The organism is Martinezella lusitana (assembly GCF_014207095.1).
Taxonomy (GTDB): Bacteria; Pseudomonadota; Alphaproteobacteria; order Rhizobiales; family Rhizobiaceae; genus Rhizobium; species Rhizobium lusitanum_B.
This window is the reverse complement of the sequence record NZ_JACHBG010000003.1, coordinates 459117-509143: the sequence shown is the minus strand read 5'-3', so window position 1 is coordinate 509143 and position 50027 is coordinate 459117. Positions and strand designations below refer to the sequence as shown.

Here is a 50027-nt window from a genome sequence, read left to right as displayed (position 1 = left end):
ATCTGTCTGTCCTCTTGGGGCTTGGCCTTTTGGGCTTGGAATGCATCGGCAACGATGCCAGGCCCAATCTCGGCCCCTCGTCACCCTCTCAGCAACACCAATACAGCCTTGTATTCAATTTGTCGACAAGGAATATGCAAGAAAGACAGGTTCGAAGCTGCGAAATTTCAGAGCTTCACATCCAGGCGGTCCCCCCGCACCAAAAGCTTCTGCACCTGCGCCACGATCTGTTCCGCATGCAGCCGTGCAAGGCTCTCGGCAAGATCGGTATCGCGCGCAGCAATGGCGGCGATCATCTCATCATGCTCCTCGACGAAACGACGGGGCAGCCGATCATTGTAGGATTGGTAGTAGAGACGGAGAATGCGCCGGCCCTCGTTGAGCAGGCGACCAAAGAGAGCGGTGAAATAAGGGTTGCGACCCGCTTCCGCGATGGCAAGATGCAATTCGGCATTGGTGGAGATCATCGCAAGCGCGTCCTGCGCCTCGACGGCGGCGGCAAACTCCGCCTGGCGCGCGCGCACGATCTCCAGATCTTCGGGCCGGTGATACTTCGCCGCAAGCTGCGTCGTGACACGATACATCAGCACCAACGCATCGAAATAGCTGTGCATGTTGAGGAAGTCGATCTGCGACACCATGGTCGAGCGATTGGGCAGTGTATCAATCAGCCCCTCGCCGGCAAGCCGCACCAGCGCTTCGCGGATAGGGGTGCGCGACATGCCGAAGCGTTCGGAGAGCTGCACTTCGTCGATGGGGCTGCCCGGCGGCAGTTCCAGATGCAGAATCTCGTCGCGCAAGATATCGTAGACCACCTTCACGCCAGAGCCGCGCTTGCGCTCGTTTCGCAGGCTTGTTTCATTATCCATGACTAGCTGACCTCTTCTTTCAGCGTGAGAAATAAAGGGGCATGCCCGGTAAATCAACGGCGCTCTGACGACGGCAGTCCAACCTTGCACGACAAGATGTCCGAGGCGCCAGCACGTCCGGCATTGAGCAACGACGACACCAAAAAGCATATGGGAGGCCGTGATGGCGGCCTCCCATATGCTGCACGATCAACGAGTTGAAAAAACGCTCTTCAACGTGGACGGCGGATCGCCCGCAACTTTCCGCCGCCGCCGCTACCCGCGTAGAACCGATCCCTGCCGTCGGATTCCAAGCCGGAAACGCCAACGCCCTCGGGCATATCCAACCGCTCTAGCACCTCGCCCGTTGCCGGGTCGATACGGCGAATATCGCTTTCGTCACCCTCCCAGGTTCCATGCCACAGCTCGCCATCGACCCATGTGACACCGGTTACGATGCGGTTCGATTCGATGGTGCGGCGGATAGCACCGGTCTCCGGGTCGATCTCGTGGATCCTGCGACCACGATGCTGGCCGACCCACAGACTTCCCTCGCACCAGGCAAGACCGGAATCGCCTCCATTGCCAGGCGCCGGAATGGTCGACAGCACTTTGCCGCTATCCGGGTCGATCTTGTGAATTCTGTCCTCGGCGATCTGGTAAAGATAACGCCCGTCGAAAGCCGTGCCCGCGTGCGATTCTACCTCGATGGAGCGCACCCGCGCGCCACTTTCCGGATCGAGCGCATGCAGCTTGTCACCGGCGGCGAACCAGACATGCATGCCGTCGAACGTGACACCGTTGATGCGGGGCGCATCATCGAACGGACCATATTCGCGAATGATCTCTGCTTGAGATTTTTTCATTGCCCTACCCTTCACTCGACTGCGTTGTTGAATTCTATGGCTATGATCCTAGTCGCTCGGCAGCGGACCCGGGAGTAACAATGTTGTCGGGAAGCCGACGACGGGCGGCATCATCCAGCGGCGGGCCCGACCTTTGCCAACGCTCTGCACCTTGCCGGCTGCGGCGAGACCGTCGAGCGCGCGCTGCACTGTCCGCGGACTGGTTGAGAGCGCGATCGCCAGCGCAGAACTCGACCAGGATTCGCCGTCTGCCAACAAGGCGAGCAGGAAGCCATGTTCGGCCTCCAAAGGCGGCGCCAGCACCACTATATCACCCTTCCCGCGCGGTGTGAGCATAAAGCCTCGCGGCGTCGCGTCGATATCGGCGAAGGGCTCCAGGACAGCGCGCAGCCTCCCGATCTCGACCCTGAGCCGCGCCCTGTGGGATTCATCGGCATGGCGGGCGCGGAACGCGCGGGAAAGAAGATCGGTGCGCGACGCGTCCGCCGGAGCCGCTTCGGCAAGGACCCGCGCCAGCACGAACAGCACTGACCGACTTGCCAGCGATACCACGTCACTCCCCCGACGAACGACGTTGCGACAGGCATCTACGACCAGCGTCCCGGAGGACAGCAGTGCCTCGACCTCGCCCAGCGATAGCAGCCTCTCCGATCCTTTGGAAATCAGCCGCGCCGCCGGTGCGTCGAGCGCCCGCCCGGCCGCCTGCACTTCGACATCGAGCGCAGGAATATCGGCTCTGCGCGCCGCCTGCGCCGCTCTTGCCAAAGCGGCTCGCGCCGCCCCCGTGCGCAGACGACGGATGGCAATGCCGGCAACCGCGAGTTCGTGGCTTGCCCTTGCGGCAGGCGGCAATGGCGAAGGATCGAGTTTCGCAAGCAGTCTCTCGGCTTCATCGAGATGGCCGACGAGAAGCAGGCGACGGATCTGCAGATTGCGGGCATGCGCGGCATTGATGCTATCGCCATGCTTGTCGAGAACGACGCGCGCCGTCTCCAGTGCCTTTTCCGGCCAGCCGAGATCGCGCGAGACAAGGGCAATCTCCGCCTGGGCGACGATGCAGCGGGCACGAGCGACCGTTTCGCGCGGACCGAAGGCATGCGCAGCGCTTTTTAGCAGCGATTTGGCCCTATCTAGGTCGCCGAGCTGCGCCATGGCGATACCGCGCAGGGCGAGCGCGGGCGGATCGTCACGCAGCGCCACCCGTTTCATCGCTCCAAGCGCGTCGCCGGCAGCAAGCGCCTGTGCGGCAGCGACGATCAGCGAGTCCATCGAAATCCCGTCACACTTGTAACTCCCACCCCTTGAGTTTCCAGCCGTAAGTTATTCCCCATCGGCAGGCAAGACGTCGGCCGGCGATGGCAAATCAAGCCAATCAAGGAGATGAACCATGACAATGCATAGAACCGGTACACGCAAGGAGTGGCTGTCGGCGCGGCTTTCCCTACTGGAGCAGGAAAAGGAGCTGACACGGCGCAGCGACGAAATTGCCGCCAACCGCCAACAGCTGCCCTGGGTGAAGGTCGAGAAGGACTACCGCCTTGAGACGGAGAAGGGCTTGGTCCCTCTCTCGGCGCTCTTCGACGGACGGTCCCAGCTGCTCGTCTATCACTTCATGTTCGGGCCGGATTATACGGTGGGATGCCCGTCCTGCTCATCGATCGCGGATGGCTTTAACGGGATTGCCGTGCATCTCGAAAACCATGACGTTGCCTTTTCCGCAGTGTCACGGGCGCCGCTCGCGCAACTGCAGGAGTTCAAACGCCGCATGGGCTGGACCTTCAATTGGGCATCATCTGCAGACAGTGACTTCAATCACGATTTCAATGTCTGGTTCACCCCGGAAGAGCAGCGCAACGGCGATATCGAATACAATTACCGTCGTGAGCCGCCAATGCCGGACGCTCAAGCGGGCAAGACGATGCAGCAATGGGAGTTGCGCGGCAGCGAGGGACCGGTCGAACTGATGGCGTCGATTACAGGAACGGATGTCGCAACCTACACACGCGATCGGCCAGGTGTGAGCGCCTTCGCCCTGCAAGGCGGCGAGATCTATCACACCTATTCGTCCTATGCCCGTGGATTGGACGGTGTTTGGGGCATGTATCAATGGCTCGACCGCGCACCGCTCGGCCGCAATGAGACCGGAGTTTGGTGGCGCCATCACGACCGCTACGGAGCGCTCTGATGTCCAAACTGTCCGAAATCCGTGAAAGGGCCGGCGCACACGCCGCCGGCCTGCTGCGAATTCCCGGCACAGGGCGCTGGTTGCAACTGGCCGCAGCCCCAGTTTTCGCCATCATGGCGTTACTGACGGCACAGGATACGGCGGCCGATATGATCTGCTCGGCGCAGGGCGGCTCGATGTTGGGCGGAATGGTGGTGATGTATCTGCTGATGAGCCTGTTTCATATGGGACCGTGGCTTGCGCTTTTTACAAGAGAAGACCGAGCACTCAAACGTTGAGCTACACTCTTTGCCTGCCGCGATTGATGGCGCGCTCCCGTGCGCTGTCACGCTTCCTTATGATCGCGCTCCATCAGGACCTGTTCCTGGATACCGAAATGATCTTCGAATTTCCGCCACCCCATCGGCGTCACTTCGACAACGCGCGATGATTTCTCCCTCCGTATCCAACCCTCATTGCAAAGCAGACTGGTGAAGTGCACGCCAAGCGGGCCGGCGAGGTGATGTTGCCGCTCCATCCAATCAAGACATTGCCGTGCGAGCCCTGCGCGAGCCGGTTTGATTTTCGTCAAATCGAGACCCATGCTTGAAAACCACTCGGCCCCGATCGGCGTCACCTCAAATCGCTTATTGTCGGCGGCGACGAGAAGCCCTTTTTTGAGCATTCCCTTGGTAACGGCGACCCCGAGGCGGCCGGCCAAATGATCATAGCAGCAGCGAGCGAACTGCAGTTTCTGCGCCTCGCGGGTCAACGCCTTTTTCCGAGTAATCACCATCGGCCCTATCGATGCCAGGTTTTCCAGGGCCAACGCCACATGAGGGCCGGCAAGGCGATAATAACGATGCCGCCCTTCGGTCTCGACCGTCAGCAAGCCTCCGGCCAGCATTTTGCCCAGGTGCGAGCTGGCTGTCTGCGCGGTCACGCCGGCGGCATAGGCGAGTTCGCCGGCCGGCCGTGCCCGGCCATCCAGCAAAGCGACGAGCATGACGGCGCGCGCGGGATCGGCGATCAACGCGGCCGCAGAAGCGATATTCGGCTGTGAACCCATGGTCATGACTCCCTGTTTCGGACACCAAAATAGCATGACCCACGTTCGCATGTTTCGACACGCGTCGAAGCATTTCATCCAACCGGCGAGCTACGATGCTCCAGCACCTGTCTGAAACGGAACCCAGAGAATGACGAAGACCACGATCGCCTTTCTGACCGACACCCACCTCGGCCAAAAACTGGTCATGAACACCGACGTGACTGGCGGCAGGATGCGCTATGATAGTGAGCCAAAGCAGCACGAAGACCGCCTGCGGTTGGTTCTCGACGACATCGTACGCAGGGGGATTTCCGATATCGTCTTTGGAGGCGATATCGGCACGGTACAATCCGTCTCCAGATTTTTCGAGATTCTGAGGGGATACGATTTCAACATATCCGTCATTCTCGGCAATCACGATGTCTATGCTGACGTTATGCAATATTGGACAGCGGGCGAAAACGCGGTGAATGGAAAGCTCTGCTATTCCCACGCCCACAGACATCTGAAACGCATCTTCCTCGACACATCGGACAACATATTGGGAGATAACCAGCGCGCCTGGCTTGCGCGCGAACTCGATGACGTAGAAAACGCCGTCCTCTTCGTGCATCATCCGATCCTGGCGGTGCCGACGCCTGTGGATCGAAGCGGCGCCGCCCTGCGAGATCGAGATGAGATCAGGTCGCTGCTGAACGGCCTAGATTGCGACATCACGATATTCTCGGGCCACTATCACATGATGGATGAGGCTCGCGACGGGAATATCCGCCAATTCGTCTCGCCGGCAGTCTCGTACCAAATCTTCAAGCAGTCCGATGAACTCCAAGCAGATGCCGAAACCTTCGGCTATCGCATCATCGAATTGGAGGACACGAGGATAAAGACGCGGGCAGTTCTGCTGAACCAGGCCTCTCCTAGCCGCTGATCAATCTACCATTGCCGCGGTAAAGCACGGTGCGCAGGACTTGCGGACGATCAATCTTGGCTCAAAGACGGTCTGCGATCCGCTCGGCAGGCGCTTGCTTGCCAGCTCGTCCAGAAGTGCTGAAATGGCGGTCTGCGCCATCTCGAGGACAGGTGCTGCGACCACGGTCGGTGGCGGGTTCATGATGTTGGCAAAGTCGAAATCGTCGATGCTGATAACAGACACGTCTTCAGGAACGGAAAGACCGAGTTCGTGCAGCGCGTTCAATGTGCCGAGCATCATCATGTTCGACAGCGCGAAGATGGCAGTCGGCGGATCGGGCTGCTTCATTCGCGCGAACACGCCATCATGTGCGACCGACTGGTCGAAGCGGCCGGGCAGCAACAAATCCTGCTCGATCGGTAGGCCACGGGCTGCCAACGCTTGCCTATAGCCTTCCAGGCGATGCTCGCCGGTGACGATATTGTCACGGCCGATCGTCACAGCAATCCGCCGGTGACCAAGCTCTATCAAATGTTCGGTGGCGATACGACCGGCGGCAATATTGTCGAGCTTGACCACATCATAAGGCAACCCCTCGACGAAACTGTCGAGCAGGATTGTCGGCACATGGATCTGGTCGACAATCCGGGCGCCATGTTTCGCGTCGGATCGTGTCGGGATGATGATCAACCCGTCGACCCGCTGCATCCGCATCATCGTCAATATCTGCTGCTCGCGGGCGTGATCCTCGCCGGTCGAATAAACCGCAACCATGTAGCCGGCATTCAAACAGGCGGATTCGACCACCTTGGCGACCCTGGCAAAATGCGGGTTGGTGATATCAGGCAAGATCAGCCCGATCAGCCTTGAATGCCCCATCCGCAAGCTGCGGGCTCCGCCATGCGGCACATAGCCGATGTCACGAACGGCGGCCTCGACCTTGGCGATTACCTCATCGCTGACGGGTGCCGATCGATTGATCGCAGCCGATGCGGTCGAGATCGCCACCCCTGCCCGTTTCGCCACATCCTTGATGGTGGCCATGCTTCCTCCGCTCGCATTTTCTCAGACCCTCTTGCCAAGGAGGCTCTGAGATGCTGTTATACGAAACGTTTCGACTTGGCAATTATGGTGCTGCAGAACCTGGGAGGATCAAGGTTCGCGGCATTTTTGAATTTAGAAACGAAACGTTTCGACTGCCACGATCAGACAAGAGGGAACGCGCTGGAGAAAGCGCAAGGGAGGATCACATGCATGAACTTTCGCGGCGCTCGCTGCTGATTTCGTCTGCGGCTCTGGCGCTCGGCGCTGGCGTCGGACGTGCCTTTGCCCAATCGGATGTCACGGCAACGCTCAAGATGCAGGGCTTCGGCGGCGATGCGGAACTCGCGGCGATGACCAATGCCATCGCGCGCTTCAACAAGAAATATCCGAACGTCAAGGTCGAGCTGTCTGTCGACCCGATTTCCACGGGTTGGGGCGACTATGTGACCAAGGTCTTCGGCCAGTTCAATTCCGGCCAGCAGGCGGATGTTTACGGCACGGCCATCGAGACCTTCCAGAGTTTCTCGTCGCGTGGCCTCTTCCTGCCGCTCAACGACTTCGTCGCCGCCAATCCGGACTTTTCCGACTTCGCCCCGAGCCTGTTCAAGCAGTCGACCTACAAGGGCAATATCAACTACATTCCGATCGGCTGGAACAACATCATGATCAATTACAATCGTGATCTGTTCGACAAGGCCGGCATTGCCTATCCGAAGGATGGCAAGTGGACCTGGGGCGAATTTCGCGACGTTGCGAAAAAACTCACGGTCAAGGACGCATCGGGCAACGTCAAGCAGTTCGGCTATGAGGTGCCTAACCAGAATTTCTTCATCCAGCCCTGGTTCTTCTCGAACGGAACCGGCGTCGTCAACGATGACTGGACGGCCTCCAACATGCTCGATCCGAAAGTTTCGGAAAGCCTTCAGTTCCTCTACGATCTGATCCATGTCGACGGCGTCTCGCCGATCCCCGGCAAGGATACGATGGACAACCAGTTCATGGCCGGCCAGGTCGCCATGATCAGTCGCGGCCATTGGATTATCCAGAGCGCCAAGACGAACAAGCTGAACATGGACGTAGCCATTCCGCCACGGAAAGTCAGCGATACCACGGTGATAGGCTTCGGCGGCTACGCGATCGCAAAGACCACGAAGCAGGCCGATCTTGCCAAGGCACTGGTCCTCGAACTCACCAGCGAAGCGACGCAGAAGGAAGAAGGAGAAAAGGGCGGCGGCGTGCCGGGGCGTAAGTCGGCCGCGGAAACGCAAGCCTTCCTTAGCTTCCCGCCAAGCGCGGCCCTTTATTATCAGACGCTGCCTGACACCAAGGCAGTGCCTTCGCCGGCCAACTTCCAGGAAGTCGAGAAGATCTTCATCCGCTACTACACGGCAATGATGGCGGGCGAAACCTCGATTGCCGATGGCGTCAAGCAAGCCGATGCCGAACTCAACGCTTCCTTCGAGCGGTTGAAGAAACGGATGGGCGGCTGAGACTCTCAGCCGTCGAGCATCGCCGTTTCAAACCAATGACTGCGCGGCGCCGAGGATCGGCGCCTGCGGGTTTTCCAATGTGCACCAATCAATCTCCTCAACTCTTTCGAGCAACATCCCTATGAGTGTGATCGCAGAAAGACGCCGCCCTTCCGACTTAAGCCGAGCGCAGGCGCGCGCGGCCTATCTCTTCGTTCTGCCAACGACAGTGCTCTATCTGACCTTCGTCATCGCGCCTGTCATCGTGACCGTCATTCTCGCCTTCTCCTACTATGATCCGATGCTCGGTTCGCAGTGGGTCGGCCTCGACAATTTCACGCGCTTCTTTACCGATCAGCGGTCACTTCAAATCCTCTGGAACACGCTGCGCTTTGCCTTCTTTGCCGTGACCTTCAATGTTTCGGTCGGCCTTATTCTGGCGCTTGCGCTCAATCGAGCGATGCCGGGCTGGCTGCGCTATTTTTTCCGGCTTGCCTTTTTCCTGCCCGTCATCATCGCCGCCGCCTTTGTGTCGATCGTCTGGAGCTATTTCTATGGCGATGATCTCGGGGTCATAAACTACTATTTGCGCCTGATCGGCCTGCCCGGCGTGCGCTGGCTGACGGATGCCAATCACGCGATGACCTCGATCATCGTCATGGATGTCTGGAAGAACACCGGCTTCTTCATGATCATCTTCATCGCCGCCCTTCAGGGGGTGCCGAAAAACATCCTGGAAGCAGCCGTGATGGAAGGCACGCCGGCATGGCGGCAGTTCTTCCGCATCACCCTACCCTACATATCGCCCGTCGTGTTCTTCTGCATCGTCTATGCCTCGATCGGCGCGCTGCAGGTCTTCGAATCCATCGTGATCCTGACCCAGGGCGGCCCGGGAGACTCCACCCGCTCGCTGTCCATCCTGATCGTCGAGGAGGGCTTCGGCAGCTTCCAGATTGGTTATGCCGCATCGATCTCCGTGGTCATGACCGTCATCATCCTCATCATCACTGCCATCCAGCAGATCATCTCGCACCGATGGGTGCAGCAATGATGGGCGCGATGGAAACGCGTGCTGCAAAGCGCTGGATCGACTGGGCGATCATCGCCGTCATGCTGGCTCTTGCGCTCGGCATGCTGCTACCGTTCCTGTGGCTGTTCTCGATGTCGTTTCGCCCGGTCGGCGAAGCCTACAAGCTCCCGCCGAGCTTCCTGCCGCCCGGCTTCGATCTTACCAACTACCGGGCTGTGCTTGCGTCCCGTGTGCCGTTCCTGCAGATCTATTTCAATTCGGTCATGATCGCGGTCATCGTCACCGGCGGCCAGCTCGTCACCTGCACGCTCGCGGCGTTTGCCTTTGCCCGGCTGCGATTCCGCGGGCGCGAGACCCTGTTCCTCATCCTGCTTTGCGGGCTTATGTTCCCGGCTCAGGTCACCATCCTGCCGATCTATATCGGCTATGCGCAGCTTGGCCTGCTCGACCGTCCGATCGGCCTGGCGCTGATGTATCTGACGTCCAGCTTCGGCGTCTTCCTCGTTCGCCAGTTCATGCTGAGCCAGCCGAAGGCGCTGGAGGAAGCAGCCCTGATGGATGGCGCCGGCTATCTCAAGATCTTCTGGCGTATTTCGCTGCCGCAGCTGCGGCCGGCTTTGTCAGCCCTTGGCATCATCACCTTCACCCAGACCTGGAACTATTATTTCCAGGCCAAGGTGCTGCTGAGTTCCAATGAGTCCCTCACCCTGCCTGTCGCGATGGATGTCCTGCGCGGCTACATGGGCTCAGGCAATCTTTCGGTCGTCATGGCGGCCATGAGCATGTCGGTCCTGCCCGTCGTGCTTCTCTTTCTCATCGCCCAGAAATTCGTGATCGAAGGCATCACGATGAGCGGCATCAAGAATTAACATCGAGGGATTTGCTTATGATGTGGGACGACCTTGCTTCCATCGAACCGCGTTTTGCCTATCAGGGAGAACGCACGCGCTACATCGCTTTCCCGCTCGGCGGCATCGGCTCCGGTGGCTTTTCCATTTCCGGCAGCGGTCGGCTGATCGACTGGTCGATCCGCAACCGGCCGGCTCTGCAAGGCTATAACGGCTATTCGCATTTTGCGATCAAGGCCGAGAAGGATGGCACCCTTGTAGATGCGCGAGTACTGAACGGTCCCTATGATCTCAACCCTTCCGGTGCACCTGGTATCCGCAAGATGTTCGACGGCTTCGGCCACGGTGCCAATCGGCAAACCCTGGTCGGCGTCCCGCATTTCAGTAAGGTCGATTTCTACGGCCGCTTCCCGATTGCCGATCTGGTCTTCAGCGACGAACACTTCCCAGGCGGCGTGCGGATGACGGCTCTCAGCCCGTTCATTCCGCACAATGACCGCGACTCCTCGATGCCGGTCGCGATGTTCGAATTCGAGATCGTCAACGACACCGCCGACGCGCTCACCTACACACTTGCCGGCACGCTCGGCAATTACGGCGCCAATAGCGGCACGCATAGTTTCCGGCAGCAGGACGGTATCAGCAGCCTGCATCTGACGTCTTCCGACAAGGGCCTCCCGCCAACGCAACGCGGCGACCTGACGATCGCGACGGACGCCGAAGATGTCGATCACACCGATCATCACTATCGCGGCCAGTGGTTTGACGATCTCGCGGTCTACTGGAAAGAGTTCGCCCGGCCCGGCCGCCTGCCGAAACGGCACTACGACGAGCCGAGAACATCCAAACACATGAGCCAGCAGCCGGAACACGGTACGCTCGGCGCGCGCGTAACCGTCCCGCCAGGTGGCCGCAAGGCGGTACGATTTGTGATTTCCTGGAACTTTCCGGAGGGCGATGTCTACTGGGCCTATCGCGACAAGCCGGACGGCATCATTCCCGAACGGCAGACGCCGAGCTGGAAAAACTACTACGCGACACAGTGGCCGGGCTCGAACGCCAGCGCCAGCGATGCGCTCAAGCGCTGGGACGCATTAGCCGCAGCAACAACCTCTTTCCGAGATGGCCTTTTCGACACCACATTGCCGGCAGAAGTGAAGGACGCTGCCAGCGCAACGCTTGCGCTCCTGCGCACCGCGACCTGCATTCGTCTCGAAAACGGCGAGCTTTGGGCCTGGGAAGGGCAGCATACCAATGACGGCTCCTGCGAAGGATCCTGCACGCATGTCTGGAACTACCAGCAGGCGCTCGCCCATCTTTTCCCCGCAATCGAGCGCACGCTCCGGGAAACGGAATTTACCTATAACCAGCTGCCGACAGGTGGCCTCACCTTCCGTCAGAAACTGCCGCTCGGTTCCAGCTTCGATATTATCGGCCCCTGTGCCGACGGCCATTTCGGCGCGATCGTCAAGACCTATCGCGATTGGAAGCTTTCCGGTGACACGGACTGGCTGCGTCGCTACTGGCCGAACGTCAAACGCGCCATCGAATATGCCTGGTCGCCGGCCAATCCGGACCGGTGGGATCCCGATGCGACGGGCATCCTGTCGGGCAGGCAGCACCAGACGCTGGACATGGAACTGTTCGGCCCGAACTCCTGGCTCGGCACGATATATGTCGCCGCACTTCTCGCCACGTCCGAAATGGCGGCGGCTCTGGGCGATACCGACCTTTCGGAAAAGACGGCACGCATGGGCAAGGCGGGAGCCGCCTATATCGACGATGCGCTCTTCAATGGCCGCTGGTTCATCCAGAAGATCGATCTGTCCGATAAGGGCGTCCTGATCCCCTTCGATGTTGGCCGTGCGGCCGGCGTGCTCGCGGATGGTTTCATGGAAACTTATTGGTCGGAAGAGTTTTCCGAGCTCAAATATCAGATGGGCGAAGGCTGCATCTCCGACCAGATCCTTGGGCAATGGCATGCGGAAGTTGCCGGGATCGGCGGTTTTCTCGATGCGGGCAAGGTGCAGACGGCACTCTCGTCAGTCCACGCCAACAATTTCCGCCCGACGCTCAGGGATCATTTCAACCCCTGCCGCAACTATGCCTTCGAGGACGAGGCCGGCTTGCTGATTGCAACCTATCCCGAGGGCATCCGCCAGCCGATGGTGGCGGCTCCTTACGCTGAGGAGGTCTGGACAGGCATTGAATATATGTCCGCCTCGCACATGATCATGCATGGATTGATCAAAGAAGGACTGGACATCGTCCGCGGCGCGCGCGATCGCCACGATGGGAGCAAACGCAATCCGTGGAACGACATTGAATGCGGCTCTTACTACGCGCGTTCGATGTCGGCCTGGCAGCTGGTCAACGCGTTTTCCGGCCTGCAGGCCGACATGGTTTCGGGCCGGGTGACCTTCAAACCAAAGGTTGACGGCGACTATCGCCTGTTCTGGTCGGCCGGGACGGGATTCGGCACGTTGACGCGGCGGAGCGGGACGGTCAGTCTGAACGTTCTCGGCGGCAGCCTCGACATCGGTGAAATCGCAGTCGGTGACCACATCCGGCAACTCGGCGACCGCCGCCACATTGCTGCAGGCCAGTCGATCGAAATCGGAGCGATGGGATAATGGCAGGCATCGAACTGAAATCGGTCCGCAAGGCGTTCCAGAGCCTGGAGGTCATTCACGGCATCGATCTGGCCATCGCCGATGGTTCGTTCACCGTATTCGTCGGCCCATCCGGTTGTGGAAAGTCCACGCTCCTGCGCATGATGGCTGGTCTGGAGGAGATTTCCTCTGGAGAAATTCGCATCGATGGCGCCAGATGCGATCATCTGCTTCCCTCTGCCCGTGGCATGGCGATGGTGTTCCAGTCATATGCACTCTATCCGCATATGAGCGTGGAACAGAACCTGCGGTTCGGTCTGGAGAACCAGAGGTTGCCAAAGGCGGAAATCGGTGCCCGCGTCGCCAAGGCGGCGGAAATTCTGCAGATCGAACATCTGCTTTCGAGACGCCCCAGCCAGCTTTCAGGTGGTCAGAGCCAGCGCGTCGCCATCGGTCGCGCCATCGTCAAGGAGCCAAAGGCCTTTCTCTTCGACGAGCCGCTGAGCAATCTCGACGCCGAATTGCGGGTCAAGATGCGCGGCGAGCTTACCGCCCTGCACCGCCGGCTTGGATCCACCATGATCTATGTCACGCACGATCAAGTGGAGGCAATGACCATGGCCGACCAGATCGTCGTCCTGAACGAAGGGCGGATCGAGCAGGTCGGGCCGCCGATGGAACTCTATGCACGCCCGAAAAATCTCTTTGTCGCACGGTTCCTAGGCGCGCCGCCTATGAACCTTTTGCAGGGAAAACTGGCGCGCAGCGGCGAGCATGTTGGCGTCGACCTCGATGGTGGTTTGCATGTGCCCCTCGCTCGCGAGCGGCCTATCGCCTTGCCTCACGGAGCACCGGTAACGCTCGGCATCCGCCCTGAACATGCGGAGGTCGGTGAGAGTTCCTTCAAGGTCGCTGTCAACAGCACCGAAATCCTGGGATCCGAGACCATCATCCATGCCGAGACAGCGAACGGCCAGCCCTTCACGATCGCGCAGCGAGGTATCAGTCCGGCGCGAAGCGGTGACTGGATCCCCGCCTCGATCCGCGAAACCTTTGTTCATCTCTTCGACGAACACGGATCGGTCATCGGCGCCACGAGCGACTGGCGAAGCGCCTATGTGGGCTGATCCCGTGAGCTTAAACATCGTTTGGGAAAACCAGGCGGCTGATGACCGGAACCTTCGAAATGGATGGGAAGGCTCCCTTAATATTAGGGCCCTGTTAACCATCTTTGCCTTATGAATCTCTGATCGAAAGGCACGTCCGCTTTTCCAGCTCACGCGAATAAGTCGATAATGTCGATCATTCATGCTTTAAGCGCAAATAGCGGCCGCCTCGTCAGGCTCACCTTCGGTCCGGGATCGCGCGGGCGCCGGCCGATGCAGGCCACGGGAAAAAGCAAGCTTGCAAAAACTCGCATCGTAATACTCTGCGGCGGCCTGATCATGGTCTATGCCGTGATCTTCGCCAGGCTTACATTGTTCGGTATGCTACCGAAGGATGACACCTCATCGATCCCGCCCGAGCGAGTGACCGCCGCCCGCCCGGATATCGTCGACCGAAACGGCGAGCTGATGGCAACAGACATCCGCACCGTCTCGATGTTCGCCGAGCCAAACCGCGTCGTCGACGCAGACGAAGCAGTCGAAAAGATTGCAACGGTCTTTCCCGATATTGACCGCAAATCGCTTTACAAGAAGCTGGCCGACCACCGCTCGCATTTCGCGTGGCTACGCCGCCAGCTGACGCCGAAACAGCAAAGCGAAATTCTGGCGCTCGGCATTCCTGCAATCGGCTTCCGACCGGAGGTCAAACGCTTCTACCCCGGCGGACGCACGGCCGCGCACATTCTCGGCTATGTCGATATCGACAATCATGGCGTGGCCGGAATGGAGAAGTATCTTGACATGCAGGGCCTGTCGGATCTCGACTCCACCGGCCTGACGAGCCAGGATACGCTGCAGCCCGTCAAACTTTCGGTGGACCTGCGCGTCCAAAGCATCGTCCATGACGTGGTGTCGGATGCGCTCGGCCGCTATCAGAGTCAGGCGGCCGGTGCTGTCATTCTTGACATCCACACCGGCGAAGTGTTGGCCATGGCCTCTGCGCCCGATTTCGATCCGAACGATCCACAGGCGGACGGCGACAAGGGTTGGTTGAACCGCATGTCGAACGGCACCGACGAGATGGGCTCGGTATTCAAGACCTTCTCAATCGCACTGGCCATCGACACGGGTACGGTCAAGCTGTCGGACACTTTCGACGCCAGCGCTCCTCTGCATTACGGCGGCTTCACGATCCATGACGACCGCGACGTGCCGCGGCGTGTCCTGTCGATCCCGGAAATCTTCCGCTATTCGTCCAACATCGGCACGGCCAAGATGATGGAAAAGGTGGGCATGAGCGATCAGAAGGCCTATCTGACCCGTTTCGGACTGTTGTCGAAAATGCAGACGGAACTGCCTGAGGTGAAAACGCCCAGCCAGCCAAAAGTTTGGAAGAAGCTCAACTCCATAACCATAGCGTTCGGCCACGGCGTCGCCACCACGCCGATGCAGACCGCCGTCGCGGGCGCGGCGCTGATTGACGGCGGCAAGCTGATCGAGCCCACTTTCCTTCCGCGCACGCAGGAAGAGGCAGAAAAAACGGAAACGCTAATCGTCAAGAAGAGCACCAGCGATACCATCCGCTACCTGTTCCAGTTGAACGGTGAGCAGGGCACCGGCAGAATGGCCGATGTTCCCGGCTATCACGTCGGCGGAAAGACGGGCACCGCAAACAAGGTAATTCACGGCGTCTATTCGCATAAGCTCAGCTTCAACTCCTTCCTGGCCGCCTTTCCCATGAAGAACCCCAAATATGTGGTTCTGGCCTTCATCGACCAGCCGCTGACCGGGGTACACAACCTGAACCTCGCTGCCGAAACCGCAGCACCGATGGTTCACGACATCGTCAGCCGTGCGGCACCGATCCTAGGCGTCGAACCGGATTTCGGCACGAATCTCCTTGCCGCCTATTGAGTGGCCGTCGGTTTTCGGCGGCTCACCTCATCGCTACGACACCTCCCCATCTCTTCAACCGCCAGGCTGTTGGTGATCGACCCGTCCATGCACCTCATTACCGCGTTTCAGCAGGTTGAGAATCGGGCATAGCCTCTCCACAGTCGCTTGCAGCCGGGCGATGTCCTCCGCACTTGCGGAAGAAACCAGCGTCACCAGATAGCTGATATCCTGAGGATAGACCGGCACGTCTTCATGGCCTTCGGCGCCGGCGCGGGCGTCGATCACAGCCGTGACTTCCGCATGAAGCGACTCCAACGGTATGCCCTGATCGGAGGCATGGATCAGGTAGGTATGCGTGAGGCAACTGGAAAGTGAGCCAAGCAGCAGTTCCGGCGACGATGGACCCAGATTGTAGCCGGCAAAGTCGGGCGGGCTGTCGGAAATCACCTGAAAATCCCGGATTCTGATCCGACGCACGCCGCTGCGCCCCTCGGCGCTGGCGCTTGCCTTCAAGGTGACCGCACCAAGATCTCCCGATTTCACACGTTCACGCCGGTTTAGCAGCGCTGCCCGCTTCTGCCCGAGATATTCATTCAGAGTTGTCATTGTCGCTTACCTTTGCTGTCGGTTCGATCCGTCGCCCTCGCCACCATCCGGAGCGGAGATACGGTCATTTTATAGCCGCGGGGCAAGCAATTAGTCTATAAATTTAATAGACTAATTGCGAACATAAGGCGAAGAATATTGCCGAAATGGACGGATTTCAGAAAAGTCCTGCCGATCGGACATTCCAGCGACGAAAAGGCGAAAATCCTGAAGCTAAACCTGCCATTGCATTGGTCAGCTGGAATTCTTTTCCACGTTCATGGGGTTCTTTTGGAATCAATCGGAATCGCCACCGAAATCGGCAGGCTATATAGATTACAAAATTAGTAGACTAAAGATTTCCATTTGCTGCCGGATGTGCTGCCCGATCTCAAGGCCGCCTCAACCAGATCAGCGCCATCCAACAGACCCTTTGCCCGGAGACCTCCGTCATGCCCGCCACGGCTCAGCCACTCATTCTCGATCACGCTGTTATCGGCGTACACGATAAGCTTGACACCGCTGCCGACATCTATCGCAAGCTCGGCTTTGCACTGACCCCACGCGGCTACCACACCCTCGGCTCCATCAATCATCTTGCCATTTTCCGCGATAACTATCTGGAGCTTCTCGGTTTTCCATCGGAGGGCGAAAAGAAGAGGGCCGATCTTTGGTCCTACCCATCCGGCCTCAATGGCCTTGCCCTTCGCACCAGCGATGCAGCAGCCCTGCAGCGCGAATTGGCAAGCGCGGGCAAGCCAGTCACCGACTGGAAGGATTTTTCGCGCCCAGTCGAGGTCGACGGCGTGCAGAAACCGGCGAGCTTCCGCACGTTCCAGATCGGTGCGGAGGTGGTTTCCAATGGCCGCTTCTTCTTCTGCCAGCACAACACGCCTGAGCTTGTGTGGCGCGCCGCCGATCAAGATCATCCGAACGGCGCCTTGAATATCAGCGATGTCTTCATCGTGAGCCGCACACCACAAACGATCATCGAACTGCTTGACGGCTTTCCGTCGGCAACGCCGGAAGCGACCGATGCTGGTATCACCATCCCAGCGGGTACGGCCGTTCTTCACATTCTATCCGAAGAGAGCGCGAATTCGCGTTTCGGATCGGCCATCCCGCAGAGCTTTGACGGCAACGAGCGCAAGGTGGCGCTCGGATTGACGGTCCGCTCGCTTGAGGTTGCAGCAGATGCCTTGGCCCGTGGAGGTTTTTTATCCAGGCCTTTCGAAGGCGGCTTGCTCGTCGATGCCGAAGCGGCCAATGGCGTTGCGCTCTGGTTCAAGGAGTAGTTCGCCACCGATTGCGCTGGCGAACTCTCCGTCACAGGTTAGAATTCTGATACTAGCAAGCAGGAACCATAGGCATGACCAGCAAACCCACCTCTTCGCGCATCGTCCTTGCATCGCGTCCGTCCGGCAAGCCGGTTGCGGCAAACTTCCGGCTTGAGCGAGAGGAGGTTCGCGATCTCGCCGATGGCGAAGTTCTACTCCAGATCCTCTATCTTTCGCTTGACCCCTATATGCGCGGCCGCATGGACGATGCAAAATCCTATGCGAAGGCGGTCGAAATCGGTGGCGTCATGGAAGGCGGGACCGTTGCGCGCGTCGTCAGCAGTCGCGATGCGGCATTCAAGCCGGGCGACATAGTCCTCTCGCATTCCGGCTGGCAAACCCATGCGATCGCGGACGGCGCCACACTACGCAAACTCAATCCGGATGCAGCCCCTATCACCACCGCTCTCGGCATTCTTGGAATGCCGGGCTTCACCGCCTATGCGGGGCTTCGTAACATCGGCAAGCCCAAAGCTGGCGAAACGCTGGTGGTTGCAGCGGCAAGCGGCGCCGTTGGTTCCGCGGTCGGCCAGATCGCCAAGATCTTCGGCGCACGGGTCGTCGGGATCGCCGGCGGCGCAGACAAATGCGATTACATTCGCGGTGAGTTCGGCTTTGACGCTGCCATCGACCACCGCTCGAGCGATTTCGCCAGCCAGCTCGCAGCCGCCTGCCCGAATGGCATCGATATCTATTTCGAAAACGTCGGCGGTCATGTCTGGAATGCAGTCTTCCCGCTGCTGAACGACTTCGCACGCGTACCCGTTTGCGGATTGATCGCCCACTACAATGACGGGGCTGCGGCTTCCGAAGGGCATGATCAACTCCCCACCGTCATGCGCGCCGTTCTTCGCCAGAGCCTGACAATCAGGGGCTTCATACAGCGCGAATTCGTTGATCAGCGCCCCGACTTCTATCGAGAGGCGACGAAATGGATTTCCGAGGGCCGTCTTAGATACAAAGAGGATATCGTGGACGGACTTGAAAATGCGCCAGAAGCCTTCTTCGGCCTTCTGGAAGGAAAGAACTTTGGCAAGTTGATCGTGCGTATCGCTGAATAAGTTTGGCATTTGCCGTATCGTGGAAGCCGGCGTGGTCAATCGTTGCCAGCTTTCACGGCATTTCGATCCGAATAAACGCGATTTAGCGATCGCGCAGTGACAGGCCGCGCGCATCTGCGTTTCTCCGCAAGGCTGGGCAACCCAGTCCTGAGAGCTGCGCCTTTGGCGGGCGCCTACACAAAATTCTCCTTTTACTTCCTAAGGTTAGCGCTCGCCTCCTTCACCCGCCGGCGTTTAGCATAATTTTCTCCTCAGGGGCCGTCGTTCGGCACAAAACCTTCTAGATAAATCCTATAAATTTAGTAGTTTAAATAGAAAGTGAGGGATCATGGTTGTTGCAGCAGTGCATTTGGATACCGACGTTCTTGTCATCGGCGGCGGCCCGGCAGGATGCTGGGCTGCATGGAACGCGGTATCGAACGGCTCGAACGTCGTTCTGATCGAAAAAGGCTATGTCGGTACGAGCGGCGCGACCGCCGCCGGCAATACCACGACGATCTACACGAAGCGAGGTACATCCGAGCGAGCCGCCACCGTCGCCCAGCGGATTAGGCTCGGTCATGGTTTCTCCGAACCCGACCGCATCGAACGTGTTCTCGACCGCACCTTCGAGAACCTGAATTTACTTGCCGAATGGGGATACGACTTCCCTCAATATGAAGACGGACGGCCTTATCGGGGTATGCTGCGCGGACCGGACTATCTTCGTTTCATGCGCCAGAAGCTCATCAAGGCCGGCGTGAAGGTCATCGACCACTGTCCAGCGGAAGAGCTGCTGATGTCCGACGGGATCGTGGCCGGTGCACTTGCTCGATTTCGTCGCTCCGGAGAAACCTTGGAGATCAGGGCCGGAGCCATCGTTATCGCGACGGGCGGCTGTGCCTTCCTCAGCGGGGCGCTCGGCACCAACAATCTGACCGGCGACGGCTATCTGATGGCCGCAGAGGCAGGTGCTGTGCTGTCGGGAATGGAGTTTTCCGCCCAGTACGGCATCTCTCCGGCCTATTCCAGCGTGACGAAAGGCGTGGTCTATTTCTGGGGGACGTTCAGCGACGAGCAGGGAAATGTCCTTGGGTCGAGCGGCGACCGCCAGAGCGTCGTCGCGCGCGAACTCATCAATGGGCCTGTCTATGCCGTGCTCGACAAGGCCCCGCCCCGGCTCCAGGAGGGTTTTCGCCGCGGCCAGCCCAATATCTTCGTCCCGTTCGACAGAATGGGTATCGATCCGTTCACCGAACGGTTCCCCATTACCCTGCGTCACGAAGGAACCGTTCGCGGGACCGGCGGCCTTAAGATCAATGATCGGTCGTCGACGACGATTCCGGGCCTTTTCGCCGCCGGGGATGCGGCAAACCGGCAGGGAATGTCCGGCGCGACCTCGGGAGGTGGCGGGCCGAATTCCAGCTGGGCGATGGCGACGGGCTCCTGGGCCGGCGAAGACGCGGCGAGGTTCGCTCGCGCGCTGGGAAGAAACTGGCGAACAAGGCGCACTACCCGCGTCACCGATCCTGCCAAGGGGACCGCGTCGAACGACGCCTCGGATGTTCTGGCCGTGATCGAGGTGGCCAAACGCCATATTCTTCCTCTCGATGGCGGATTCTTCAGAACCCAGTCGACGCTGGAAGCGGCGTCGAAAGATCTGCGCGCGCTTTGGGACGATCGCAGCTGGCGCTCGGCTGGAAATGCCCGGGCACGAGAAGCCGAAGCGTTCATTGCCACCGCACGATGGTCGACCGAAAGCGCGCTTTTGCGCAAGGAAAGCCGCGGTCTTCAGCGACGACCGGACTTTCCGAGTGAAGACCCAACCCTGCTGCGCACGATCGAGACCGGCGGCACCGATGGCCTCTGGGCAGCCTTTCAGACCGACATCCAAGTAATGAGTGAAGCATCATGATCGAAATCGTGAGCGCAGACCGCTGCGTCAAATGTGATCTTTGCGTGGAGGCCTGCCCGGACAATGTGTTCGATGCGGTTGCCGACGGAGTGCCTGTCATCGCGCGCCAGGCAGATTGCCAGACATGCTTTCTCTGCGAGCTTTTCTGCCCGACCGATGCGCTTTACGTCTCCCCGCTTTCCGAAAGCATCGAAGGCGCAACGGAAGCGGATCTCGTGGCGCGCGGCGTCATGGGCAGCTTCCGCCGCGAGATGGGGTGGAAGAACGCAAAGCCACGCGGAACGGCTGGCGACATGAGTTACCGGATCTTCGAGGCCGGCACGATTATTCCCTAGAGCCGGACGATGCTAGGTCGAGGCGAAATAATATCAGAATCCACTATAGAATCAAATGCTTACAACATGATTTCGCCCGAAAACCGCTAACACTTTTGGGCATCATGCTCGAACTGGAGAAAACTATGCGCAGACTTTTTTCGTCCCTGTTGCTCGCAGCCGCGGTCGCTTGGAGCGCAGCGCCATCGCAAGCGGAGGATGCACCAGCCACCATTCGTTTCGGTGATGTAGGCTTTGGGTTCGGCACGCCGTTCGGCGTGGGCCTGCAGGCGATCGCCGATGCCAAGGGCTTTATCGCCGATGAATTCAAGGGCACGCCCACCAAGATCGAGTTCACCTATTTCACCGGCACCGGCCCGGCCATCAACGAAGCGCTCTCCAACGGGCAGCTCGATTTTGCCTCCTATGGCGCCGTGCCGAACATCATCGGCAAGGCGAATGGGCTGGACACCGTCATCCTCGCCTCCTATGGCGGCACCGCCATCTTCGGTGCGGCACGACCCGACCTCGACATCAAATCGATTGCGGATCTCAAGGGCAAGAAGGTCGCGATTCAGAAGGCCACCATCATTCATTGGGGGCTGATTACAGCGCTGAAGAATGCCGGGCTCTCCGAAAAGGACGTCACCATCGTCGACCTGAAGAATGCCGATCAGCTCGCGGCCATCGCGGCCAAGAGCGTCGATGCGGTGTTTGGAGCGGATTTCCTGCTTCCGCTTGAGGACAAGGGCGTCGCGAAGATCTTCTACAAGTCTTCCGATGCGGGTGTTGGCGGAGAAGGCTTTGGCGCATTTCTTGCAACCGACAAGTTTCGCAAGGCCTATCCTGAGGCCACACAGAAAGTCGTGACCGGCTTCGTCAAGGCGGCGCAGTGGCTTGCCGACGACAAGAACCGCGATGAGGCCTATCAGATCTGGTCGCGCGCCGGCACACCTATCGAAGTGCTCCGCAAATCCAACGCCGGAAGCCCGCTCCGACAGAAGTACAATCCGCGCCTCGATGATTTCTTCGTCGCTCGCTACCAGAGCGGCATTGCCTTCGACCGCGAGCAGAAGCTCATTCGCCGCGATATCGATCTCAAAACCTGGGTCGACCGCAGCTTCATCGACAATGCCGTCGCATCGCTCAAGCTCCAGGCTCTCTGGCCTGATCGCTCTGCCGCCGGCAGCCTCGAAAACTGACGGGAGCAGATCATGGCAACGTTCGAAGCACAGGATGATCTTTCCCTTTCGGGAAAGGCCTCGGACGTTCGGCCGGGACCATGGCGGCCGGATTGGCATCGAACGATAGCCACAGTATTGCTCGTTCTCACTGCTCCGGCGCTTGCCCTCTCTCTCTGGTGGATCAGCGCCGCGGAGGGATGGGTTTCGTTGCAAGTGTTGCCACCGCCGGATCTGGTGCTCCGAACATTTCTCGAGCTTTTGGCGAGCGGCGACATTCTCACGGCCGCCCTCATCAGCTTCCAACGCATCGCCGAAGGTTTCCTGATCGGAGCGTCGCTCGGCTTCCTTTTCGGCCTTCTTATTGGCCGATCCGCGACGGCCGATGCCTATTTCGGGCCATCCTTCCGGGCGCTGGCCGCCGTGCCGTCCCTCGGCTGGTTGCCGATCCTGATACTCCTGCTTGGAATAGAGGAAAGCCTGAAGATCGTCATTCTGGCGAAGGCCTGCTTCGTGCCCATGGCCATCAGCACGGCCGAGGGCGCTAGGAATATTCCGACGAGATTGAGCGAGGTTGCCGACGTACTCGGCCTTCGCGCCAGAACCCGCTTCTTCAAGCTGATAATGCCGGCAATGGCGCCATTCATCGCGAGCGGCGTGAGGCTTTCCCTCAGCCAGGCTTTCGTTTCCCTGATCGTCGTCGAAATGCTCGCGGGAACGGATGGCCTTGGCTACATGATGGTTTGGGGACGAACGCTGTTCCAGCTCGACATCGTAATTGTCGGCATGATCATCGTCGGCGCCGTCGGCTTCGGACTGGACCTGCTGCTGAAAATGGCTGAGACGGCCGTGCGCAACGGGAGTGCCGCCAATGTCTGAGAGCCTCAGGCTTCCGGCGTGGATCCCGCGCGGGGCTATCATTCCCCTGACGGCGGCTCTCATCTGGTGGGCATCGGCAGCGGCGGGCGTTCTGTCCGGTCCGATGGCCGTCACGCCTCTGCAGGTACTTGAAGTGCCGTTTCTGGATCCCTCGGGACGCGAACTCTGGCCCTCTCTTCTTGCAAGCCTGTTGCGTGTGCTGATCGGGAGCGTGACCGGCAGTACGATCGGCATCGTTCTCGGCTATCTCGCGGGAACATCCCGTGCCATAGCATTGAGCATATCACCGGGTATCCATACCGTCAGACAGGTCGCACTCTTCGCCTGGATCCCTCTATTAACGGCGTGGTTCGGCAATGGCGAAGGCACGAAGATCGTTTTTACGGTTCTCTCCACCTTCTTTCCACTTTTTCTTGCGACGGAGCAAGGCGTTCGCCAGGTTCCTCCGGCACTGATCGACGTCGCGAACGTCCTGAACCTGCGTCGCGGCACGCGCATCCGGCAGCTCTATTTCCCCGCCGCCCTCCCCAGCATCTATCTCGGCCTGCAGATCGCCATACTCTCAGCCTGGATCGGAACAATCGGTGCGGAATATGCCGTAGGGAACGGGCGTGGACTCGGCAGCTATCTCGCAAGCGCGCGCGACCAGTTCAGAATGGATATCGTTCTCGTTGGCGTCATCGCGCTCGCGGTCGGCGGCGTTCTGCTCACCTACTCCGTCCGTCTTGTTGCGGCATCCCTCTCTCCCTGGACGAAAGAACAGCGATGAATGCGCTATCGATTGAACATGTCAGCAAAGCCTATTCCCTTGATGGCGTTGCGCGGCCGGTCCTGAAGGACATCAATTTCACCGTGCGCCGCAACGAGATCGTCGCAATGGTCGGCGCATCGGGATGCGGCAAGTCAACCTTGCTGCGCCTCATCGTGGGCCTTGATAACGATTTTCGAGGATCGATCGTCTGCGATACGCAGGCGGCATCCCGAACCAAGGTCGGCATGGTATTCCAGGACCATCGCCTCTTTCCGTGGCTTACCGTTGAGGGAAATGTCGCCCTCGCCTTCGACAATAGCGATCTTACTGCCCGCCAGCGTCAGGAAAAAGCCAAGCATTATATCGAGCTGGTAGGGCTCGCCGAATTCTCGAAGGCCTATCCGCGCCAGTTGTCGGGAGGGATGGCACAGCGAGCAGCAATCGCACGCGCCCTTGCGCAGGAGCCCGATACTCTTCTGATGGACGAGCCTTTCGGCGCACTCGACTCAATCCTTCGGATGCGTCTTCAGGACGAATTACTGTCAATATGGGAAAGAAACCAAGTCTCGATCATCATCGTCACGCACGATGTCGAGGAAGCCCTTTATCTTGCCGATCATGTTATCGTCATGGAGCCCAATCCGGGTCGAATACGCGAGACCATCGACGTCGCGCTCCCGCGACCTCGGGATCGCAACGGCGTTCTGCTGGCAAATTTGAAGAAGCATTGCCTCAGCATACTTATGTGACTGCCCGGGAAGATGGGGCCTATCTTCTTACGATAAGGAGCGAAAGAACGATCCCGCAAAGCACGCCAATGAAACATATGGCGGGCGTGAGGCGGAAGATAATTGCGAGGATTTCTCTACGCCTGGAACCTACATCGAGTGTCTCGTCTGCGGCATCGTTCTCTCGGACATCGGCTTTCAAGCCGAGAGCGTGCCGCCCTTTTCCCGTCAACACGAAGCAAAGGCCGAATTGCCCATGGGCGTCGCCCGCGCGAATGAGCGAGGATTCAAGCGCATGCTTCAACAGCAGTCCGGTTTCAGCATCCGGGGTGCGATTGCCGGAGAACTCCAGCAGACCCTTGCGATGGATGGCGTCAAGGAATTCCAACATGTCCGAACCGGTTTCTGGTTTCATCTTCCTTCAGCCTGTCCTGAAAATGAGACGGATCCTTTCCGGCCGCTGTTTTGACGAAGCTGTGTGAAGATCGCGTCGAGGGCGCGTCAAGAATTTGTGCCGTCAGACGATGCCCTGCCGTATTCGCAGGAAAACTGCGAGGCGGACTTAGGTCCGGAATGCGTGAGGAAACGGGAAGATAGCGCGCACTCACGATCCGGGGAAAGAAATGCGCAAGCGCTCCGGGATTGTGCCGGTTTAATAACGCGGAACGGTGAAGCGGACGGTCGTCCCGCCGCCTTTGCGGCTTTCGATTGAGGCTTTTCCACCATGCGCCTCGGCGATTGCCTTGACGACGGAGAGACCGAGACCAGACCCTCCAGCCCTCCTGCTCCGCGCCTCGTCGGCTCTCCAGAAGCGCTCGAAGGCGTATTCCAACTCAAGGGGGGTCATTCCGGGGCCGCTGTCCGAAATCTGCAGGATTGCGAATCCGCCCTTCATGAAGGTCTTGACCTCCAGCCGCGACGCTGGTGCATAACGCGCCACATTGTCGATCAACGCGAGAACGACCTGCCGAAGCCGCGCCCGGTCCGCGATGATCGACGCGCTGCGCAAGTCCGTTACGATTTCGAGCCGCTGTGCCGACAGAGTCGGCCTCATCGTATCGACGGTATCGCCAACTTCGGCAGCCAAATCGAAACGCGACACCTGCAGCTCCATCCGGCCCGCATTCATCAGCGAAAGTGTCTTGAGATCGTCGACGATGCGAGTGAGGGAATCAATATGTTTGACCAGGCCGAGAAAAACATCCTGGCTTGGCTCAAAGACGCCGTCGGCAAGCCCCTGCATCCGCCCCCGAAGGATCGTCAGCGGCGTGCGAAGCTCATGGGCGATGGCGGAATTCGAGTATAGGAGCTCCTTTTCTGCCCTCTGGAGCTTCTCCGCCATCTGGTTGAAATCTTCGATCAGCCGATCCGCCTCACCGAATGTGCCCTGCCCCGTGGCGCGGCCGGTAAAATCTCCCTCGGCTATGGTCCGAGCCGTTTCCGCAACCGCGATGAGCGGCTTGACCAGCCGCCGGGCAAGCCGCCACCCGACATAGGCGCCCACCGCCTGGCCGATCGCCACATTGATAGCAAGAACGACGAAGTCGGTCGGCGCCCATTCCTCTGCCGTGGCGGGCCCAGGAAAGAGCCAATCCCAGACCCAACCGTAGATCAGGAAGCCGAAGAACATGACCGACAGGGATACGAACGCGACGATCGTCGTCGACCAGACGATCTGCCGATTGAGGCTGTTTTTAACCAAGGTCGCCAAGGCGGTAGCCTACTCCCCTGACCCCGTTGAGGAGGTTGCCGACGCCAACCGCATCCAGCTTCTTGCGAAGCTTGCTCATGTGGCTGTCCACCGTCCTGTCAAGCGCGTCACCTTCTGGAAGGCAGGCATCGATAATCTCACCTCTTTCGAAGGCCCGGTTCGGATAACCGGCCATGAATTCGAGAATCCGAAACTCGGTTCGGGTCAAGGGCAGAACAATCCGACCATCGCCGTTGTCGACCGACGCCACATGCGCAACAGGATCGATCGATAACCGTCCAACCCGCAGGACCTTGTTCGCCATGCCGCCGCTGACGGAGCGCCTGAGGATCGCGCGGGCTCGGGCGACGACCTCGGCCGGGTTGAATGGCTTCACCACATAGTCGTCGGCGCCTGCACGCAGGCCCTGCAGCCTGTCCACATCATCGGCAAGCGCGGTCACCATGATGACCGGCGTGGTGCCGCGCTTATGGATCGCAGCAAGGACCGCGTAACCATCGAGCTTGGGCAGCTTGACATCCAGCACGACCAGATCGGGCCTCAGACGCTGGTGATGGGAAAGCCCGATCTCGCCATCCGATGCAGTCAGAACGCGGAACCCCTCGCGTTCGAAATAGCGTTCGAGGATATCGGAAATTTCCGGTTCGTCCTCAATGATCAGTACAAGAGCGTTTTCCATTCGCACCTCCGGCCCCGAGAAAAGGCCCCGCGACGCTGGCCGTCAACATTCATTTCGCATCTCCACGAAACCTCCACATACACTCCATCGAACCGCAACGCTTCTCCTGTTTGGTGTCAGATAGAGCAATTCCCGGATAAGTGCGCGGCAGTTTTCCGCCCGGAATCGCACGAAGACAGTAGCCCGAGGCCGTCAGACGATCTTGAGAAATCGTCTGACGGCCTCGGTGTGAACCACAAGATTAGACACGAACGTTCGAAAATAAAATCGAAGCGGCGGGGTCACGTGACGCAATGTCCGGAAAATCCTCACCCTTCGGTCCAGACAGGAAACCATCAATGCTGATGAACAAGGGACTGCGCGGGCGAAAAGCACTGCTGACGGTAACGGCTATGCTCGCGCTGGTCGCAGGTCAAGTATGCTCCCAGGAACAAGCAAGCTCCCCGGAAGAAGGCCAGATGCCGACGCCTGCCGTGGGGTTCATTGAATTGAAGGCGCATCCCGTTCCCGTGATGAGCGAACTTCCAGGCCGTATCGCCGCGACCAGGGTTTCGGAAGTGCGGGCCAGAGTCTCGGGCATATTGCAGGAACGGGTTTTCGAACAGGGCAGCCTGGTGCAGAAGGGTGATGTCCTGTACCGGATCGATCCGCGCCTGTTCGAGGTTCGCGTCGCCAGCGCCGAAGCGGCGCTGAAAAAGGCAAAAGCGATTGAAGCCAATGCCAAGCAGCAGCTCGAGCGCCAGCGAACGCTCCGCGAGCGCAACGTCGTCAGCGCGGTGGACTACGATACTGCCGCTGTCAATCTCGATCAGGCCGATGCCGACGTCGCGTCCCAACAGGCCGTGCTTGACGAGGCCAAGATCAACCTCGGCTACACCGAGGTGCGGGCGCCGATTACCGGCGTCATCGGCGGCGCCCTTGCCACCGAGGGAACGTTGGTGACGGCCGACAGCACCTCCAATCTGGCGCTCATTCAACAGGTCGATCCCGTCTACGCCGACTTCACACAGTCGGCCCAGCAGCTTCTTGCGCTCAAGCAGGCGGTGAGCGAAGGCAAGCTCGACAGCCCGGCTCCCGGCCAAGCGCGTGTCGAACTCGTCTTCGACGGCGGCAAGGTCTATTCGCTGCCCGGCAAGCTGCTGTTCTCGAATGCGAACGTCGACCCGAACACTGGCCAGGTCACGCTTCGGGCAGAATTCCCGAACCCGAAGGGCGATCTGCTGCCTGGCATGTATGTTCGTGTACGCATCGAACAAGCGGTTCAGCAGGCAGGCCTCACCATCCCGCAACGCGCGGTCACCCGAACCTCGGAAGGCAAGCCCCAGGTGTACGTCCTCGCCGCCGACAGCACCGCGCAAGTACGCGACATCTCGCTCGGCAGTTCCCTCGGCTCCGAATGGGTCGTCCTGTCTGGATTGAAGGCGGGCGAGAAGGTGATTGCCGACGGCGTTCAGAAAGTCCAGCCCGGAGCAAAGGTAGACGCGGAGGCATGGAAGCCCGACGCCGCCGAACCCAGCACGTCCATACAGGCCACGAAGTAACAGAAACATGGCACAGCTATTCATCAAGCGGCCCGTCCTTGCATGGGTTTGCGCATTCTTCATCATGATTGCCGGGGTCATCACGATCCCCATGCTACCGGTCGCGCAGTATCCTAATGTGGCGCCGCCGCAGCTGTCGATTTCAGCCTCCTATCCCGGTGCCTCGCCCCAGGAGATCTACCAGGGCGTGACCCGGCAGATCGAAGAGGAATTGAACGGCGTGCACGGGCTGGTCGACTTTGAGTCGACATCCGACAATTCCGGCTCGGTCAGCATCAATGCGACCTTCACCACGGGGACCGATATCGGCAAAGCAACCGTCGACGTGCAGAATGCCGTCCGCCGCGTTGAATCTCGACTTCCGGCCGCGGTGCGTACACAGGGGATTTCGGTCGAGGAAGCCAGCTCCGGCTTCCTGCTGATCGCGGCTCTGACCTCCACCGACGGCACAATGGATGAGATTGCCCTTGGCGACTACATCAACAGAAACGTCCTCGGTGAACTCCGCCGACTGCCAGGCGTGGGACGTGCGCAGGTTTTTGCCTCGCAGCGCGCACTGCGCGTCTGGATCGATCCGGACAAGATGGTCGGACTGCATCTGACGAGCGCGGACATCAACGCCGCGATCGTAGCGCAGAACGCCCAGGTCGCGGCCGGTCAGATCGGCGCGACGCCGAACCCCATCAGCCAGGATCTGACAGCCAGCGTCATCGTCGAGGGTCAATTGAAGACGGCCGAGCAGTTCGGCGACATAATCCTGCGCGCCAACTCGGACGGCTCGACCGTGCGGCTACGCGACGTAGCCCGTATCGAGGACGGCGCGGAAAACTATTCGACGACAAGCCGCCTCAACGGCCAGCCAAGCGCTGGTCTTGCAATCCAGCTGACCTCGACAGGTAACGCCGTCGCCGTTTCCGCTGCAATCAAGACCAAGATGGACGAGCTGTCGAAGTTCTTCCCGAAGGGTGTCAAATACTCCATTCCCTATGACACGAGCCCCTTCGTCAAGGCTTCGATCGAAAAGGTCGTGCACACGCTGATCGAGGCTATCGCTCTCGTCTTCATCGTGATGTTCGTCTTCCTGCAGAACTTCCGCTACACCGTCATTCCGACACTCGTCGTGCCGGTGGCGCTGCTTGGAACCTGCGCGGTGATGTACGCGACAGGCTTCTCGATCAACGTGCTGACCATGTTTGCGATGGTGCTGGCAATCGGCATCCTCGTCGACGACGCTATCGTCGTGGTGGAAAATGTCGAGCGCATCATGGCCGAAGAGGGTCTTTCTCCGAAGGCCGCGACCCAGAAGGCGATGAGCCAGATTACCGGGGCGATCCTCGGCATCACGCTGGTGCTGTCCTGCGTCTTCATTCCCATGGCCTTCTTCCCAGGCGCGTCCGGCATCATCTATCGCCAATTCTCGCTGACCATGGTCGTGTCGATCCTCTTCTCGGCCTTCCTGGCGCTTTCGCTGACCCCAGCGCTGTGCGCCACGTTCCTGAAGCCCATCAAGCAGGGGCATCATGAGAAGAGCGGCCCTGGCGGCTGGTTTAACCGCAAGTTCAGCAGTCTCACCGCCGGCTATGCCCGGACGGCTACCGGAATGGCGCGTCGATCCGGCCGCATGATGGTGGTCTATCTGGCGCTCGTGCTCGGCCTCGGCTACCTCTTCGTCAACCTGCCCGGCTCGTTCGTACCGCAGGAGGACCAGGGTATTCTCATCGTCGATATCCAGGGACCGCCGGAAGCAAGCGCCAACCGCACGATCGCCTCGCTTAAGCAGGTGGAAGCCATATTCAAGGCTGAACCGGCCGTCAGGGACGTCTTCGCCGTTCAGGGCTTCAGCTTCTCGGGCAGCGGCGCGAATGCGGCAATGGCCTTCGTCACGCTCAAGGACTGGAGCGAGCGGCCAGCAGGCAGCTCGGCCGATGAAGTTGCCGCCCGCGTCAACCAGCAGCTCTCCACCTTGAAGGATGCAACCTCCTTCGCCCTGTCGCCACCCGCGATCGACGGCTTTGGCACGACGAGCGGTTTCTCGTTCAGGCTTCAGGATCGCGCAGGGCGCGGACAGGAAGCGCTCAAGAATGCCGCAGCCGAACTGATGGAGAAGGCAGGAAGGAGCCGCCTTCTTACCAATGTCCGCACCGAGGGCATGCCCGAAGCCGCACAGGTCATCCTTCTAATCGACCGCGAGAAGGCAAACACCTTTGGCGTCGGCTTTGCCGACATCAACGATATCGTCACGGCTAACCTCGGATCCTCCTACATCAACGACCATCCCAATGCAGGGCGGATGCAGCGGGTGATCGTCCAAGCCGATGGACGTAGCCGTATGCAGGTGGAGGACATGATGAAGCTGAACGTTCGCAATGCGAACGGCGGCATGGTTCCTCTGGCCTCCTTTGCAACCGCGACATGGCGCAAGGGCAACCCGCAGATCGTCGGCTATAACGGCTATGCCACGATCCGCATCACGGGCGAGGCGGCCGCAGGTCAGTCGTCAGGGGCGGCCATCGCAGAGATGGAGCGTCTGGCGGCGGAGCTTCCGAGTGGTTTCGGCTACGAGTGGTCGGGGCAATCGAGAGAAGAAATCGCCTCGGGCGCACAGGCGCCGATGCTGTTCGGCCTCTCGATCCTGTTCGTGTTCCTGTTGCTGGCAGGCCTGTATGAAAGCTGGTCCATCCCGCTTTCAGTCATGCTCGTAGTCCCGCTCGGCATCATCGGCTGCGTGTTGGCGATGATCCTGCGGGAAATGCCGAACGACCTCTATTTCAAGGTCGGCCTCATCGCGATCATCGGGCTTTCCGCCAAGAACGCAATTCTCATCGTGGAATTTGCCAAGGATTATTACGGGCAGGGCAAATCGCTGCTGGAATCGGCCATCGAGGCTGCGCGGGTCCGGTTCCGGCCGATCATCATGACATCACTCGCCTTCACTCTCGGCGTTGTTCCGCTGGCGATCGCCACCGGTCCGAGTGCCGCGAGCCAGAACGCGATCGGTACCGGTGTCCTCGGCGGCATGATCTCGGCCACCGTCCTTGCCGTCTTTTTCGTCCCGGCATTCTTCGTCTTCGTTCTCAAGATCTTGCGGACGAAAAGACCGGTCGAGGACCAGGTGGGAGAAGAAGCCTCCAAATCAACGACGACCGCCCATCTCTAACCGGATGGGCGGCTCGATCTCCATCCTCAAAGGAAACCGAAGTGCCAGTCAACGTCGCTCAATTCCATCCGCCATCGCCTATGCGGGCGTCTTTGCCAGTTGCTGTCATATCAGTACGGTTTCCCGCGCCTCGGACGAGCACGGCCTTAAGGCTTGCTCGTCCGACGGGGAGACGCGAGCGGCAATCGCACTAATACGATCTGCTTTTTGATGTTTCCGGTCGCTCCTTGTTAATTTTGCGAACGCTCGTACGTCAATTCCAAGTGAGAAAACGACCGTTCGAAACTATCTGCCCAGGTGCCTTAATGCATTCGAGTCGCTGGTTCATCCTCGTTGCCGTCATGATGGCATTCACACCCGTCGTGGTGGACATGACGATCCTCCATATCGCCATCCCTTCCCTGGCAGTCGCCTTGGGAGCCTCGGGAAATGAGGTCCTGTGGATCATCGACGTCTATCCCCTGGTCATGGCCGGCCTGCTCGTGCCGATGGGGACGCTGGCCGACAGGATCGGCTATCGCCGGATACTCCTGATCGGGCTTGGGGTGTTCGGAGCAGCCTCAATCGCCGCAGCGTTCTCCACATCGGCCCCGCTTCTGATTGTCGCGCGTGCGGCGCTCGGGATCGGCTCTTCGATGATCATGCCGTGCGTTCTCGCCCTGATCCGGCAGACCTTCGAAGACGACGCCGAACGGGCAACTGCGCTTGGGATCTGGAGCATCGTCAGCATGGCCGGCGCCGCGATTGGCCCTCTCGTCGGTGGGGTACTGCTGGAGCATTTCTGGTGGGGCTCGGTCTTCCTCGTCAACGTGCCTATCATGCTGATCGTAATTCCGGTCGTTTGGCGGCTCGTCCCACCGTCATCAGGCAATTCGCAAGCAACATGGAAACCCGGGCAGGCACTGATCCTGGTGGCAGGACTGATTCTCACGGTCTATGGCGTCAAATCCGGCTTCAAAGCAGGACTCAACGTCGAAACCGGGGCAACGCTCATCGTTGGCGTCGGCCTGCTTGCATGGTTTTCCCGCCTACAAATATCCTCCGAAAACCCGATGCTCGATCTGTCCTTGCTGACAAAACCCGCGATTGCCGTTGGGCTGATGATGGCGTTCGTGGCGAGCGGTTCGCTTGCCGGCTTCGAACTGGTGCTGGCACAGGAGCTTCAATTCGTTCTGGATAAGACACCGCTTCAAGCCGGAGTGTTCATGCTGCCCCTCGTCGTTGCCGCAGCAATCGGCGGACCGATAGGCGGCCAGCTCGCCAACCGATACGGCCTTCGGGCGGTCGCCTCATCGTCGATGGCGGCAGCGGCGCTCGCATTGTTTGCAATCTCGCTATCCGACCTTGTCGAAAAGGCCTATATCGTCGCGGTTCTTCTTGGCATCCTCGGCTTTGCGCTTGGTGTCGGGCTTCTGGCATCGTCCATCGCGATCATGGGAAGCGCACCCGCGGAAAAAGCCGGAGCCGCAGGCGCACTCGAAAGCACCGGATATGAGCTGGGCGGAGGATTGGGCATCACGATCTTCGGCGTTCTCGTAAACTCGATCTACCGCTCTGCCTTCTCCAATCCCGTCGCCGGCGACGGGATCTCCAATTCTATCAGCGAAGCGATGACGGTGGCTCGAGAACTCGGCGGGAGCGATGGCCTGGAAATCGCTGTGGCAGCCAAAGCCGCCTTCGCGGAAGCGCACGGTTCGGTCCTGGTGCTGGTGGCAGCGATGATCGCTTTGCTTTCCGCCTTGGTCTTCATCGCGCTTCGCAATGCGCCCAAGGCGGAGGCGCACTGAGCGCGACGCAAATCGGCAGAGCTAAGGGCTGACTTGCATCTGGATATCGAATGAATGAATTTCGGTAGGCCGTAACTTACTTACGGCCTACCGATCCGTTCCATTACCAGGCAAGCTTCGGAACTGCGTCCAGCAACATTCGTGTGTACGGCTGCTTCGGCTCAGCGAAGATATGCGAGACCGCACCTTCCTCGACGATCTTCCCGTGATGCATGACGACTACCCGGTCGCACAGATGTCGGACGACGGATAGATCATGGCTGATGAAAAGCAGCGTCAGATTGAGGCTGCGCTTCAACTCCAGAAGAAGATTGATGACCTGCGCCTGAATCGACACATCGAGCGATGCCACAGGCTCGTCGCAAACAATCAATTCCGGCCGCATGGCAAGCGCGCGCGCAATCGCGATGCGCTGCCTCTGTCCACCGGAAAACTGGTGCGGATAGCGGTCTGCCAGTGCCGGGTCGAAGGCGACAGCCTTGAGCCAGCGGTTGACGTAGCTGCGCGCGTCTTTCTTCGTGCAAAGCCTGTGCGCTATCGGACCGTCGGCAACCGATTGAAATATCGTGCGCCGGGGATCAAGCGATGCGAAGGGATCCTGGAAGATCATCTGCACCGAGGTCCCGATCTTGTTGTCGTTCTCCCGCACCTTGCGGCCATCGACGAGGACATTGCCCGAGGTCGGCGTGTAGATGCCGCAGATGATCCGTCCCAGCGTGGATTTGCCGGAACCGGATTCACCCACCAGCCCCAGCACCTCACCGCGTGCAATCGTCAGGCTTGCCGATTGCACGGCATGATTGACATGAGGCGGCTTGGCGATACCGAGGCGCTGCGCAAAACGGCCCGCCGACCCCACCGGCTTCTGGAACATCATGTCGACGTCTTTAACGCTGACAAATTCCGAGTTCGCTTCGATCGGCTTGTTCGGCTCCTCGCCCGAAACAGAAAATTGCTCGGCATTTTCCGTAGCGGACGAGGTCAGCAGCTCTCCAGGCCGTTTTCTCGAGGGCAAGGCATCAAGCAATCCTCGCGTATAGAGGTGTTTCGGCGATCCCAATACCTCCGGCACAGATCCCATCTCGACGATCTTGCCGAGCCGCATGACGGCAATCTTCTGCGATATCGATGCGACGGTCGCCAGATCATGGCTGATCCAGATCATCGAGATGCCGAGTTCGGCGACAAGCGCCTTCACTTCCTTCAGGATCTCGGCCTGAACGGACACGTCGAGCGCCGTCGTCGGCTCGTCCGCGATCACCAGCTTGGGCTTATGCAATAGAGCGATCGCGATTGCAACGCGCTGACGCATGCCGCCGGAAAACTGATGCGGATATTGATCGACCTTTTTCTCAGGCTCGACGATGCGCACCCGCGCCAGGGCATCTATCGCGCGGCGGCGAACCATGGCGTCGGACGCCTTTTCATGCGCTCTTATCGCCATCGCAATCTGGTCGATGACCTTCAGCACCGGGTTGAGGGTCATCATCGGGTCCTGAAAGACCATGGAGATTTCCCGGCCGCGAATGCTGCGCAGTTCACCCTCGGACAATCCGACCAGTTCGCGCCCCTCAAATCGGATCGAACTTCCTGGCTGAATACGCCCCGGCCTGTCGAGCAGCCCGATCAGCGAAAAACCCGTAATGGATTTGCCCGAACCGGATTCTCCGACCAACCCCAAAATCTGGCCCTTCTCGACATCGAACGAAATGCCATCGACGGATTTGACCGTGCCGCGTTCGGTTTCGAAATAGGTGCGAAGATTGTCGACTTGCAAAAGAGCGGTCATTTGCGCAACCTCGGATTCAATATGTCCCTGATCTGATCGCCCATGAGGTTGATCGCCATGATCAGAATAATCAGCGCGACGCCGGGATAGATGGAAATCCAGTAGCGTCCTGACAGAAGATACTGGAAGCCGTTGGCAATCAGCATGCCGAGCGAGGGCTCGGTCGGAGGCAAGCCGACACCGAGGAAGGAGAGCGTCGCCTCGAGCGAGATCGCCGATGCGACCTGAACGGTTGCGACTACGATCAGGGGCGGCAGCGAGTTGGGGAGAATATGTCGCGTCACGACGTGCCAGCCGCTCATCGGTATCGAAAGAGCGGCCTGCACATAGTCCTTTTGCCGTTCAGCCGACGCGGCACCATGAGCGGTTCTGACGAAGTATGCGTATTGTGCAAAGACGAGCGCCAGAATCAGCTGCGACTTTCCCTGCCCGAGCAGAGCGGCAACGACAAAGGCCAGAAGAATGGCAGGAAAGGAGAGCTGGATGTCGACAAGACGCATGATGAATGTCTCGGTGCGCCCACCGAGATAGGCAGCAAAACACCCGACGATTGCACCTAGGCTGAAGGCGATCGCGCCGGCGATTAGTCCCATCTCGAGAGAAATGCGCAGCCCGTAGATCATCGCGGAGAAAAGATCTCTGCCCTGACTGTCCGAGCCAAGCCAGTAGTGCATTCCATTCGCACCGACATAGCCAGGAGGTCTGCGCGCATCGCGTAGCACCAGAGACTTGAGATCATATGGATCCTGCGGCGTGATCCATGGTGCAAATATGGCCAGCAAAACGATGACGGCGACAACGATAAGGGCGACAACCGCGACCTTGTTCTTCGCAAAAGCGCGCCAGAACTCCATCATCGGCGAGACACGCCGTTGCGGAGTGCGAATACGATTGGAAGCCGACATCTCAACGACCTTTCTGACGCAGGCGCGGATCGAGGAGAGCATAGGCCAGATCGACGCAGAGATTGATGACGACGAACAAGACGGCAACCATCATCAAGTAGGCGACCATGACAGGCCGATCCAATGACGCAATGGAATCGACAATGAGCTTGCCGAGGCCTGGCCAGTTGAAGATGGTCTCCGTGACAAGCGCGAATGCTAACGTGGAGCCAAGCTCAAGCCCAAACACCGTCACGAGTGGAATAGAGATCAGCTTCAGTACATGCTTGCGAAGAATCGTACCTTCCGGAATGCCGGCGGCGCGGGCAAACTTGATCGTGTCGGTGGTCATGACTTCACGCGTACCCGCTGCTGCCAATCGGCACATCATGGCCATTTTGAACAAAGCGAGATTGAGAACGGGCAAGGCGAGATGCGTCCATCCGTCGCCGGTCAGGAACGAGAATGGAACGCCGAAAAGATCGACGGTCGCCCCTCGTCCACCTGCCGGCAGAATACCCAGCTGCACGGCAAAAACCATGATGAGCATAAGTCCGATCCAAAAGGTCGGTACGGAAAATCCGAGGATCGAGCCAGCCAGGATCAGCTTCGGCAGGAAGCCATCGGGCCGATAGCCCGCATAGACGCCGAGCGGCACGCCGATCACCGAGGCCAGCAAAACCGCAATGACGGCAAGCTCCAGCGTTGCCGGCAAGCGCTGCGCAATCAGCTCAACGACCGGCATATTGAACACGAACGATCTGCCGAAGTCGCCACTGACCGTTTTAAGGACAAAATCGATATACTGCTTCCAGAGAGGCTGATTGAGCCCGTATTCCTCGATGACCCGCTGGCGAATTTCCTGCGTAACGTCAGGAGATATGAGCACGTCGATCGGGTTACCGATGACGTAGACACCGATGAAGACGAGAATGGACATGACGATCAGGACCACGAGCGCCTGTCCAGATCTGCGAAAAATGAATGAAGCCATGTGCTTCTCTCTGGATGCGTCCCCTGCAATTGCGCAAGGGACCCTGCGTTAAAACGATAGGTCCGGCGTCTCAGTGCCAGTCATGCTCGATTTCATGCCGCGTCTCTTCGACGGCGACCTTCCAGATTTCCATCATGTCCTGATCTGGCCGCTGGAATACGCCGTGGTAATTGCCTTCGGCGATGCGCTCGCGCTTGCGTCCCGCGTCGACACGCGCCGCCGCTGCAAAATCGATGCGATCCTTCTTGAAGTTCGGAACCGGCGCGCCTTCCAGGCGCGTCCATGGAAAGTTTTCCATCCAGCTTGCATGGCTGGCGGCCGAATCGATTTCCAGCACCTTTGCCATGGTCTTCGGAGCACGCCACCAGTCATGGAGTTTGACTGAGGTATCGCGATGGCTGTTCATCCATTCCGACAAAAGCGGGTTGATCGGCGTATTGCCGCCATGGCCGTTGACGATGAGAACACGCCGGAAACCGGAATGATAGACACTGTCGAGTATGTCCTCGATGACGTTGATATAGGTACGAAGCGAAAGCGTTACCGTACCTGGAAAATCTGCAAAGCCGGACGCCATGCCATAGGGCAGGCATGGGAAGACGGGAACGCCTGTCGGCTCCGCCGCGTCAACCGAAACACGCTCGGCCAGGATCATATCGGTCGCAAGGCTCAGATAGGCGTGCTGCTCAACCGACCCGATTGGTATGATGCAACGATCGTCTTCCTTCACACGGGCCTCGACCTGCGACCAATGCATGTCCTGAATGCGCATTTTCGTCTCCTGCAATGATGGGGGATCAGCCGGTTGAACGCACTAACCCCTCACGAAGAGCCCAGTGCGACGAGCATCTCCGCATTTTATTTGTTTTGTAATTCGGTTCCATTAGGAACAAAAAAATGGAGTTGACGCAACAAATTTTTTAAATATCGTCCCAAATAGTACTAATTGGAAAATCTGATCGGGTTTTGTCGATGGACGAACTGTTGCGCACTGCCCTATATGAAGGGAGAGCCGGGAGAGAGGAGCCGGGGCTTTCGAGCCTCTCGGAAGACGATCCGCTCTACCCTAAACTTTGGCGGAACCCCTGTTGGTTTTCCTTCCGTCTTAACTACCTGGCATTGCAGTTCAACAATCCGGTCTATGGGTTGATCCAGCAGCAGCTGGGCCTGCTTCGACCCGAATTCGTGGTGCTCTGGTCCCTCTATCTGAGTGATGAGCTCACCTTGACCGAGGTCGTCCGCTCCTCGGGCTTTCCGAAAAACACTCTGAGCCGCGCCGTCACAAAACTGGACACGCTCGGCATGATCAGCCGCGAGCTCGACCGGATCGATCAGCGGCGCGTCGCACTCAAGTTGACGGAAAAAGGTCGCGTCGCGGTCGAGGCCGTCGAGGAGAAGATGATGAGCTACGAGCGGACGATGCTCGAATGCCTCTCGCCCGCCGAACGCCTGAACCTCTCCGAAATCCTGACCAAGCTTGTGGTGGCTTCCGAAAGCTGGCCGCAGCAGCTGGTCCCTGACCTTGAGCCCGAAGGGGATGGAGACGAGGTCTCCTGACGGCGGGCACAAACAACCGGCGGCAAGCCGTTCTTGCCCATGAGAAAGAGATAAGGGAACACATGACAATACGCTCCGTCTTCAAGGCCGCATTGCTGGCCACCACCATCATGATGCCGCTGTCGGTGATGGCTGCAGATCTCGTCATCGCCACCAAATCCGGCCCGGCCTCGATGGATCCGCATTTCACGGCAACCTCCGCCAATGCCGAGGCCACCAAGCATGTATTCGATACCTTGCTGAAGTCCGGTAACAAGCTTGAGGTCGAACCTTCCCTCGCCGTGAGCTGGAAGCCGGTCGACGACACCACCTGGGAATTCAAGCTGCGCGAAGGCGTGAAGTTCCACGATGGATCCGACTTCACCGCCGAGGACGTGAAGTTCTCGATCGAGCGTATTCCGAACGTCACCGGTCCAAACCCGTCGACGATCTATGTCCGCAGGGTGAAGAGCGTGGAAGTCGTCGATCCGCACACCGTTCGCGTCAAGACCCTTGCGCCCGCGCCGACCCTTCCCAATGATTTCGTTCGTCTGTTCATCGTGTCTCACAAGGCAGCAGCTGCCTATTCGACCAAGGAGACGGCGGCGGATGGCTTCAACTCAGGCAAGGCAACGATCGGCACTGGCCCGTACAAGTTCGTAAAATGGGCACCGACGCAGGATCTCGTCCTTGAGAAGTTCGACGGCTACTGGGGCGGCGCACAGCCTTGGGATCATGTCATCCGCAAGGAAATCCCGAATGACGCGGCCCGAGTCGCACAGTTGAAGGCCGGCCAGGTCGACCTGATTTCGAAAGTCCCGTCGACGGATCTTGCCGCTCTGGAATCCGATTCCAAGCTCACGGTAGTCAAGGACGAGTCGGTCTACATCCCCTATCTCGAGTTCGACTTCCGCAAGGACACTCCGATGGTCTGGGACAAATCCGGAAAGAAGCTGGATAAGAACCCCTTCCTCGATCCGCGCGTGCGCGAAGCGTTCGACCTTGCCGTCGATCGCCAGACAATCACCGAAGTCGCACTTGAGGACATGGGCAAGGTTCCCACGCAAATGGTGGCCTCGAACATCTTCGGTTACAACAAGGATATTACGCCCAGCCCATTCGACGTGGCGAAGGCAACCAAGTTGATGGCCGATGCCGGCTATCCGAACGGCTTCAAGGTGTCGCTGAACTACGCAAACGACCGCTTGCCGACGGAACTTGGACCGACCGTCGCTCAGTTGCTTGCTGCGATCAATGTCCAGGTCGACGTTAACGGCGTTCCAGCAGCCGTGTTCAACCCCGCCAAGACCCGCGGCGAGTATTCGCTGTACATGGCTTCCTGGGGTACGCTGACCGGCGAAGCCAACTACATGCTGTCGTCTTTGATGCACACCAACGATAGCGCCAAGTCGCTCGGCGCGTTCAACACGCGCGGATACTCCAACCCGCAGATGGACAAGCTGATCGAGGATGCCGCAAGCGAGATGGACGAGACCAAGCGTCGCGATCTCCTCGAAAAGGCAAACCTTCTCGTTTCCACCGACAGGCCGGATCTTCCGCTTGCCGTGAACGTATCGGCATGGGGCGTCAAGAAGGACAAGATCTCCTACGCGCCGCGCTCCGACGAGGACACGTTGGCGATGGACGTCAAGCCGAAGTGATATATTGTGGACCCCGGGGTGGTTTTGCCGCCGGGGTCCGCCCTTTCATTCGATGCATTCCGCGGCAGCCTGATGTCTTGGTTGGCGCGCATCTGCACAAGGGATGGAGGCTGACGGTTTGGCTCAGGCGTCTTTCCAGGTGGAAAACGTCGCCGCCTGCCCGCGGCGATTTCCATCATTGTCAATGAGCTGCCAGACAATACCGTCTTCGATCCAGAATCGTCGCCCGGATTTTGCGATTCTCAATCCACGATAGTCGGAAATGAAGCCGTTGCTGCTGACGGCATCCAGCAGTCGCTGGCGCTCCGCGCGATTGGGAAGCTCAGCCGACAGTCGCGAGGGCAAGGTGACGAACTCGTCCCAAGGGTATTCAAAGCAATTCTGGGCCGCCTTGTTGGCAAAGACAAAGCGCGGATCAGGGTCGGTATTGTGGGCCACGACCACAAAGGGGGCTTTGTGATAGAGCCAGTCCGGCCCTTGCCCTTCGGCGACAAGCGAAGTTCCGACGATCCGGCGAAAGCTGCCGGTCAATAGGTCGAAAAACGCCGGATCGACCGCCAGATCCCCAGCGTTGTTCTCAGTGTCGCTAGCCATTCACGCCCTTCCCATTCATTTGATATCGTCAGATGCGGCGTTCATCAGCCGCTTGCACAAACCGATGTGCGATAAAATGCCCTGCAGCCGCACGGGGCCGTCGCCAAGCAGCTCCATAGCAGATACTCATGTCATCCACTTCCGATGTTCGGCGAAGCGTTCCACAAGTAGGTCGATAAACAGCCGCACCTTGGTCGGCAGATGGCTGCGGTTCGGATAAATCGCGCTGATGATGAACTCCACTGCCCGATAGTCTGGCATCACGCGTACGAGCCGACCGGCAGCGACGTCTTCAAAGACGATGAAGCTCGGAGCCAGGAAGATGCCTTGGCCGCTCGCCAGCAGAAATCGCAGCGTTTCAGCGCTGTTGGAGACGACATTACCGGAAATCTTGACGCCCGTCTGATTACCGTCGGCATCTTCGAAGCGCCATTCGTCGCCATAGGGATAATAGGCATACTGCAGGCAATTATGCTCAGCCAGATCGGCGGGCACCTTTGGCATGGAATGCGTGTCGCGATATTCGGGTGAACAAACCAGCATATGTCGCCACGGCGTGAGCTTGCGCGCAACCAGCGTCGATTCCTGCGTGGGCAAGGTGCGGATCATCAGATCATAGCCCTCCTCGATCATGTCGATCGCGCGCTCACCGACGCTGAAATCCAGAGAAATTGCCGGATATTGCGTCATGAACTCGTTGACGACGGGAAGCAGAAAGCGAACGATGGCGCCGCTGGTGTAGATTTTCAAAGTGCCGCGCGGCGTGGTATTGAGCGCGCCTGCTGTCCGGTCGATCTCTTCAAGGTCTGCGAGGATTTGTGAGGAACGCTCGTAGTAATATTTCCCGGTTTCCGTCAGACTGACCTTGCGCGTCGTGCGGTTCAAAAGCCGCACGCCGAGGCGATCTTCCAGCGATTGCACGTGATTGCCCACCATGGTGACGGACATATTGAGCCGGCGGGCGGCGGCGGAGAAACCGCCACACTCCACCACCCGGCCAAAGACTGTAAGGCTGGTCAGCCGATCCATTTGTTCCTCGGATTATCCACTCTGAATTGATGATCCTTCCAGATTCGAGGAGATTATCAGAAAGACCATTCGGACGCATCTTCACCTCAACAAAATGGCCCCTGGCAAGCGGGCCATGATATTGAAGGAGATGGAAAATGGTCGAGCTGCCCCGCAATGAGGCGTTCAAGAACGCAAGCCAGGCCGAGGTCGTGCCGGCAGGCGAGGTGACAAAGACGCCCCGCATTGAAGCTCCGCAGGCGCCTGTGGCCGAAGCCCCTGCCCCAAGCACGGCAAAAGCCCCGAGAGCAGGCCGCAAGCTCATCAAGCGCGGCGTACTCGTCGCGGCCGTCCTGGCCGGCGCCGCGTTTGCTGCCGACTTCGGCTATCGCTATTGGACGATCGGCCGCTTCATCGAATCGACCGACGACGCCTATGTAAAGGCCGATTACACCGCGATCGCCCCCAAGGTCGCCGGCTATATCAGGCAAGTGCTTGTCAACGACAACGACACCGTCAAGGCTGGCCAGGTGTTGGCCCGCATCGACGACCGCGACTTCCAAGCGGCGCTCTCGCAGGCCAGGGCTGACCTCAAGGCCGCAGATGCGGCGATTGCTAACATTGATGCGCAGATCCTGCTGCAACAATCGCTGATCGCACAAGCCAAGGCGACGGAAACCGCTTCGCAGGCTTCGCTCGTCTTCGCGCAGTCCGATGCCGCGCGCTCGGCTCGGCTGAACTCCAATGGCGTCGGCAGCCAATCTCAGGCCGAACAGACGCAATCGGCTCGCGATCAAGCCGCTGCCGCCGTCGAGCGTGATCAGGCCGCCATCGTTGCCGCCCAAAACAAGGTGCCGGTGCTGCAGACCCAGCGCGATCAAGCCGCCGCCCAGCGCGATCGGGCTGCCGCAACCGTTCAGCAAGCGGAACTCAATCTTTCCTATACGGATATCGTTGCAGCCGTGGACGGCACGGTCGGTGCCCGCTCGATCAGGGTCGGGCAGTACGTCACATCCGGCACGCAATTAATGGCGGTCGTGCCGCTGCATTCCGTCTATGTCGTCGCGAATTTCAAGGAGACGCAACTCACCTATGTGCGCCCCGGCCAGCTAGTCGAGATCAAGGTCGACAGCTTCCCTGACGTGGCGATCAAGGGGCATGTCGACAGCCTCTCGCCGGCAAGCGGCCTGGAATTCTCGTTGCTGCCGCCGGACAATGCCACCGGCAACTTCACCAAGATCGTTCAGCGCATTCCGGTCAAGATCGTCATCGATGACGAGCGCCTGGCCGGCCTGTTGCGCTCCGGCATGTCGGTCGAGCCTGAAATCGATACCAAGGCCGCACAGACATCCACCGCCAATGCGGGGGGATCATCCGGCCACGCTGGATGATCCTTACCGCTCTTCGCCGATTATCGCCTCAACACTGTCATGAGATTATTCCGGCTTGAGCCGGAAGGAGCCGCATCATGGCCACCCTTCAGATCGCCGCCAACAATAATTCCACTTTGCCGACCACTAGGTCAGCTGCCCCGGCCGCCAGGCCTGCCATGAGCCCGCTGCGCATGTGGACCGCCGTCATCGGCTCCACCCTTGGCGCCTTCATGGCCGTCCTCAATATCCAGATCGTCAATGCATCGCTCGCGGACATCCAGGGCGCGATCGGCGCCGGCACGGATGACGGCGGCTGGATCTCGACCTCCTATCTGATTGCCGAGATCGTCGTCATCCCCCTCAGCGCCTGGCTTGCCCGCGTCTTCTCGGTCCGCCTCTATTTGCTGACCAACGCGATCCTCTTCCTCGTCTTCTCGGTCGGCTGCGCGTTCGCCGCGAACCTGCAGCAGATGATCGTGTTGCGCGCCATCCAGGGCTTTTCCGGCGGCGTGCTGATCCCGATGGCCTTCACCATCATCATCACCTTGCTGCCAAAACCCAAGCAGCCGATGGGCCTTGCGCTCTTCGCCCTCTCTGCGACCTTTGCGCCGGCCATCGGCCCGACCATTGGCGGCTACCTCACTGAAAACTGGGGCTGGCAGTATATTTTCTACGTCAATCTTGTGCCCGGCATTCTTATGGTTGCCATGCTCTGGGTGTCGCTTGACCGCTCGCCGATGAACCTCTCCTTGCTGGCAAAGGGAGACTGGCCGGGGATCATCACCATGGCGGTCGGTCTCGCCGCCCTGCAAACAGTGCTTGAAGAAGGCAATAAGGACGATTGGTTCAGTTCGCCATTCATTGTCCGTCTGTCGGTCATCGCCGCAGTGTCCCTGTCGCTCTTCCTGATCATCGAGCTTCGCGCCGCTCATCCGCTGCTCAATCTTCGCCTGCTCGTGCGCCGCAATTTCGGCTTCGGCATGCTTGCCAATTTCCTGCTCGGCATTGCACTCTATGGTTCGGTCTTCATCCTGCCGATCTATCTCACGCGCATTCAGGGCTACAATTCCGAGCAGATCGGCCTGGTGCTCGCCTGGACCGGCATTCCGCAGCTGATCCTGATCCCGCTGGTGCCACAGCTGATGAAGCGTTTCGACGCCCGCCTGCTGATCATCGTCGGCTTTGCGCTCTTTGCCGCCTCGAACTTCATGAATGTCTATATGACCGGCAACTATGCCAGCGATCAGCTCTTCTGGCCGAATATCGTGCGTGCCGTCGGCCAGGCATTGGCATTCACGCCGCTCACCGCGATCGCCACCGCAGGCATCGCGCAGGAAAATGCCGGCTCGGCCTCGGCACTCTTCAACATGATGCGCAATCTCGGCGGTGCAGTCGGCATCGCAGCGCTGCAGACCTTCCTCACCAAGCGCGAGCAGTTCCACTCGAATATCCTGACGAATTCCGTCTCGATGTTCGAGGACGCCACTCGCGACCGCGTCGCCAGACTGACAAGCTACTTCCTCAATCATGGGGTCAGCGATCAGGCGCTCGCCACACATAAGGCGATCGTCGCCATTGCCGGCAGCCTGCGCAAACAAGCAAACATCATGGCCTTCAGCGATACCTTCTATCTGCTCGGCGTTGCGCTCGTTGTTGCGCTGCTTGCCAGCCTGTTCCTCAAGAAATCCTCTCACCTCTCGGGTGCCGGCGCTCACTAGAGCCAGATGGTTTCAGGTCTATTCGACCTGAAACCTGAATCCGCTCTAGAATCAAAAAGATAGAGCGTGATGTCGCTCAAAAACCGCACACGCTTTTCGGCATCACGCTCTAGGCGCCGCATCTGCAACACGAGGAGATGGTCATGACCATGCTGCTGGACATACCTCAAGCCGCAATCCCCAGTTCCAAAACCACTCAACCCGGCATCAACGCGGCCGCAACCCTGAGCCTGATCGAATGGCTGACTGGGGACGAGTGCCATGCTCTCGATGAAGTCGGCCTCGTTTCCGGGCTGGGCCGCCACTTGCAGGCGCTCGGCGTCCCCGTCGATCGGCTGACGCTGCACCTGATGACGCTACATCCCGAATTCATCGGCCGCACGTTCGCCTGGGCGCCGGGCGAACCGATCGAAATCCATGACCGCGAGCACGGCAGGCTTCAGACTATTGCCAACACGCCACTGCAAAAAGCGTTGGAAACGCGTGAAACCGTCATCGTTGGCCCCGGAGAGAGCCGGCATGGCCGCTGGCAGCACATCGACGTCTTTGCCGGCCGCGGGCTAGTTCAGCTGATGATCGCGCCTCTCTGCAATGCCGACGGACCGATCAGTTCGGCGGCCTTCGGCACGAAACGGCCTGGCGGCTTTACGCCAGCCGAGCAGCAGGTACTTGCGCGCATCCTACCAGCACTGCGCACCGCCAGCGAATTGCGTGTGCTCCGGCAATGCGAACTCAGCCTGCTCGACACCTATATCGGCCCCATGACCGCAAGCCGGATCCTGGCCGGACATATCCGGCGCGGTGAGATAGAATCGATGGACACCGCCCTTCTGCTCTGCGATCTGCGCGGCTTCACCGAGCTTTCCAACCAACTGCCGGGCAATGTCGTGCTCGGCCTTCTGAATGCCTATTTCGACAAAGTCGTACCGGCGATCACCCGGGAAGGCGGCGAAGTCCTGAAATTCATGGGCGATGCCGTTCTCGCCTTCTTTCCCGGCATCGATCCTGCCGGCGCCTGCAATGCCGCATTGGTAGCCGCAAGTGCGATCCTCGATGATGTGGAGGGCTTTCAATATGACGGCATCCGCATCAAGGTGGGCATTGCTTTGCATTATGGCGAAGTCAGTTACGGTAATGTTGGCGCCGGCAATCGGCTTGATTTCACCCTGATCGGCCCCGACGTCAATGTCGTCAGCCGCATACAAGGCATCTGCAGCGAGAGCGGCGAGGCACTGCTGATGTCCGGCTGCTTCTGCGAGACGGCCCGGATCGCCAATACGGCTTCGATAGGAACGCGGAAACTGAAAGGCTTCGCCGAAGCCGTGGAGCTGTTTACGGTCAGAGACTGAGGGGCACATCCTTTCCGGTCGAGATTTCGACTTTTACGGCGCGCGTTATGTCCTTGAAACCTGGAGTTGGCGCGTCTGGCCACACATGCAGCCGAAATCGCATCCGTTGAGCGACAAGAAGAATGCTGATCAGATATTTTCTGAAGACACCCGTTTTTTTGTGGTAAGTGCGCCAGATTCCAATAGCGACGGAGACTGCTCGCACTCATGATTGAACTGACACCATCAAAGATCGCCGGACTGAAACTTGCGCACCAGGGCGACCTCTATCCGCAATCGGACAAGAAGTGGACGCACCAGAACGCGACCGTGACATATGCAAAAACGGACCGTTGGAAAGAACGCCCGCAGAAAATCAAGTTCATCAGCGACAAGACGCTGGAGGAATTGAAGGAGCTTGGCCTTCTGGAGCGCCTCAACCTCAACGAAGATGCCGGAAAAGATGCCTACACCATAACCATGGCCGGCAAGATTTGGCTTTTGAAGAACAAGTAGGGCGACGCAACATTTTCGGTCGCCCCGTCGAGCCGTCAGTTTCACCGGCTCGCGAACAATGTCCTGCGACTGAAATTTCGCTGGTTTCGCGTTGCCATCTTCGGCAGAGCTTCATGGAGCCGCCGAAATGGAACGCAACCATGCCCGTCGAGATGATATCTCGACGCCATCATCACCGGGCGAGCAATATCGAGACGCGCTCGCTCGGGCAATTTGGGAACAGCACCAAAATTGCGTTCCCGTCGGCCACCATTGAAGTGACAGGCAGCCGCTAGAACTTCGCCATGAGCCTGCGTCCTTTCTCAACTCGATAAATGAGTTTGCTACCAATCGTGGTTTACACCTATGGGGGCACGAGCGCGATGTGCCACGCCACGTTTTGGATCACGGCTACAACGATGACATGCCTTCATCAAACGACCGATCCGTTCATTAGGCACTCTCCGCCGGGAGGAGTGGGAATAGGTTTATTGGAAGCATCATCGGAAACGAAAAAAGCCTGCCGCGGGAGGAGGTGCGGCAGGCTTTTCGAAAACCGAACAGCGACTGGGAGGAGGAGTGCCGCTGTTCCTACAGACGTCCCTGGGAGGAGGAGTGGGCCGTCTGAATTCGAAGCGCCGCGGGAGGAGGTGCAGCGCTTCAATGAGTGTTGTTATACTTTAGCCAGCGAAAACTTCCAGAACTTATGCTGCACTGCAGCTATGCAAGAAACGCAATCCTCAAAAAAGCGACAGACAGTTGACGGAAGGCCTGCGTGAAACACGGTTTCAAAACGCAAAAACGCCCGCGTTTTCAGCGAGCGTTCGACGGTCCTGATGACTGAATGAGGCGCTATTAGCGGCCCATGGCTGCGCGAGCAACGCTGCGGATATCTGCGCGCGCAATGCCGAGATCCTGCAGTTCGCGGCTGGACATACGATCAAGCTCGGCTACGGTCTGACGGAACTTGCGCCAATTGTTGAAGGAGCGTGCGACGTTCATGATAATCCCCTTTCCTGAGTGCTGTCTGACGTCGGCAGCCTCTATTGGTCCGGCGTCGTTTCGATGATTGGAATATAGGCTATTCAATCGATTTAAAACAGCGACAATTCCGCACTGCACCTATGCGAAGCGCGCATCTCTTCCGCACATTCGATTGCTGGTGGACATTTTTTAGGCTGCGAGAGGCAATCGAAACATGCAGCCTCGCGACAGATAGCCCCCGCAGTTCGTTAGTGATGCGAAGCGGAAAACGCTGGCATTTGCGGAGAACACAGCTGGAGGATTGCCTGGCGCACCTGTTCTGCATCGACAGGCTTGTGCAATAGCAGATGGCCGCTTGCCGCGACTTCCTTCAACCGCTCCGGCGAAGTATCGCCCGTGAGGATCACGGCCGGGACAGAATGGCCAAGATGCGCTCGCATCTGCTTGATCGCATCCAGCCCGGTCGTACCGGCTTCCAGCCGATAGTCGGTAATGACGAGATCGATCGGCGCTTTGTCATTTCCTTCCACGGCATGCGCAAAACATGCCTCCGCCGCCGAGCGCCCGGGATAGACGCGGTAACCCAAGGTCCTCAAAAGCAGGCTGATCGCTTCGAGCCCGTCGAGCTCGTCGTCAATCACAGCGATTCCGATCGATCCATCCCCTTCGCCCCGATCGATATCAGCTGCAATGTGAGCATCGGCGGAAACGGCAATGGGCACGAGGATAGAAAACATCGACCCGCGCCCCTCCTTCGAGATCATCCCGAGCGGATGATCGAGAAGCTGTGCGGAGCGGCGAACGATCGCAAGCCCCAATCCTAGTCCTTGGGCGCGATCACGGGCCGGATTTTGAAGCTGCACGAACTCTTCGAACACCACCTTTTGCTGATCCGCAGGAATACCGGCGCCGCTATCCCAAATCTGAATTTCCACCGCTGTGCCGCGGCGGCGGCAGCCGAGCAGAACACGCCCCTTTGCTGTATATCGAAACGCATTCGAGAGCAGGTTGGCGAGGATGCGCTTCAGCGTAATCGGATCGCTATCGATCCATAGATTGCTGGCGACCACCTGCCATGCGAGATCCCTCTCTCTAGCGACCCCGCCAAATTCGTCGCGAAGATCCGCGAAGAGCTTTCTGAGCGAGACCGGTTCCTTCGCCACAATGACAACGCCGGCATCAAGCCGCGAAATATCGAGCAGGGCGTCAAGCAGCCCGCTAAGATTGCCGACGATGGACTTCGCCCTGTCTGCGAGGTTGCGCGCATCCTTGGCAGGGACATCGCCGCGCCGGCCCAATATTGAAAGCGTCGATATGAGCAGGCTGAGCGCATGCGTCGGTTGGCGCAGGTCATGGCTCGCAGCCGCAAGGAAACGCGTCTTTGCCCGGTCCGCCGTTTGCGCCTTGTCCCGCTCCTCCTGAAGATGCTCGACCAACTCTTCGTTTTCCAACCTCAACGCCACCGTCTCGCGCAGCATGCGGTAGGTGATGCGGCAGTAGTTGAGGTTGATCACGACAAGGGAAACAAGCAGAAACAAGAATGCGCCCGCCATCTCGCTTCCGCTAATGATGCAACGCAGCCCAATCGGCACCACGGTGATCAAGATCGAGCCGATGAGCGCCGGCGGAAAGGCTGAGAGCGACGGCACCGTGCCGCAGACCAGACCCGTCAGAACGATAACAGTGAAGGAAAGCACGATCGGCGACTCCGGAAGAAAGCCGACCCAGCCAAGAAGCCCCCACAGCAGACCCGAGATCCACGAAAAGGCTGCCGCAAGCCATGCCCATCGCCGTATCGACTGGCTGTCATTTCGTGACCGGCGAAAGAAGCGACGGGAGGCGACGACGCGAATGCCGGTCAAAAGATACAGAGCGCCGAGCCAGCCGAACAGCCAGCCTGCAGAAACAGCCGACTTCAGGATATAGACGGCGGCGAGCGAAATGGCGATGTTGGAAACGACAACCCCGTAGGAGTTGCGATACAAGAGCTCTACCAGAGCCCGGCGTATCTTGTCTTCCTGCATGCGTCCCTCCGCTTCGCCTGATAATTCCGTAAGGAGATTTTTCCCGGCAGGGTTGATTTATCGGTAACCTGTTTCACATTAATTAGCGACCCGGAATGCAGATGATCACCCGAGAGCAGTGAGAGAATGAGCCGCATACTTTCCGTCATGATAGCCGACGACCATGCCATCGTGCGCGAAGGGCTGAAGC

At 59.1% G+C, this 50027-nt stretch carries 44 protein-coding genes (1 of these 44 only partly in view); 27 read left to right on the top strand and 17 right to left on the bottom strand.

The genetic code is table 11. From position 1 onward, the window contains the following. Positions 1-167: 167 nt before the first annotated feature. The 3 genes from GGD46_RS10350 to GGD46_RS10340 form a co-directional block, all read right to left on the bottom strand. Complete coding sequence (locus GGD46_RS10350) at positions 168-869, bottom strand: GntR family transcriptional regulator (protein WP_184703655.1); 702 nt, start codon at positions 867-869, stop codon at positions 168-170. Positions 870-1081: 212 nt separating this feature from the next. Further along, positions 1082-1714 (bottom strand): PQQ-binding-like beta-propeller repeat protein, encoded by a 633-nt coding sequence (locus GGD46_RS10345; protein WP_184703654.1) that lies wholly within the window; start codon positions 1712-1714, stop codon positions 1082-1084. A 48-nt stretch (positions 1715-1762) separates the two neighbouring features. Then, positions 1763-2983 (bottom strand): helix-turn-helix domain-containing protein, encoded by a 1221-nt coding sequence (locus GGD46_RS10340; RefSeq protein ID WP_184703653.1) that lies wholly within the window; start codon positions 2981-2983, stop codon positions 1763-1765. Between the two features lie 118 nt (positions 2984-3101). On the opposite strand from GGD46_RS10340, the gene GGD46_RS10335 reads away from it, so the two are divergent. Together GGD46_RS10335 and GGD46_RS10330 are read left to right on the top strand one after the other, a co-directional pair. Continuing rightward, on the top strand, positions 3102-3899 hold the full coding sequence (locus GGD46_RS10335; RefSeq protein ID WP_184703652.1) for a DUF899 domain-containing protein: 798 nt from the start codon (positions 3102-3104) through the stop codon (positions 3897-3899). Next, a complete protein-coding gene (locus GGD46_RS10330) occupies positions 3899-4177 on the top strand; it encodes a hypothetical protein (protein WP_184703651.1) in 279 nt (92 codons plus the stop codon). Before GGD46_RS10335 ends, GGD46_RS10330 begins: the two co-directional genes overlap by 1 nt. Before the next feature lie 47 nt (positions 4178-4224). Here GGD46_RS10330 and GGD46_RS10325 read toward each other — a convergent pair whose 3' ends face one another. Continuing rightward, complete coding sequence (locus GGD46_RS10325; RefSeq protein ID WP_184703650.1) at positions 4225-4947, bottom strand: helix-turn-helix transcriptional regulator; 723 nt, start codon at positions 4945-4947, stop codon at positions 4225-4227. A 130-nt stretch (positions 4948-5077) separates the two neighbouring features. Between GGD46_RS10325 and GGD46_RS10320 the strand changes: the two genes are divergently transcribed. Beyond that, positions 5078-5857, top strand: a complete 780-nt coding sequence (locus GGD46_RS10320; protein WP_184703649.1) for a metallophosphoesterase family protein — start codon at positions 5078-5080, stop codon at positions 5855-5857. On the opposite strand, the gene GGD46_RS10315 is transcribed toward GGD46_RS10320, so the two are convergent. Continuing rightward, positions 5858-6883, bottom strand: a complete 1026-nt coding sequence (locus GGD46_RS10315) for a LacI family DNA-binding transcriptional regulator (protein WP_184703648.1) — start codon at positions 6881-6883, stop codon at positions 5858-5860. It abuts the gene before it with no gap. A gap of 206 nt (positions 6884-7089) precedes the next feature. On the opposite strand from GGD46_RS10315, the gene GGD46_RS10310 reads away from it, so the two are divergent. The 6 genes from GGD46_RS10310 (at position 7090) to GGD46_RS10285 (ending at position 15862) form a co-directional block, all read left to right on the top strand. Then, entirely contained in the window at positions 7090-8373 is a 1284-nt protein-coding gene (locus GGD46_RS10310; RefSeq protein ID WP_184703647.1) for an ABC transporter substrate-binding protein, read from the top strand. Between the two features lie 121 nt (positions 8374-8494). Beyond that, entirely contained in the window at positions 8495-9403 is a 909-nt protein-coding gene (locus tag GGD46_RS10305) for a carbohydrate ABC transporter permease (protein ID WP_184703646.1), read from the top strand. An 8-nt stretch (positions 9404-9411) separates the two neighbouring features. Continuing rightward, the gene (locus GGD46_RS10300) at positions 9412-10251 is read left to right on the top strand and encodes a carbohydrate ABC transporter permease (protein ID WP_246806262.1); all 840 of its coding nucleotides are present in this window, start codon (positions 9412-9414) and stop codon (positions 10249-10251) included. 17 nt (positions 10252-10268) lie between these two features. Further along, a complete protein-coding gene (locus tag GGD46_RS10295) occupies positions 10269-12863 on the top strand; it encodes a GH116 family glycosyl-hydrolase (RefSeq protein ID WP_246806261.1) in 2595 nt (864 codons plus the stop codon). Beyond that, complete coding sequence (locus GGD46_RS10290) at positions 12863-13969, top strand: ABC transporter ATP-binding protein (protein WP_184703644.1); 1107 nt, start codon at positions 12863-12865, stop codon at positions 13967-13969. The genes GGD46_RS10295 and GGD46_RS10290 overlap by 1 nt, the downstream gene beginning before the upstream one ends. 168 nt (positions 13970-14137) lie before the next feature. Further along, complete coding sequence (locus GGD46_RS10285; protein WP_184703643.1) at positions 14138-15862, top strand: peptidoglycan D,D-transpeptidase FtsI family protein; 1725 nt, start codon at positions 14138-14140, stop codon at positions 15860-15862. A 54-nt stretch (positions 15863-15916) separates the two neighbouring features. On the opposite strand, the gene GGD46_RS10280 is transcribed toward GGD46_RS10285, so the two are convergent. Then, positions 15917-16450, bottom strand: coding sequence for an OsmC family protein (locus tag GGD46_RS10280; protein WP_184703642.1), 534 nt, complete (start codon positions 16448-16450; stop codon positions 15917-15919). A gap of 431 nt (positions 16451-16881) precedes the next feature. On the opposite strand from GGD46_RS10280, the gene GGD46_RS10275 reads away from it, so the two are divergent. From GGD46_RS10275 to GGD46_RS10240, 8 genes are all read left to right on the top strand, one after another. Beyond that, the gene (locus GGD46_RS10275) at positions 16882-17724 is read left to right on the top strand and encodes a VOC family protein (RefSeq protein WP_184703641.1); all 843 of its coding nucleotides are present in this window, start codon (positions 16882-16884) and stop codon (positions 17722-17724) included. 74 nt (positions 17725-17798) lie between these two features. Continuing rightward, entirely contained in the window at positions 17799-18827 is a 1029-nt protein-coding gene (locus GGD46_RS10270) for an NADP-dependent oxidoreductase (protein ID WP_184703640.1), read from the top strand. Between the two features lie 328 nt (positions 18828-19155). Then, on the top strand, positions 19156-20721 hold the full coding sequence (locus GGD46_RS10265) for an FAD-dependent oxidoreductase (protein WP_184703639.1): 1566 nt from the start codon (positions 19156-19158) through the stop codon (positions 20719-20721). Then, positions 20718-21056, top strand: coding sequence for a ferredoxin family protein (locus GGD46_RS10260; protein WP_184703638.1), 339 nt, complete (start codon positions 20718-20720; stop codon positions 21054-21056). Before GGD46_RS10265 ends, GGD46_RS10260 begins: the two co-directional genes overlap by 4 nt. A gap of 125 nt (positions 21057-21181) precedes the next feature. Then, the gene (locus tag GGD46_RS10255) at positions 21182-22237 is read left to right on the top strand and encodes an ABC transporter substrate-binding protein (protein ID WP_184703637.1); all 1056 of its coding nucleotides are present in this window, start codon (positions 21182-21184) and stop codon (positions 22235-22237) included. A gap of 12 nt (positions 22238-22249) precedes the next feature. Further along, positions 22250-23095, top strand: a complete 846-nt coding sequence (locus tag GGD46_RS10250; RefSeq protein WP_184703636.1) for an ABC transporter permease — start codon at positions 22250-22252, stop codon at positions 23093-23095. Further along, positions 23088-23864, top strand: a complete 777-nt coding sequence (locus GGD46_RS10245; RefSeq protein WP_246806260.1) for an ABC transporter permease — start codon at positions 23088-23090, stop codon at positions 23862-23864. Before GGD46_RS10250 ends, GGD46_RS10245 begins: the two co-directional genes overlap by 8 nt. Continuing rightward, positions 23861-24595, top strand: a complete 735-nt coding sequence (locus tag GGD46_RS10240) for an ABC transporter ATP-binding protein (RefSeq protein ID WP_184703635.1) — start codon at positions 23861-23863, stop codon at positions 24593-24595. The genes GGD46_RS10245 and GGD46_RS10240 overlap by 4 nt, the downstream gene beginning before the upstream one ends. A 19-nt stretch (positions 24596-24614) precedes the next feature. Here the strand turns inward: GGD46_RS10240 and GGD46_RS10235 are convergent, their stop codons facing one another. The 3 genes from GGD46_RS10235 to GGD46_RS10225 form a co-directional block, all read right to left on the bottom strand. Beyond that, entirely contained in the window at positions 24615-24989 is a 375-nt protein-coding gene (locus GGD46_RS10235; RefSeq protein WP_184703634.1) for a hypothetical protein, read from the bottom strand. 237 nt (positions 24990-25226) lie between these two features. After that, on the bottom strand, positions 25227-26285 hold the full coding sequence (locus GGD46_RS10230; RefSeq protein WP_184703633.1) for a HAMP domain-containing sensor histidine kinase: 1059 nt from the start codon (positions 26283-26285) through the stop codon (positions 25227-25229). Continuing rightward, positions 26269-26964, bottom strand: coding sequence for a response regulator (locus GGD46_RS10225; RefSeq protein WP_184703632.1), 696 nt, complete (start codon positions 26962-26964; stop codon positions 26269-26271). The genes GGD46_RS10230 and GGD46_RS10225 overlap by 17 nt, the downstream gene beginning before the upstream one ends. 338 nt (positions 26965-27302) lie before the next feature. On the opposite strand from GGD46_RS10225, the gene GGD46_RS10220 reads away from it, so the two are divergent. The 3 genes from GGD46_RS10220 to GGD46_RS10210 all read left to right on the top strand — a co-directional run bounded on the left by GGD46_RS10220 (position 27303) and on the right by GGD46_RS10210 (position 33449). Then, positions 27303-28505: an efflux RND transporter periplasmic adaptor subunit gene (locus GGD46_RS10220; protein WP_184703631.1), complete on the top strand. Its 1203-nt coding sequence runs from the start codon at positions 27303-27305 to the stop codon at positions 28503-28505. Between the two features lie 7 nt (positions 28506-28512). Beyond that, complete coding sequence (locus GGD46_RS10215; protein WP_184703630.1) at positions 28513-31662, top strand: efflux RND transporter permease subunit; 3150 nt, start codon at positions 28513-28515, stop codon at positions 31660-31662. A 305-nt stretch (positions 31663-31967) separates the two neighbouring features. Next, on the top strand, positions 31968-33449 hold the full coding sequence (locus GGD46_RS10210) for an MFS transporter (RefSeq protein WP_184703629.1): 1482 nt from the start codon (positions 31968-31970) through the stop codon (positions 33447-33449). A 103-nt stretch (positions 33450-33552) separates the two neighbouring features. Here the strand turns inward: GGD46_RS10210 and GGD46_RS10205 are convergent, their stop codons facing one another. The 4 genes from GGD46_RS10205 to GGD46_RS10190 form a co-directional block, all read right to left on the bottom strand. Further along, a complete protein-coding gene (locus tag GGD46_RS10205; protein ID WP_184703628.1) occupies positions 33553-35238 on the bottom strand; it encodes an ABC transporter ATP-binding protein in 1686 nt (561 codons plus the stop codon). Further along, positions 35235-36143, bottom strand: coding sequence for an ABC transporter permease (locus GGD46_RS10200; RefSeq protein WP_246806259.1), 909 nt, complete (start codon positions 36141-36143; stop codon positions 35235-35237). The genes GGD46_RS10205 and GGD46_RS10200 overlap by 4 nt, the downstream gene beginning before the upstream one ends. A gap of 1 nt (position 36144) precedes the next feature. After that, positions 36145-37116: an ABC transporter permease gene (locus GGD46_RS10195; RefSeq protein ID WP_184703627.1), complete on the bottom strand. Its 972-nt coding sequence runs from the start codon at positions 37114-37116 to the stop codon at positions 36145-36147. Positions 37117-37186: 70 nt separating this feature from the next. Then, a complete protein-coding gene (locus tag GGD46_RS10190) occupies positions 37187-37888 on the bottom strand; it encodes a creatininase family protein (protein ID WP_184703626.1) in 702 nt (233 codons plus the stop codon). A gap of 212 nt (positions 37889-38100) precedes the next feature. On the opposite strand from GGD46_RS10190, the gene GGD46_RS10185 reads away from it, so the two are divergent. Beyond that, on the top strand, positions 38101-38673 hold the full coding sequence (locus GGD46_RS10185) for a MarR family winged helix-turn-helix transcriptional regulator (RefSeq protein WP_210325511.1): 573 nt from the start codon (positions 38101-38103) through the stop codon (positions 38671-38673). Positions 38674-38735: 62 nt separating this feature from the next. Then, positions 38736-40313, top strand: coding sequence for an ABC transporter substrate-binding protein (locus GGD46_RS10180; protein ID WP_184703624.1), 1578 nt, complete (start codon positions 38736-38738; stop codon positions 40311-40313). A 123-nt stretch (positions 40314-40436) separates the two neighbouring features. Here GGD46_RS10180 and GGD46_RS10175 read toward each other — a convergent pair whose 3' ends face one another. Together GGD46_RS10175 and GGD46_RS10170 are read right to left on the bottom strand one after the other, a co-directional pair. Then, positions 40437-40907, bottom strand: a complete 471-nt coding sequence (locus GGD46_RS10175) for an MEKHLA domain-containing protein (protein WP_184703623.1) — start codon at positions 40905-40907, stop codon at positions 40437-40439. Positions 40908-41033: 126 nt separating this feature from the next. Continuing rightward, complete coding sequence (locus GGD46_RS10170) at positions 41034-41936, bottom strand: LysR family transcriptional regulator (protein ID WP_184703622.1); 903 nt, start codon at positions 41934-41936, stop codon at positions 41034-41036. A 137-nt stretch (positions 41937-42073) separates the two neighbouring features. Between GGD46_RS10170 and GGD46_RS10165 the strand changes: the two genes are divergently transcribed. The 4 genes from GGD46_RS10165 to GGD46_RS10150 all read left to right on the top strand — a co-directional run bounded on the left by GGD46_RS10165 (position 42074) and on the right by GGD46_RS10150 (position 46850). Then, positions 42074-43306 (top strand): HlyD family secretion protein, encoded by a 1233-nt coding sequence (locus GGD46_RS10165; protein WP_184703621.1) that lies wholly within the window; start codon positions 42074-42076, stop codon positions 43304-43306. A gap of 77 nt (positions 43307-43383) precedes the next feature. Continuing rightward, positions 43384-45006, top strand: coding sequence for an MDR family MFS transporter (locus GGD46_RS10160; RefSeq protein WP_184703620.1), 1623 nt, complete (start codon positions 43384-43386; stop codon positions 45004-45006). 143 nt (positions 45007-45149) lie between these two features. Continuing rightward, a complete protein-coding gene (locus GGD46_RS10155) occupies positions 45150-46355 on the top strand; it encodes an adenylate/guanylate cyclase domain-containing protein (RefSeq protein ID WP_184703619.1) in 1206 nt (401 codons plus the stop codon). Between the two features lie 207 nt (positions 46356-46562). Next, positions 46563-46850, top strand: coding sequence for a hypothetical protein (locus tag GGD46_RS10150; RefSeq protein WP_184703618.1), 288 nt, complete (start codon positions 46563-46565; stop codon positions 46848-46850). 834 nt (positions 46851-47684) lie between these two features. Here the strand turns inward: GGD46_RS10150 and GGD46_RS10145 are convergent. Then, a complete protein-coding gene (locus GGD46_RS10145; protein ID WP_184703617.1) occupies positions 47685-47831 on the bottom strand; it encodes a DUF1127 domain-containing protein in 147 nt (48 codons plus the stop codon). Positions 47832-48061: 230 nt separating this feature from the next. Beyond that, positions 48062-49837: a hybrid sensor histidine kinase/response regulator gene (locus GGD46_RS10140; RefSeq protein ID WP_184703616.1), complete on the bottom strand. Its 1776-nt coding sequence runs from the start codon at positions 49835-49837 to the stop codon at positions 48062-48064. 126 nt (positions 49838-49963) lie between these two features. Between GGD46_RS10140 and GGD46_RS10135 the strand changes: the two genes are divergently transcribed. Beyond that, positions 49964-50027: the 5' portion of a response regulator transcription factor gene (locus tag GGD46_RS10135; protein ID WP_184703615.1), read on the top strand. The gene runs 596 nt beyond the window's last position; only the first 64 of its 660 coding nucleotides appear in the window; it begins with the start codon at positions 49964-49966; its stop codon lies beyond the right edge, outside the window.

What these genes read in the sequence shown, in the direction of transcription:
- GGD46_RS10210 (WP_184703629.1), top strand. Translation starts at nt 31,968, where the DNA reads ATGCATTCGAGTCGCTGGTTCATCCTCGTTGCCGTCATGATGGCATTC.
- GGD46_RS10270 (WP_184703640.1), top strand. Translation starts at nt 17,799, where the DNA reads ATGACCAGCAAACCCACCTCTTCGCGCATCGTCCTTGCATCGCGTCCG.
- GGD46_RS10170 (WP_184703622.1), bottom strand. Translation starts at nt 41,936, where the DNA reads ATGGATCGGCTGACCAGCCTTACAGTCTTTGGCCGGGTGGTGGAGTGT.
- GGD46_RS10235 (WP_184703634.1), bottom strand. Translation starts at nt 24,989, where the DNA reads ATGAAACCAGAAACCGGTTCGGACATGTTGGAATTCCTTGACGCCATC.
- GGD46_RS10195 (WP_184703627.1), bottom strand. Translation starts at nt 37,116, where the DNA reads ATGGCTTCATTCATTTTTCGCAGATCTGGACAGGCGCTCGTGGTCCTG.
- GGD46_RS10215 (WP_184703630.1), top strand. Translation starts at nt 28,513, where the DNA reads ATGGCACAGCTATTCATCAAGCGGCCCGTCCTTGCATGGGTTTGCGCA.
- GGD46_RS10200 (WP_246806259.1), bottom strand. Translation starts at nt 36,143, where the DNA reads ATGTCGGCTTCCAATCGTATTCGCACTCCGCAACGGCGTGTCTCGCCG.
- GGD46_RS10310 (WP_184703647.1), top strand. Translation starts at nt 7,090, where the DNA reads ATGCATGAACTTTCGCGGCGCTCGCTGCTGATTTCGTCTGCGGCTCTG.
- GGD46_RS10155 (WP_184703619.1), top strand. Translation starts at nt 45,150, where the DNA reads ATGACCATGCTGCTGGACATACCTCAAGCCGCAATCCCCAGTTCCAAA.
- GGD46_RS10305 (WP_184703646.1), top strand. Translation starts at nt 8,495, where the DNA reads ATGAGTGTGATCGCAGAAAGACGCCGCCCTTCCGACTTAAGCCGAGCG.
- GGD46_RS10175 (WP_184703623.1), bottom strand. Translation starts at nt 40,907, where the DNA reads ATGGCTAGCGACACTGAGAACAACGCTGGGGATCTGGCGGTCGATCCG.
- GGD46_RS10280 (WP_184703642.1), bottom strand. Translation starts at nt 16,450, where the DNA reads ATGACAACTCTGAATGAATATCTCGGGCAGAAGCGGGCAGCGCTGCTA.
- GGD46_RS10290 (WP_184703644.1), top strand. Translation starts at nt 12,863, where the DNA reads ATGGCAGGCATCGAACTGAAATCGGTCCGCAAGGCGTTCCAGAGCCTG.
- GGD46_RS10205 (WP_184703628.1), bottom strand. Translation starts at nt 35,238, where the DNA reads ATGACCGCTCTTTTGCAAGTCGACAATCTTCGCACCTATTTCGAAACC.
- GGD46_RS10260 (WP_184703638.1), top strand. Translation starts at nt 20,718, where the DNA reads ATGATCGAAATCGTGAGCGCAGACCGCTGCGTCAAATGTGATCTTTGC.
- GGD46_RS10300 (WP_246806262.1), top strand. Translation starts at nt 9,412, where the DNA reads ATGGAAACGCGTGCTGCAAAGCGCTGGATCGACTGGGCGATCATCGCC.
- GGD46_RS10255 (WP_184703637.1), top strand. Translation starts at nt 21,182, where the DNA reads ATGCGCAGACTTTTTTCGTCCCTGTTGCTCGCAGCCGCGGTCGCTTGG.
- GGD46_RS10295 (WP_246806261.1), top strand. Translation starts at nt 10,269, where the DNA reads ATGATGTGGGACGACCTTGCTTCCATCGAACCGCGTTTTGCCTATCAG.
- GGD46_RS10140 (WP_184703616.1), bottom strand. Translation starts at nt 49,837, where the DNA reads ATGCAGGAAGACAAGATACGCCGGGCTCTGGTAGAGCTCTTGTATCGC.
- GGD46_RS10350 (WP_184703655.1), bottom strand. Translation starts at nt 869, where the DNA reads ATGGATAATGAAACAAGCCTGCGAAACGAGCGCAAGCGCGGCTCTGGC.
- GGD46_RS10180 (WP_184703624.1), top strand. Translation starts at nt 38,736, where the DNA reads ATGACAATACGCTCCGTCTTCAAGGCCGCATTGCTGGCCACCACCATC.
- GGD46_RS10335 (WP_184703652.1), top strand. Translation starts at nt 3,102, where the DNA reads ATGACAATGCATAGAACCGGTACACGCAAGGAGTGGCTGTCGGCGCGG.
- GGD46_RS10250 (WP_184703636.1), top strand. Translation starts at nt 22,250, where the DNA reads ATGGCAACGTTCGAAGCACAGGATGATCTTTCCCTTTCGGGAAAGGCC.
- GGD46_RS10190 (WP_184703626.1), bottom strand. Translation starts at nt 37,888, where the DNA reads ATGCGCATTCAGGACATGCATTGGTCGCAGGTCGAGGCCCGTGTGAAG.
- GGD46_RS10150 (WP_184703618.1), top strand. Translation starts at nt 46,563, where the DNA reads ATGATTGAACTGACACCATCAAAGATCGCCGGACTGAAACTTGCGCAC.
- GGD46_RS10240 (WP_184703635.1), top strand. Translation starts at nt 23,861, where the DNA reads ATGAATGCGCTATCGATTGAACATGTCAGCAAAGCCTATTCCCTTGAT.
- GGD46_RS10315 (WP_184703648.1), bottom strand. Translation starts at nt 6,883, where the DNA reads ATGGCCACCATCAAGGATGTGGCGAAACGGGCAGGGGTGGCGATCTCG.
- GGD46_RS10320 (WP_184703649.1), top strand. Translation starts at nt 5,078, where the DNA reads ATGACGAAGACCACGATCGCCTTTCTGACCGACACCCACCTCGGCCAA.
- GGD46_RS10160 (WP_184703620.1), top strand. Translation starts at nt 43,384, where the DNA reads ATGGCCACCCTTCAGATCGCCGCCAACAATAATTCCACTTTGCCGACC.
- GGD46_RS10145 (WP_184703617.1), bottom strand. Translation starts at nt 47,831, where the DNA reads ATGAACGTCGCACGCTCCTTCAACAATTGGCGCAAGTTCCGTCAGACC.
- GGD46_RS10330 (WP_184703651.1), top strand. Translation starts at nt 3,899, where the DNA reads ATGTCCAAACTGTCCGAAATCCGTGAAAGGGCCGGCGCACACGCCGCC.
- GGD46_RS10275 (WP_184703641.1), top strand. Translation starts at nt 16,882, where the DNA reads ATGCCCGCCACGGCTCAGCCACTCATTCTCGATCACGCTGTTATCGGC.
- GGD46_RS10340 (WP_184703653.1), bottom strand. Translation starts at nt 2,983, where the DNA reads ATGGACTCGCTGATCGTCGCTGCCGCACAGGCGCTTGCTGCCGGCGAC.
- GGD46_RS10345 (WP_184703654.1), bottom strand. Translation starts at nt 1,714, where the DNA reads ATGAAAAAATCTCAAGCAGAGATCATTCGCGAATATGGTCCGTTCGAT.
- GGD46_RS10245 (WP_246806260.1), top strand. Translation starts at nt 23,088, where the DNA reads ATGTCTGAGAGCCTCAGGCTTCCGGCGTGGATCCCGCGCGGGGCTATC.
- GGD46_RS10325 (WP_184703650.1), bottom strand. Translation starts at nt 4,947, where the DNA reads ATGGGTTCACAGCCGAATATCGCTTCTGCGGCCGCGTTGATCGCCGAT.
- GGD46_RS10285 (WP_184703643.1), top strand. Translation starts at nt 14,138, where the DNA reads ATGTCGATCATTCATGCTTTAAGCGCAAATAGCGGCCGCCTCGTCAGG.
- GGD46_RS10225 (WP_184703632.1), bottom strand. Translation starts at nt 26,964, where the DNA reads ATGGAAAACGCTCTTGTACTGATCATTGAGGACGAACCGGAAATTTCC.
- GGD46_RS10265 (WP_184703639.1), top strand. Translation starts at nt 19,156, where the DNA reads ATGGTTGTTGCAGCAGTGCATTTGGATACCGACGTTCTTGTCATCGGC.
- GGD46_RS10165 (WP_184703621.1), top strand. Translation starts at nt 42,074, where the DNA reads ATGGTCGAGCTGCCCCGCAATGAGGCGTTCAAGAACGCAAGCCAGGCC.
- GGD46_RS10220 (WP_184703631.1), top strand. Translation starts at nt 27,303, where the DNA reads ATGCTGATGAACAAGGGACTGCGCGGGCGAAAAGCACTGCTGACGGTA.